Consider the following 56993-nt stretch of genomic DNA (forward strand, 5'->3'; position numbering starts at 1 on the left):
GAAGAGGGCAAACGCCCACATCCAGGCGATCATGAGAAGGGCGAGAACCAACGTCAGGAGCATGTCGCCGACGCCGGTTCCCGGCAAAGCGCCGGATTTTGCCCCGTTCGCTGGAGCGTCCGACCAGTTGTGGGCGAACATTTGCGGCCACAGGATCAGATTCCGCATCAGGCAGCCGAACGCGACCCCCATGCTCGCGACCAGTCCCGCCATCGCGAGGATGACGGCATGGAGAATACGGCGACCTTTTGGGCCCGGTCGGCCCATTACATCAGTTTCGCCATCGCCAGCGCGGTGTCGCTCATGCGGGTCGCGAAGCCCCATTCGTTGTCGTACCAGCTGAGCACGCGCACCAGCTTGCCCTCGATGACCTGGGTCTGGGGCAGGGCGGCGGTCGAAGAGGCGGCGATGTGGTTCAGGTCCATGGACACGACCGGGTCGGTGGTGGTGGCCAGAACGCCCTTCATCGGGCCGTCGGCGGCGGCCTTCAGCGCGGCGTTGACCTCATCGACCGAGGTGTCGCGACCGGGGACGATCTTGAGGTCGACGACCGAGACGTTCGGGGTCGGCACGCGGATCGACGAGCCGTCCAGCTTGCCCTTAAGCTCCGGCAGGACCAGGCCGACGGCCTTGGCCGCGCCGGTCGAGGTCGGGATCATGGAAAGGCCGGCGGCGCGGGCGCGGTACAGGTCCTTGTGCATCGTATCCAGCGTCGGCTGGTCGCCGGTGTAGGCGTGGATGGTCGTCATATAGCCGCGCTCGATGCCGACCAGGTCGTGCAGCACCTTGGCGATGGGGGCCAGGCAGTTGGTCGTGCAGCTGGCGTTCGAGACGACGACGTCGTCGGCGGTCAGGGTGTCGTGGTTGACGCCATAGACGATGGTCTTGTCGGCATTGTCGGCGGGGGCCGAGACCAGCACGCGCTTGGCACCGGCGGTCAGGTGGGCCGAGGCCTTGTCCTTGGAGGCGAAGATGCCGGTGCACTCAAAGGCGATGTCGACGCCCAGATCCTTGTGCGGCAGGTTGGCGGGATCGCGCTCGGCGGTCACCTTGATCTTGCCGAGGCCCACGTCGATCCAGTCGTCGCCCGACTCGACCGTGCCGGGGAAGCGGCCATGGACCGAGTCATACTTCAGCAGGTGGGCGTTGGTGGCCACCGGGCCCAGATCGTTGATCGCCACCACCTCGATGTCGCGACGGCCATGCTCGACGATCGAGCGCAGGACGAGACGGCCGATACGGCCGAAACCATTGATGGCGACGCGGACGGTCATGGGCGGGGCTCCTGAAGCGATGGTGTGGTTGGCGCTTCAATGGAACCGGGCGCGGCGCGGATCAACCCCCGGCGCGTAACAAGGCGTGATGGATTGTATCGCTCAGCCGCTGCGGGGCAGGGAGAGCGTCGCCTCCAGCCCGCCTCCGGCCCGGTTGGACAGGGTCACATCGCCGCCATGCGCCCGGGCGATCTGGCGCGCCACGGCAAGGCCCAGTCCGACCCCGCCCGTGGCGCGGTTGCGCGATCCCTCCAGCCGGACGAAGGGCTGGAACACCTCCTCCATCCGCTCCGGCGCGATGCCGGGGCCGGTGTCGCGAACGTGGATGGCGACCCGGTCAGGCAATAGCTCCAGGGTCACCTCGGCTTGTCCTCCATAGTGGACGGCATTGGCGATCAGATTGGTCAGGGCGCGGCGCAGGCTGGTCGGCTGGCCCATGACCCGGACATTCGGGCCGGGCGTCAGCGTCGCGGCATGTCCGGTCTCGGCAAAGCCCCGCACACAGTCTGCGACCAGCGCCGTCAGCTCGACCGGCTCGGGCGGGGTCTGACGGGTTTCTCCCCGGACATAGGCCATGGCCTGGGCGATCAGGGCATCCATTTCCTCGACATCCGCCGCCAGCCGGTCGCGCAGCGCGTCCGGGGCCTGCTCGGCCCGAAAGCGCAGGCGGGTCAACGGGGTTCGCAGGTCATGGGCGATGGCCGCGACCGTCTGGGTCCGGTTGGCGATGTGGGCGCGCAGCGAGGCCTGCATGTCGTTGAAGGCCCCGATGGCCCGACGCAGTTCGCTGGGGCCGGACACGGCGAGGGGCTCGGCCTCAGGGTTGGCGCCCAGGCGCTGGGCGGCATCGGCAAACAGCCGGATGGGCCGCGTCAGCCGCCGCGCCATCAGCCACACGACGGGCGCGACCAGCAGCAGGCTGACCAGCAGCGCCAGCAACAGGCGGGCCTGCCAGGGCGACAGCCAGTCGCGCGGCGGCTCGACCGTGGCCCAACGCCCGTCCTCAAGCCGGAGCGAGGCGGCGAAGGGGGCGAAGGTCAACTGGTCGGCGACGACGAAGACCTGCTGCGTGTCGCGGTCAACGGTGATGGTGGCCGAGTTGGTCTCGGGCGGGTTGGCCCCGGGTGAGCCGGCCGCCGGAGGCGCGGCCCGCTCGATGGTGTGCTTCTCGGTCCAGGTGACGGTCGGGGCGCTCCAGGTAAGAACAGGCGCGTCGTCCGTCGATCCGCGCGCGGTCGGTGGCCGGGTGATGACATAGCTGGCGGACGACTCCTCGCCGAGGTCAGAGTCCGGTGGGGCGTTCGGCTGGAGCACCCTCACCCGCACGTCGCCGGGCTCGACCTCGAGGACGCGGGCGAGGGCAAGCGACAACGCCAGCGCCATCGGGTCCGCGGCCGTGCTCTCGGCGGCCACGGGCTGGTCGGTGATGCGCCGGGTCAAAGGGCGATCATCCGCTGTCCGGGCGGCCTCGCCCTTCAGCGCCGCGGAGGCGGCCGCCAGATCAAACCCTGAGGGGCGGGGCTCGGGCATCAGCAGGATGGCGGCGGCGGTCACAGCCTGCGACAGTCCGATGGACAGGGCGACCAGCAAGGCCACCTGGACCAGAATGGAGGGAGAGGTCAGCCGCTTCATGCGGGCCGCTCGGTCCGGCGCTCGACCGTGGCATCGAACATATAGCCCTCGCCCCGCAGGGTCCGGATCGGGTCCTGCCCGTCGGCATCGGCCAGCTTTTTGCGCAGGCGGCTGATCTGCACATCCATGGCCCGGTCAAAGACCTCGGTGTCCGCCCCTCGCGCCCTCTCCAGCAGCTGGTCGCGGCTCAGCACCCGCCGGGGGGCGTCGGCAAAGGCCTTGAGCAGGGCGAACTCTCCGGCGGACAGGAGGGTGACGGTGCCGTCCGGGCGGGTCAACTCGCGTCGGAGCAAGTTCAGGGTTCGCCCCTCAAACACCAGCACAGGCTCGGACGGCGGGGCGCCGGAGCCCTCCGATCCAGACCGGCGGCGCAGGACCGCCCGGATGCGCGCCAGTAGTTCGCGCGGATTGCAAGGCTTAGGCAGATAGTCATCGGCGCCCAGCTCCAGCCCGACGATGCGGTCGGTTTCCTCGCCCATGGCGCTCAGCATGACGACCGGCGGCCCCCCGCGCGCGATCAGGCGGCGACAGGCCGACAGCCCATCCTCTCCCGGCATCATCAGGTCCAGCACGACCAGATCGGGCGGGGCGTCCTCGAGATGCTGGTCCATCTCGGTCGTCGAGGCGGCGCCATGCGTCTCGAATCCGTGCTGACCCAGATACTCGACCAGCACCTCGCGCAGGCCCGGATCGTCATCGACCACAAGGATGCGGGGCGCTGCATTGCCGGAAGAAGGGACGGGGTCGGGGATCATTCGCCCATTGTGACGCGGCGCGGTGCCGTCGTCATTTCATGCGTGAAACAATTCGGGCCCCGTCTGAAACACGGCTGCAAGGCCGGCGTGGTCCAAGGGGATATCATCCACTCGAGGACTTTCCCCATGCTGGTTTCCCTGTCTCTCGCCCTTGCCCTGACCCACCCCGCTGCCCAGGACCCGGCGCGTCCGCCCGCCCCGCCAGTGGTGCTCACCGAAAGCCGGGTCGTCTTCGTGGCCGCAGACCCGGAGGGCGAGAACGGTCTGGACCGGGACGGCGACGGGTTCGTTTCCCGCGCGGAGTTCGCTCGCCCGATGGACGACGCCTTTGCCAGTATGGACGCCGATGGCGACGGCCGCCTGTCGAGCGAGGAACTGCAGCATCGCGTCGGGGGGGCGGGCATGGACCACGATGTGCGCATCGTCACCGGTGGTCCGGCCATGAGCTGGACCTCTGCGGCCGAGGGCTCTGGCCCCCACCGGATTGAGGTGCGCCGCGTGGGCGGCGATAACGTGGAAGTCGAGGCCCACAGCTTTGTCATCGTCGGCGAGGACGGCGAGATCACCTCTGACGGCGATGGCCCCGTGCAAGTCTTCATCCGCAGCGGCGAAGGTCCGGCCATGGCCGGGGGAGCGCATTTCGAATGGATCCGCGAGGGCGAGGGGGCCGACATGGATGCCGACGGCGACGGCCGTGTCACCGAGGCCGAGTTCCTCGCGCCCCTGCGCCAGATATTCCGGCAGATGGACGCCGACGGCTCCGGCGTTCTGGAAGAGGGCGAACGCGGGGGGAACGGCGCCCGCGTCGTGACCCGTACGGTCGAGGTGCGCGACGAGGACTAGCGCCTACGCGGGTGAGGCCTTGACCGGTCTGACCCGTCCGGCGGCCTCGCGGGCACGGTCGCGGGCCTGATCGGTGTCGACGCCGCGCGCCGTGGCCACGCCCATGCGACGGCGCTCGAAGGCCTCGGGCTTGCCGAACAGGCGCAGGTCGGCCGTCGGCACCGAAAGGGCCTCGGCCACGCCTTCGAAGGCGATCCCCTCTGCGTCCATGCCGCCATAGATGACGGCGCTGGCGGCGGGCTCCCGCTGGGTGACATCGACCGGCAGGCCAAGGATGGCGCGGGCATGCAGGGCGAACTCGCTCATCACCTGGCTGGCCAGGGTCACCAGACCCGTGTCGTGGGGCCGGGGCGAAACTTCCGAGAACCAGACCTGATCGCCCTTCACGAACAGCTCGACCCCGAAGACGCCAAGGCCGCCCAGCGCTGCGGTCACCTTGCCCGCGATGTCCTGTGCCGAGGCCAGGGCGGCCGCGCTCATGGCCTGTGGCTGCCAGCTCTCGACATAGTCGCCCTTGACCTGACGATGCCCGATCGGCGCGCAAAAGTCGGTGACGACCGTACCGTCCTTCATCGACCGGACGGTCAGCAGGGTGATCTCATAGTCAAAGTCGATCCGCCCCTCGACGATCACGCGGGCCGTGTCGACCCGCCCGCCGGATTGGGCATAGGCCCAGGCATTGGCCGCATCCTCGATGGCCTCGATCATCGACTGGCCCTTGCCCGAGGACGACATGACCGGCTTGATGAACACCGGCAGGCCAATGGTGTGGGCGGCCTCGGCCAGCTCGGCGGCTGATCCGGCAAAGGCATAGGGGCTGGTCGGCAGGCCCAGCTCCTCGGCGGTCAGCCGGCGGATGCCCTCGCGGTTCATGGTCAGCTGCGTTGCGCGGGCTGTCGGGATGACGGTCGCCAGCCCGGCCGCCTCGATCTGGGCCAGAACGTCCGTGGCGATGGCCTCGATCTCGGGCACGATGATGTGCGGCGCCTCGGCCAGGATGACGCCGTTCAGCACCTGCGCATCGGTCATCGGAATGACGTGGCTGCGGTGTGCGACCTGCATGGCCGGAGCGTTCGGATAGCGATCGACCGCGATCACCTCGACGCCGAGACGCTGCAGCTCGATGGCCACTTCCTTGCCCAGTTCGCCGGCGCCGAGAAGCATGACCCGGACGGCCGAGTCGGAGAGGGGCGTGCCGAGACGGAGAGTCATTCGGAGGACCCGGAGTCGGTCAGTGTGCAAGCACCTTCGCGGTAAGGGTCATCCAGTGCCTGCACCGGGTGGAATGGGATCGGCAAGCCAGGGGACTTTCTCTGAGGTGCGGACGGAAGGGCCAAGGATCTGTGGATTCTGATTAAAGTTCAGCCGCGAAAGCTGCCCTCCTACCTTGGCGATCAATTCGTCGAATCTCAATGCGCCCTTCTCCTCCCGGAGGATTTGATGGAAGCTGAAGGTGAAGGCGCCGTAGCTGGTCGCGCCGTGCCGGTACTCATAGGACAGCTCATGCTCGGCGCAGGCCTCGATGATGAGCGGTAGATAGGGGCCGGGCTCGGACTCGACCTTCCTGATACGCGCATAGGTCTGTGACGACATGGGGCGCAGCGCGACGGCCCGGCCCAGTCTACGTGTCGCCGAGTCGGACCCGACCCAGGCCGCCTGGTCCTCTTTGCGGGCGAATTTGTCCACCAGCGGTTCGAAGTCGCGCGGAACCCACATCTTCTCCTCCCGATGCCACTTCAACTCCCTGTGCCGGATGTCGTCCGGCGGTGTCAGACCTCGCGCACGGGCGCCGCCGTCACGGTGCATCCCGCCGGAGTGGCAACAGTCGAAGATCATGGCCAGGTGGGTGTCATAGGGCAGCTGGCTGTACAGCTGCTGTATTTGCCGGTCGGCGATGCAGCGCTCTTCGGTCCAGTCGAAATCCGCGGGGCAGAGCACCTCCATGAACGATGCCGGCTTTTGGTCGAAACTGTCGTAGATCGGGATGCGCGCGCCGTGACCGCTGAAATAGAAGACCAGCTGATCCTCGGGCCCGGCGTCGTCGAGCAGCCATTCCAGCCGCTGCAGGATCCCTTCCGTCGTCGCCCGCCGATCCAGCACCGTGCGGATGTCGTCTGGCGAGAATCCGCAATCCTGCAGAAGGGAGCTGATGGCGAACACGTCGTTCACACAGCCTTCCAGCCGATCCTTCTCGGCCGGGTAGTCGTTGATGCCGACCAGCAGTGCGCGACGCCGGCCTCGGGTGGACACAGCCTTGGTCGATGGGGATCTGACGCCTTTTGTCAGGGCGCCCACCCGCATTGTCTGATCCTCGAACTGCGCCAGACTGATCGATTTGTCGCCGGCGGCGCGATCCGCCAGGGGCTGCCACAGGCCGGCGACTGTGACCGGATGTTCGAAATATCCCCGGGCGGAGTGGCCTCCGTCCTTCGTGCCCTGCTCGTCAAGGAACTCGCGGAAGGGGGTCAGCAGACGGGTGAAGTTGTTCGGGTCAGGCCGATAGGTGATGTCCGCCGTCAGGACCGGGTCGTGCTCGTTGTACAGATGGCGCCAGGCGTTAACCTTCAGCCGCTGCAAGCGGCCGCCCGCCAGCGTGCCTACGACGCAGGGGTTGTTGATCTGCGAGCCCAATGTGACGTAGGTCGCGCGGCCCAGCACGTCCGCCGCCTGCTCGGCGTCGGGGTGGGTCAGGGCGTTGTAGGTAATCAATGACCCGAGACTGTGGGCCAGGATCACGTCCGGCTGCCACTCGGCCACACGCTCCAGAAAGCGGGCGCGGACCTTGGTCTTGAACTCCTCGTCCTCCAGCCACGCCACGACGTAGCCGACCGTCGCTACCCATTTGGATCCCGGTACGCCCTTTTGCCTGCGGAACGGCGATGCCACGCAACTCGCCAAAAGACGAGCTGCCGATCGCGCATATTCTCCGAGATCCTGTCCCGTGGCGAAGAACAGATCGTCATAATTCAGGAAGTCGAACTCCAGCGGCACATCGCGTCGCGGCATGGCCTTGCGTACCGACGCTTCCCAGCCCGCCTCCCAGTCGCCGTGCTTGCCACCATCCCGATGGTCGCCCAATCCGTGGACGCCCATGATTCTCAGCGTGCTCACCATCTTTGAACCTCCCCACAGGTTGGCTCAACTTACAGGAGAATTCAGGGCAAGGCTATATTCGACGAACTGCGTTATGCATGAGCCTTGGATAGCCGCGCTTTCACCTCGGAGACCACGGCCTCGGCGGTGATGCCGAACTTGTCGTAGAGCACTTCGGCCGGGGCGCTGGCCCCGAAGCTCGACATGCCGACGAAGCCGCCGTCCTCGCCGATGAAGCGGTCCCAGCCCTGGCGGATGCCGGCCTCGATGGCGACCCGGGCCGTGCCCTTGCCGATCACCTTGGTCTGATAGGCCTTGGTCTGCTGGTTGAAGAGTTCGAACGAGGGCACCGAGACCACGCGGGTCGGGACGCCGTCAGCCTCGAGCTGTTCGGCGGCCTTGAGCGCCAAGGCAACCTCGGTGCCGGTGGCGAACAGGGTGGCCCTGGCCTTGGCCGAGGCGGCGCGCAACTCGTAAGCTCCCTTGGCCGACAGGTTTTCGGTCGCGGCCTCGGTTCGCACGGCCGGCGTTTTCTGGCGCGACAGGGCAAGGGCCGAGGGGCCGTCGGCCTTCTCCAGCGCCAGACGCCAGCACTCCATGGCCTCGACCGTGTCGGCGGGGCGGAAGACCTGCAGGTTCGGAATGGCGCGAAGCGCAGCCAGATGCTCGACCGGCTGGTGGGTCGGGCCGTCCTCGCCGAGGCCGATCGAGTCGTGCGTCAGGACGTGGATGACCCTGATGCCCATCAGGGCGGCCAGCCGGATCGACGGGCGGCTGTAGTCCGAAAACACCATGAAGGTGCCGCCATAGGGGATGATGCCGCCGTGCAGCGCCATGCCGTTCATGGCCGCGGCCATGCCGTGCTCGCGGATCCCCCAGTTGATGTAGCGCCCGGCATAGTCAGGGGCGTCAAAGGTCTCGGTCCCCGCGACGAGGGTGTTGTTCGAGCCGGTCAGGTCGGCCGAGCCGCCGATCAGTTCAGGAATGGGCTCGAACAGGGCGCTGAGCGCCGCGCCCGAGGACTGGCGCGTGGCCTGGGCCGGTTTGGCCTCGACCGTCTTCGCAATGGCGGCGTCCAGGTCGTCAAAGGCGTCGTCGGGCAGGCCACCGGCCATGGCGCGCACGAAGTCGTCGTAGAACTCGGAGTCCTCCAGCCGCTCTTCCCAGGCCTGACGGGCCTCTGCGCCCCGGCGACCGACCTTGCGCCAAGCCTGCATGACGGTCTCGGGAATCTCGAACGGCGCGTGCGGCCAGTCCAGCGCCTTGCGCGTGGCGGCGATCTCGGTGTCACCAAGGGCGGCACCGTGGGTCTTGTGGCTGCCTTCCATGGTGGCGGCGCCGCGCCCGATCCTGGTCTTGCAGGCGATCAGGGTCGGCTTGTCCTGACGGGTCGCCCACTTCAGCGCCGACTTGGTGGCGGCCGTGTCGTGCCCGTCGATGGCCTTCACCGCCCAGCCGGCCGCCTTGAAACGGGCCTTCTGATCCGTGGCGTCCGACAGGCTGACGGCGCCGTCGATGGTGATGGCATTATCGTCCCACAGCACCGTCAGCTTGTTCAGGCGATAGCGGCCGGCCAGCGCGATGGCCTCCTGCGAAATGCCTTCCATCAGGCAGCCGTCGCCGGCGATCACCCAGGTGCGGTGGTCGACCAGATCCTCACCGAAATGCGCGGCCAGATGGCGCTCGGCCATGGCGAAACCGACGGCATTGGCCAGACCCTGACCCAGCGGGCCCGTGGTCGTCTCGACACCGGGCATGTGGCCATACTCGGGGTGACCGGCGGTCTTCGATCCCCACTGGCGGAAGTTGGACAGCTCGTCGCGGGTTGCCGCCTCATAGCCCGTCAGGTGCAGCAGGGCGTAGATCAGCATCGAGCCGTGCCCGGCCGACAGGATGAACCGGTCGCGGTCGGCCCAGTCGGGGCGGCTGGCATCGAACTTCAGATATTTCGAGAACAGGACGGTCGCCACATCGGCCATGCCCATCGGCATGCCGGGGTGGCCGCTGTTGGCCTTTTGGACGGCATCCATGGCCAGCATACGGATGGCATCGGCCATCTGCTTCTGGGTAGCCTTCGGCGGGGTGGAATCGGCTTTGGCCACGGGCAACCTCTCGGGACGCGGGGAAGAAAAAGGGGGGCGGGGCCGCTTTACCCCGACGCGCGGACGGGTTCTATAGGGATTCCGGAGGATGTGACACCGATGGCCGACGCCACCACGGCTGCGAAAGCCCGTATCGACAAGGCTCTCGCCCTGCTGGAACGCCGCATGCAGGATCTCAGGGCGCGCCCCGCCTCGGCGCCCCCGATCGGGGACGACGACCTGTTCGCGCCGAGGGCCGATGCGGGACGTCTGGCCGAGCTGGAGGACGCCGGCCGCGAGGCCCGCGCAGCGCTTGCCGCCTCCGCCGAGGCCATCCGGGCGATCCTGGCGGATGACGCGGGCGAGGGGGGCGCCTGATGGCCACGGTGACCGTCGAGATCAATGGACGCCCGTATGCTGTCGGATGCGCCGACGGACAGGAGGATCGCGTGCGCCAGCTGGCGGCCCAGTTCGCGGGACATGTCAGCAATGTCGCCGCAGAGGTCGGCCATGTGGGGGAGCTGCGTTTGTTCCTGATGGCCGGGCTGATCCTCGCCGACGAACTGCAGGAGGCCCGCTCCGGCGAGGCTCCGGCCCGTCCCGCCGAGGCGGCGCCCTCTGACGCCGGTGTGGCCGAGGCCCTGAATGCGGTTGCCGCCCGTATCGAGAAGATCGCCCAGTCGATCACCTGAGCGATTTCGCTCGCATGGCCCCCCGAGTGAAGATTGAGGGCGGCCATTGTCCGGCCACACCGGCACGCCTATCTTGGACCCCGGCGGGTCATGCTGTGGCTCACGTCGAGGGCGACTAATCCTTGCGACCTTAATTCTCTCATAGGGAGCTGTCCCTGTTCGGGCTCGAGGGCCTGGGCACACGGCGCCCACCTGGTAAGCCAGGTCGAGAGGATTGAAAGCTCCTCACGGTTCTTGCGGCGCCGCCAACTTTATTCTCCGCCCTATCGCTCGCCGCGCGGCGGCTCACTGCTTGAGGGCGAGGCCGATCCCCGTCATCCTCGGACTTGATCCGAGGATCGGGTTGGCAGTTCGCATCCGGACAATCCATGACCGACAAACAGGCCCTGCGATCCGAAATGCGCGCGCGCCGAAAGGCCCTTGCGCTTGTGGCCCCGTATGCCGCCGAACGGCTGGCCGGGTTTGCCGATGACCTGCCGGGCGCGGTGGTGCACGCGCTCTACCTCCCGATCGGGGCCGAGATGGATCCGCGCCCGCTGGCGGCGCGTCTCGCCTATGAAGGCTATGACCTCTGCCTGCCCGTGGTCACGGCCCCCGACACGCCCCTGATCTTCCGCTGGTGGCGCCCCGGAGATGACCTCGCGCCCGACGCTGCCGGCATACCGGCTCCCTTGCCTTCGGCGCGCGAGATGCAGCCCGAGCTGATCCTGACGCCGCTTCTGGCGTTTGATGGGGCCGGCGGGCGACTGGGGCAGGGCGGCGGCTATTACGACCGGACGTTTGCGGCTCGCCCCGAGGCCTTGCGGGTGGGCGTGGCTTATGCGGGGCAGCGGGTCGACCGCCTCAGCCTGCTGGATCACGACATTCCGCTGCATGGCGTTCTGACCGAGACGGGCTATACCGCCCTCCCATGACGCGCACCTGTTCCTCCCGGTCGGCCGCATGAGGCTGGCATTCTTCGGCGATGTGGTCGGAAAGTCCGGCCGCGATGGCCTGTCCGACCACCTGCCCGGCCTCAGGCGCGACCTGAAGCTCGATTTCGTGGTGATCAATGCCGAGAACGCCGCAGGGGGCTTCGGCATCACCGAGAACACCGCGCGTGATCTGTTCGACGCCGGGGCCGATGTGCTGACGCTCGGCAACCACAGCTGGGACCAGCGCGAGGCCCTGACCTACATTGTGCGCGAACCGCGCCTGATCCGGCCGGTGAACTATCCCCGACTGATGGATGCCCCGGGCCGTGGCGCCGATGTGTTCACGACCTCCGATGGCCGCAGGGTGCTCGTGATCAATGTGCTGGGCCGGGTGCACATGGACCCGATGGACGACCCGTTCAGCGCGGTCGAGCGGGAGCTGGAGGCCGCGCCTCTCGGGGTGGTCGCCGACGCCGCCATTGTCGACATTCACTGCGAGGCGACGTCCGAGAAGATGGCCATGGGCCATTTCTGCGACGGGCGCGCCAGCCTGGTGGTCGGGACCCACACCCATGTGCCGACCGCCGATTGCCAGATCCTGCCGGGCGGCACGGCCTATCAGACCGATGCCGGCGGCTGCTGCAACTATGACTCGGTGATCGGCAACGACAAGGAAGAGCCCCTGCGCCGCTTCACCACGCGGCTCAGCGGGGGCCGCTACCAGCCGGCTTCCGGCCCCGCGACCGTTTGCGGCGTCTATGTCGAGACTGATGACCGCACCGGTCTGGCCACCCGCGTCGAACCGATCCGCGTCGGCGGCCGCCTCAGTCAGGCCGTGCCTGCGGTCCAGCTCCCTCAGAACCCCTGACGGAAAAAATAGGTCGTGCGCTCGCGGATCAGGCCGCCTTCAAGGCGATAGGCGTCGGCGAAGCGCTCGTGGATGGGCGCTCCGTCATGACCCCGGCCCTCGACCAGACCCATGGCGACGACGCGATCCCCCTCGCAGACCACGTCGTCGATCAGGATCTGCGAGGTCTTGGCGCTGCGATGCCGACGATAATAGTCCACGACCGCCTCGCGCCCCGACAGGATGGGCTGCCCGGGGCGGCGGTAGATCACCTGCGGGTGGAGGCAGGCTTCCAGCACATCGTGGTCGCCCATTTCGATGGCCGCCAGCGAGCGCTCGACGATGGTCCGGGCCTTGAGCGTCATGGGGTCAGCCTCCGGTGACTTTCGCGCAGCATCATGATCCTGCTGACAGGCCGGTTGAGCAGCGCTAGCGTCAGATATGCCCAGTCTTGCCGACCTGATCCATCCCGTCAGCCCTGATCGTTTCCAGAACGAGATCGAGGGGCGTGTGCCGCTGCATATTCCGGCTGAGGGCCCCGTCGCAGACGCACGCCGGGCGCTGCTCGACTGGGATACCTTCAACGGACTGCTGAACCAGAGCTCGATCTGGACCCATTCGACCCTCAAGCTGGTCCACAGCGGACAACCGCTCGACCCGGAAGCCTATTGCTCGGAAGTCCAGTCCATGTCGGGGCCTGTGTTCCGTCCGTCGCCGGCCCGGGTGCAGGTGATGGCCGCCATGGGGGCGACGATTGTTGCCAACGACGTCGGTGCCCTGACCCCCGCGCTCAGGGACATCTGCTCGACCCTGCGCCATGCCTGGGCGGCGTCGGTCGCGGCCAATATCTATTGCTCGTTCAAGGGCGTGCAGGGCTTCGGCCCCCACTACGACACCCACGACGTCTTTGCCGTCCAGACCGAGGGCGAGAAGGTCTGGCGCCTGTACCGCAATCGCGAGCCCGATCCGGTCGACTATCCGGGGGAGGGTGAGGAGGCCCGTCGATATCTGGCCTCGGCCTGCGGTCCCCTGATGCAGGAAGTGCGCATGCGGCCCGGCGACGTCCTGTACCTGCCGCGCGGCTGGTACCATGACGCTCTGGCCGCGGACGGCCCGTCGCTGCACGTGACGTTGTCGGTCACGCCCCTTTACGGACGCATCCTGTTTCGCCTGCTGGAATCGGCGGCCATGCAGGACCCGGCCTTTCGGGCCTGGCTGCCTCCGGCTGGCAAGGACGAGGGAAAGCCGCTTGCAGATCAGCTTGCCGATCTGGGCCAACGGCTGGCCCGCCTGACAGCCAGCCCGGCTTTCGCCCGGGAAATCGCCATGACCCAGGAACGGCTGATGGGCCGGGGCGCAGACTACCGCCTGCCAGAGCGCCCCGCGCTGACCGCCTATGCGCCGACGGGGCTTCTGCCGCCTGCGGTCCGCGGACCGGCCGCAGTCGCCATGGAATGGGCCCTGTCCCAACCCCGGTTCGCCCTTGAGGACATGATCGCCCAGTTCGATTTCGTGCCGGAGGCGGATATGCGCGCGGCGGTCGACGCGGCCGTCAAGGCCGGTGCGCTGAAGCCGGTTCAATAGACGAACACCCGGATGCAGGGCGTGCATCCGGGTGCCGAAAGGACGATCGGGTCTGAAGGTCAGGTCAGATCGAAGCGATCCGCATTCATCACCTGGACCCAGGCCGTCACGAAGTCGCGCACGAACTTCTGTCCGGCGTCGGCGGAGGCATAGACCTCGGCCAGGGCGCGCAGCTGCGAGTTCGAGCCGAACACCAGATCGGTCCGGGTCGCGGTCCAGCGCTGTTCGTGGGTGTCGCGGTCGGTGCCGACGAAGGTCTCGTCCGAGCTGTCGTCAACCTGTTTCCAGGCTGTGCCCATGTCGAGCAGATTGACGAAGAAGTCGTTCGTCAGCTGGCCCGGGCGATCGGTCAGCACGCCGTCCCTGGAGTCCTTGTGGTTGATGCCCAGCACCCGCAGGCCGCCCACCAGCACCGTCATCTGCGGCGCGGTCAGCCCCAGCAGTTGCGAGCGGTCGATCAGCAGCTCTTCGGTAGGCACATTGAACCGGACCTGCAGATAGTTGCGGAAGCCGTCGGCGCGGGGCTCCAGCCAGTGGAATCCCTCGACCTCGGTCTGCTCCTGCGAGGCATCGGTGCGGCCCGGCGTGAAGGGCACCTCGATGTCGTGGCCGGCGGCCTTTGCGGCCTTCTCGATGCCCACCGAGCCACCGAGCACGATTAGGTCAGCGATCGAGACAGTCTTGCCCGAGCTGGACTTGATGTCCTCATAGACCCTGAGCACACGCGCCAGCTTGTCGGGCTCGTTGACCTCCCAGTCCTTCTGCGGCGCCAGACGGATGCGGGCCCCATTCGCCCCGCCCCGGTGGTCCGACCCGCGGTAGGTCGAGGCCGAAGCCCAGGCGGTGCGCACCATGTCCGCGATCGACAGGTCCGACGACGCGATCGCGTCCTTCAGGTCCCGGATGTCCGCCTCGCTGAGCGTCGGGCCTTCGTGCGCCGGGATCGGATCCTGCCAGATCAGATCCTCGGCGGGCACTTCCGGTCCGAGGTAGCGGGCCTTGGGCCCCATGTCGCGGTGGCACAGCTTGAACCAGGCGCGCGCGAACTGGTCGGCGAAGTAGGCGGGATCAGACCGGAACTTCTCCATGATCTTGCGGTAGTCGGGGTCGAATTTGAACGCCATGTCGGCGGTCGTCATCATCGTCGGCACCCGCTTGCCGGGCGTGTGGGCGGCTGGCGCCAGGGTGTCGTCCGGGTTGCCGACCGGTTGCCACTGCTTGGCTCCGGCAGGGCTGCGGACCAGCTCGTAGTCGTGGTCCAGCAGCATGTCGAAATAGGTCATGTCCCAGGTGATGGGCGTCGGCGTCCAGGCGCCCTCGATGCCCGAGGTGATGGTGTGGTCGCCCATGCCGCTCTCGTGACCCGACACCCAGCCCAGACCCTGCTGTGCGATGTCCGCGCCCTCGGGGCTGGTCCCGACCTTGGACGCGTCGCCCGCGCCGTGGGCCTTGCCGAAGGTATGGCCCCCGACCGTCAGGGCAGCGGTCTCCACATCATTCATGCCCATCCGCCGGAAGGTCTCGCGGATGTCGCGGGCCGACTGGAGCGCGTCGGGCACCCCGCCGGGGCCTTCGGGATTGACGTAGATCAGGCCCATCTGGATGGCGGCGAGGGGCTCTTCCAGCGCCATGTCCTTGTCGGGCTGGATGCGGGTCTCATTGCCCTCCTCGCCGACCCACTGTTCCTCGGTGCCCCAGTAGACGTCCTTCTCGGGCTCCCACACATCGGCGCGACCGCCGCCAAAGCCGAACACCGGTCCACCCATGGACTCGATGGCGACATTGCCGGCCAGGATCATCAGGTCCGCCCACGACAGGCTGGCCCCGTATTTCTGCTTGATCGGCCACAGCAGGCGCCGCGCCTTGTCGAGGTTGCCGTTGTCCGGCCAGCTGTTCAGGGGGGCAAACCGCTGCTGACCGGCGCCGGCCCCGCCGCGTCCGTCCGCGGTGCGATAGGTGCCGGCCGAGTGCCAGGCCATGCGGATGAAGAAGGGGCCATAGTGGCCATAGTCCGCCGGCCACCACGGCTGGCTGTCGGTCATAAGGGCATGGAGGTCGCGCTTGACCGCCGCATAGTCGAGCTTCTTGAACGCCTCGGCATAGTTGAAGTCGTCGCCCATCGGGTCGCCCGACTTGCCCTGCTGGTGGAGGATGTCGATGGCCAGATGATTGGGCCACCAGTCCCGGTTGGTCCGTCCCAGCAGCGAACGCTTCGCTGCGCCCTCCTTCTTCGGATTGCTGAGGGGATCGCCTGCGTTGCCGTCCATGGGGTTCCTCCTGTTTCTTGTCCGGAGGCTCACCCTAACAAAGGTCTGGAAATAGGCTTAGTCTATTTTATTGATCGCCACCATAAGCGAAACATATGGCGCGTGGTCAGTCCGCCCGCTGGACGATGACGCCCACCGAGGTTGTGACAAATCCCGCAACAGACAGCCGAAGGTGCGGGTCGTTCCGATACGGCGGAATGTCGACATATCGGTCCACCGGGCCGTCGCCCGCGTCCAGATCAAGTGGCATGACGCGGTGGCCGTCCGCTCGAAGACGCTCGACCAGCGTCTGAAGATCGCGCCGACGATAAAGGACCGTGCCGCCCTCCGACAACGTCAGCTCGTCCGAAGTCAGATTCAGTTCGGTCGTATGGACGGCGACCCCGCCGGGCCGAAGCGTCTCCAGAGAGCGGGCGATGAAGTCCATGCCGGCCTGCAAAGAGCCCAGGTGTTCCAGGGCACAGGCTGACCAGCAGAAGTCATATCCCTGCAAGTCGTCAGGGACGGCGTTCATGTCGACGGGCCGGAAAGAGACCGACCGATCAAAGACGTCGGGCGGGCAAAGAGCCGGCCTGCTCAGCGCGACCTTGCCCGGAGCGTGCTGACCGGACCCGGCCCAGCCGGTGTCGACGGCGCCGTCGGCCGCCTGATCCGTCGCCGTAATCATGCAGCCCCGGGCCGCAAAGCAGGCTGACAGCGGTTCGCGGCCCACGCCGAAGCCCAGACCGCGTGAGCCCTCGATCAGCAGCCCCCGCTCGTGCAGGGCCTGACAGATGAACACCAGCTCCCAGAGTTTCCGGTGGTAGCCGGGATGGGCGCCCAGTTGAGTGCACCACCAGGCAAACCAGCCGGTCTCGAAGTGGCTCTGGCGACAGGCCGGCGACGACCGGAACACGTTTCGGCCAGGCCGGGGACGGGGGTGAGCAGGGGGACCGCCGCGCCAATGCTGCTCAGCCGGAAGCATCTGGCCCGCGAGCGCCTCGATCTGACGCTCCAGCAAGGCGACCCGGGCTTGCAAGGCGGCCAGCGCCTCGTCACGCTCATCCATCAAGAGGTTCCTCGCCCATCCAGAGGTTGTCACCCTAGCAGGGCATTTGTCCCGGTTCGACCTCAAAGGCCGTGTTTCGGTGCCTTCGCAGTTGCAAAACGGGCGCCCGCGTCACATCTGGCCTGAATGCAAACGCCCGACCTCCCGCATGCCGCGCCTCGCCGGGGCCCGGGCTTTCCCGAATTCGTCGCCCTGATCGCCATGATGATGGCGCTGAACGCGCTGGCGATCGACTCCATGCTGCCGGCCCTTCCCGCTATCGGAGACGCGCTGAACGTCGCTTCCGAGAACTCGCGTCAGTGGGTGATCACCGCCTATCTGCTGGGGTTCGGCGTGGCCCAGCTGATCTATGGACCGCTGGCTGACCGGTATGGGCGCAAGCCCGTCTTGATGGCCGGATTGGCCCTCTATGTGCTGTTCAGCGTCGCGGCGGCCTTTACCACCACTTTTGAGGCCCTGATCCTGGCCCGGCTGGGGACAGGGCTGGGCGCAGCAGCCCTGCGAGTGCTGGCGGTGTCGATCGTGCGCGACCGTTATCAGGGGCGCACCATGGCGCGGGTCATGTCTCTCAGCTTCCTGGTCTTCCTGGGTGTACCGATCCTGGCGCCGACCTTGGGGCAGCTGATCCTGCTGGTCGCGCCCTGGCGGTGGATCTTCGGCGTGCTGGCCCTTGCCGGGTCGGGCTTCATGCTGTGGGCTCTGATCCGCCTTCCCGAGACCCTGGCGCCCGAGAACCGCCTGCCGATCCAGGTCAGCCGCATCACCGAGGCTTTCCGCGCGGTGGTCAGCGACCGGCTGTCGGTGGGTTACACCCTGGCGATGACCGCCATCACCGGATCGCTGTTTGCCTTCATCAATTCCAGCCAGCAGATCTTTTTCGACGTGTTCGGGCAACCCGAGCTGTTCACCACCGTCTTCGGCCTGATGGCCGGGGGAATTGCGGTGGCCTCGCTGACGAATGCCCGGCTGGTTGAGCGGCTGGGGTCGCGGCGTCTGTCGCATATCGCCCTGATCGGCTTCATCAGCTCGGCAGGCATCCATGCGGCAGTCGCGCTCTCCGGCCATGAAAGCCTGATCAGTTTCGCGGTGCTGCAGGGCCTGACCATGTTCTGCTTCGGCTTCATCGCGGGCAATTTTGGCGCCCTGGCCATGAACAATATGGGCCGCATCGCCGGCACGGCCTCGTCGGTGCAGGGTTTTGTCTCGACCACCTTCGGCTCACTGGCGGGCTTTCTGATCGGTCAGCAGTTCAACGGTACGGCCGCGCCCATGACGATCGGCATCACCCTGTGCGGGATCCTGGCCCTGACCGCCGTGCTGGTGGCCGAACGGGGGCGGCTGTTCAGCACGCAGGAAGCCGAAAGCGCTCCGGCCTGAACGCCGGCGCGCTTGACCTTGGGCGACCGGAGGGGTTGGGTTCGCCGGAACGAAGCGCGCGGACGGTCAATTGTCCGCCTGCGCCCCCGGATCATAATCATGAGGAAACCCCGATGGCCTTCAAGCTCGCGTCTGCATCCACTCTTGCCCTCGCGGCGGCCATGGGGCTGACCCTGGCCGGCTGCTCGACCCTGACCGGGTCGCCGGCGATGCCGGGTGACGGGGCAGTCGTGGCGCCGTCCGGGGTGGAGTGGGTTCAGGATGTGCACTCCCATGCCCGCCCGCAGATCGCGCGCGTCGGCCATGTCGACCTGGACCTCACGGCCGACTTCGACCGCAAGGTCCTGTCGGGCGAGGCGACCCTCGACATCAGCGGACAGGCGGGCGCCGACCAGATCATCCTCGATGTGCGCAATCTCGACATCGCCTCGGTGACCGATGGCGCCGGACGCGCCCTGACCTGGCGGCTGGGCGCCGACGATCCGATCCTCGGCCAGCCCCTGACGATCGACCTTCCGCCGCTCCGGGCCGACGAGACGCGCAAGCTGGTGATCTCCTATGCCACCCGGCCGGACGCGGCCGCGCTCCAGTGGCTGACCCCGTCCCAGACAGCCGGCGGCGAGAAGCCCTATCTGTTCAGCCAGGGCCAGGCGATCCTGACGCGGACCTGGGTGCCGACCCAGGACAGCCCTGGCATCCGCCAGACCTATTCCGCGCGCATCGTCGTCCCGTCCGACCTGAAGGCGGTCATGAGCGCCGAGAGCCTGACGCCGAATGGTGAGCCTGTCGGCAACGGCATGACCGCCTATCGCTTCCGCATGACCAATCCGGTTCCGCCCTATCTGATCGCCCTTGGCGTCGGGGATGTGGCTTTTGCCGACATCGACGAGCGCACGGGTGTCTGGACCGAGCCATCGAAGCTGCGGGCCGCGCATGACGAGCTGATGCCGACAGCCGACATGGTCGATGTGGCCGAGGACCTCTACGGACCCTACCGCTGGGGCCGCTATGACCTGCTGGTGCTGCCGCCGTCCTTCCCGTTCGGCGGCATGGAAAATCCGCGCCTGACCTTTGCGACCCCGACGATCATCGCGGGTGACCGCTCGCTGGTGTCGCTGGTGGCGCACGAGCTGGCCCACAGCTGGTCCGGAAATCTGGTGACCAACGCCACCTGGGACGATTTCTGGCTGAACGAGGGCTTCACCGTCTATTTCGAGAACCGCATCATGGAAGCGGTCTATGGTCGCGACCGCGCCATGCAGGAGCAGGTGCTGGGCTATGGCGATCTGCAGGAGGCCATCGCCGAACTGCCGCCCGAGGATACGCGACTGAAGCTGGACCTCGCGGGGCGTGACCCTGACGAGGGCATGACCGACATCGCCTATGAGAAGGGTGCCCTGTTCCTGCGCACCATCGAGGGGATCGTCGGCCGGGACCGGTTCGACGCCTGGCTGCGCGGCTATTTCGAGCGCAATGCCTTCCGCCCGATGACGACCGAACGCTTCCTGGAGGATATCCGGACGCATCTGGTCCAAGGGGACGAGGCGCTGGAAGACCGACTGATGATGGACGCCTGGATCTATCAGCCTGGCCTGCCGTCGAATGCGGTCGCCCCACAATCCGACGCCTTCGTGCCGGTCGATAACGCGGCCCGGGCGGTATTCGTCGACGGGGCCACGCCCCCGCGCGCCCTTTGGGACGGCTGGAACACCCAGCAGCGCCAGCGCTTCCTCGCTTGGCGGCCCAACGGTCTTCAGGCCGGTCGGGACTGGCTGACGCCCGCGCAACTGGCCGCGCTGGACGAGACGCTGGACCTGTCGCAGGAGGGCAATGCCGAGGTGCGCTTCGGCTGGCTGCAGATCGCCCTGGCCCACCGGTACGAACCGGCGGTCGCCAGCGCGGAAGAATTCCTGCTGGGTATGGGGCGGCGCAAATTTGTCCTGCCCCTGTTCACCACCCTCTGGAACGAGGGCGACTGGGGCCGCCCGATCGCGACGCGCATCTATGCCAGGGCGCGGCCGCTGTACCATCCGGTGACCACCGGCTCGGTCGATGCGGTGGTCGGCGTTCCCAACTGACCGCCCGGTCAGGAAGGCAAGAGTTTGACGGCGGCTGCCCCCCGGGCAACCGCCGTTTTCCTGCGGTTCGTCCATGATTGGGGCGGAAAGGGCCACAAGTATACATAATTCCGTCGCAATTTGCCGAACGCTGTGTGTGGCAAGAATCCAACGGTTACACGCATGTAATCGTATGGCCTTGGAACTGCCCGAACCCGTGCATACTTGCCTCTCTGCCAGTCGGGATGGCTGGTAACTGATCAACGATAAAAAGGAACTACCTCCATGCGTAGTCTTCTGCTCTCTGCCGCCGCCCTGTCGCTGATGGCCGCGCCGGCCATGGCCCAGGACCCGGCCTCGAACGTGTACGGCACCATCGGCTACACCCAGCTGGACGCCGACGGCGCCGATGTCGGCGCCATCACGGCCCGCGTCGGCACCCGCTTTACCCCGAACTTCGGCGTCGAAGGCGAAGCCTCGTTCGGCGTGAAGGACGAGGATTTCATGGTCGGCGCGACCTCGGTCAACGCCGAGCTGGAATATGACGCCGCCATCTATGGCGTCGGCTTTGTGCCGCTCAGCCCGAACTTTGAACTGTTCGGTCGCGTCGGCTACGGCACCACCAAGGTGAAGCTGTCCAGCGGCGCCACCTCGGCCTCGGACAGCGACGAAAGCTGGAACTACGGCGTCGGCGCCCAGTATTCGTTTGACGGTCAGAACGGCATCCGCGCCGACTGGACCCGCCGCGACTTCGGTGACGACGGCGAAGCGGATGCCTGGTCGCTGAACTACGTCCGCAAGTTCTGATCGACTAGCCGATCCAGACGACAAAACGGCGCGTCACCCTGCGGTGGCGCGCCGTTTCTGTATTCTGCGAGGCTTCAGGCCAGTTCGGGCTTCAGCGCCCAGCGCATCGAACCTTCGCCGAACGGACGGAAGAACAGATCGCGATAGCGCTCGAACACTTCGATGATCTTCTGGGCCAGGTCCTGGGCGACCGTTTCGCCGCGCTGACGCTTGAGCGCCGCCACGCACTGCACGACCTGGGTCTGGTGGCAGGAGCCGCCCATACTCTTGAGGACGGCGGCCACGTCGCGCGCAAGCGGTTCCTCGATCCGGGCCATCCAGGGGCCTTCGAATTCCGGGGCGGCAAATTGGGTCATGGATCTGGGCTCCCGTCACGACGCCAAGACTTGAGATACCCGTTCGCAAAAACCCCCGGCGCGTGCAAGCGGCGCCGTAAAAAGTGATCGAAAAACGTGTGTCAGGCGCGTTTGCGCACGAACACAGTCCCCGCCGAATAGCCGGCCCCGAAGCTGCAGATCAGGCCGACATCGCCCGGCGCCATCTCCTCCTGATGCAGGTGGAAGGCAATCACCGATCCCGCCGAGGAGGTATTGGCGTAGTCATCCAGGATGATGACGTTCTCGCCGGGTTCCGGATCGCGGCCCAGCACCTTGCGGCCGATCATCTCGTTCATGTTGATGTTGGCCTGGTGCAGCCACAGACGCTTTAGCCCTTTGGGGTCGAGGCCCAGCTCGCCGGCATGGTCCACGATCATCTCCGAGACCATGGGCACGACATCCTTGAACACCTTGCGGCCCTGCTGGACGAACAGCTTGTCCGGCTTGCCGATGCCCTCGGGCGCGGCATTGTTCAGGAAGCCGAAATTATTGCGGATGTTGTTCGAGAAGACGGTCTTCAGCCGCGTGCCCAGGATCTCCCAGCCGCCCGGAGCGGCCTGATCGCCGGCTTCGATGATCACGGCGGTCGCCACGTCCCCGAAGATGAAGTGACTGTCACGGTCCTTGAAGTTCAGATGGGCCGAGCAGACTTCCGGATTGACCATCAGGACCGCCTTGACCGAACCCGAGGCGATGAAGTCGGCCGCCGTCTTCAGCCCGAAGGTCGCCGACGAACAGGCGACGTTCATGTCAAAGGCAAAGCCTTCGATGCCCAGGGCCTGCTGAACCTCAATGGCCATGGCCGGGTAGGGGCGCTGCATGTTCGAGGCGGCGCACAGCACGGCCCCGATCTCGCTGGCCGGCTTGCCCCAGGCTGCGAGGGCCTCCTGCGCGGCCTTGACTGCCATCTCGGCCAGGATCGACAGTTCGTCGTTGGACCGCTCGGGCAGGTGGGGGACCATCCGCTCGGGGTCCAGCACCCCGGTCTTGTCCAGCACAAAGCGGCTCTTGATACCCGAGGCCTTCTCGATGAACTCGACCGAGGACGGCGTCAGCGCCTCGCGCGTCCCCGCGGCGATCTCGTCCGCTTGGCGGGCGTTCTCACGCTCGGCCCAGGTGTTGTAGGCCTCCACCAGCTCGGCGTTCGAAATGGACTGGTCGGGGGTAAAAAGGCCGGTCGCAGCGATGACGGCGGTCGGGGAAGAAGCGCTCACAGGCATGTCCGTATTCTGATGCTGGTCCTCAATAGGCCGGGGGACGCCCGCGGTCGAGGCTGGTGAACAGTCCGGTGATCCAGCGCTGCATGCCGCCGGGCCGGGCAGCCCCGGAAACCGGCCGCGCGCCCGCCAATTCGCGGGCCAGGTCCTCGGCCTCGCAGGGGTAGCCGTCGCCGGTCACATACAGCGGATAGCGGATCAGGGCCTCGGCGATCAGTGTGTCCAGGTCGACCCTGCGCGTCCGGCGCGGGAAGGTCAGGGCGTCCTCGGTCAGCCCCCACCCCGCATAGAAGGGCCGCCCGAAGGTCAGGACCTGCTTGCCGCGCAACAGGGCCTCGAACCCCGTCAGCGAGGTCAGGGTGGCCAGCGCGTCGCACGCATCGAGACACTCGGTGATCGACAGCCCCTCGGCCCGCGCGTCGACCAGCCCGGCGGTATTGGCGTCCAGTCGTCCGGGGCGGTTCCCGGCCACCGTGTCCGGATGATCGCGATAGATGAGGAAGGCGTCCGGCATCCGCTCCCGCACCGCCCGGACCAGCCCGGCATTGGTGCGAAGGTCCTCACAGCCCAGCAGGATCGAGCGGTCGTTCTCGACCTGACCGACGATCAGCACGCGCAGGCGGTCGGTCGGCCAGTCCGGCGGCGGGGCTCCGCCGCCCAGATTGTATTTGCTGAGCCCCCCCTCGATCAGCGCCCGACGCAAGGCCTGGGCCCGCACCCGGTCGGCGGCGGGGGTCTGTCCGGCCTCGAGTGCCGCCTCGAGGGCCGAGGGCTGGCTGCCATCGAAATGGATGCCCACCGGATCAAGCACCGCCGACAGGGCCGGTTGAAAATCGGAACCCAGCCCCTTCGAGCGCAGGAAGCCATCCTCCATCCGCCACAACGGCAGGTCCGCCGCCTCGGCGGCCGTGGCGACGTCGGGCGTTTCCTTGCCTGCCCAGACGACCAGGCGCCCGCCCCGGGCCCTGGCGGCCTCGACGGCGCGGGCGGTGGATGGAAAGAACACGGTCTCGCCCAGCGGCGACTGCAACAGCCGCTGCACAGCCCCTCGCTTGGCGGGCGAGAAGCCCACGCAGGCCGAATAGCCTGCCAGCCGGCGCGCCCGGTCTCTCTGGGTGACCAGACGCTCCAGCGCGGCTTCGGCCGTCGTCGGTGTGCCGGTGACCGGATCGACATAGCGGGCCTGGACGATCAGGGCGGCGGCCGCCAGCACCTCCAGCGACCGCTTCTGACCGCGGCGCGGCACCGACACATGGTCAGTGGTGAGGCCCCACCCGGCATGGAAGGGCAGGCCGAAACACTGCACCGGCAGCCCCCGGATCAGGGCCTCGAAGCCCAGCCCGCTCGACACGGTAAAGACGACATCCACCTGCGGCAGCAGGGTGTCCAGCGCCATGTCGTCGACGGCGATGGCGTCGGCCATGGCTATCTCCGGCAGGCACCCGGCCTTCAGTCCTGCCACCGTCGCGGGGTGCCTGCGCACCAGCAACTGCCCGGTCCCGACGGCCTCTCGCGCGGCCGCCAGCATGTCCGAAAAGCTGTCCCGGTTGGCCAGCCCCCCCGCGATGGAGGTGTCCCCCTCGGTCTGGTCCACCACCAGAATGCGGGGCCCCCGTGCGGCCGGCAAAGTCCGGTCGGTGCGGCCCATGCTCGTCTTGGAGAGGCCGGTCTCGCGCAGCCGCTCGATCAGCCGGCGGGCGCGGGCCTCCATCTCGGCATCGAACCAGGGCCCGGGCTCGCGGATCAGGGTCTCGATGCGCGAGGGACGAAGCGCATCATGATGCACCCCCAGGTCGTCGATCAGCAGGCTGTGCGGCGCGGCTCCGGCCTCACCCAGTCCCACGGACCGCAGGAAGCCGTCCTCGAGCGCCAGATACGGCACCCGGGTCTGCTCCGCCCAGGTCCGGCCGACCAGCGATGTCCCCTTCCGGCCCCAGCCGACAACGGCCCGCGTGCCCGGTGTTGGAACGACCTGCAGCCGGTAGTCGGGCAGGAAGGCCGCCAGCCCCCGGATCTTCCAGAGCCCGGGCGCCGAAACCCAGGCGAGGGGCCTGTCGTCGCTCATTCGCGCGACTGGGCCTCCACCAGGGCGTCGTGGCGCGCCAGCAGGCGTTTGGCCTGCTCCAGATGCAGCCGCTCCACCATCCGGTCGTCGATCCGCACCACACCGAGAGCCTCGGCGTCCGGCGACGAAAAGGCCTCGACGATCTCGCGCGCGTGGGCCACGGCAGCCGCATCGGGCGCAAAAGCGGCATTGGCGGTGTCGATCTGCGACGGGTGGATCAGGCTCTTGCCGTCAAAGCCGAAAGCCGCGCCCTGCGCACACTCGGTCGCAAAGCCGTCCAGGTTGTCGATACTGTTGTAGACGCCGTCGATGGCCAGATTGTTCGACACGCGCGCGGCGGCGACGATCATCGCCAGCCAGGATTTGATCGGTTCACGGTCCGGGCCCAGCGTCGCCCCCAGCGCCACGGCCAGGTCATTGACCCCGGGCATCAGGGCATCGATCGGGGCCTCGCACTGGGCGATCTCTTCCAGATTGAACAGGGCGCGGGGCGTCTCGATCATGGCCCAGAGCGAGGTGTGTCCGCCCATGGCGCGCGAGACGGCCTTGATCTGGGTGGCCCGCTCGACCTTGGGCAGCACGATCAATTTGGGTTCGACCTCGGCCAGGGCGCGGGTGTCCGCCTCCCCCCAGTCGCTGTCATGCGGATTGATCCTGACCCCGACCTTTGGCCGAAACCCGCCTTCCCGCAGGGCTTCACAGGCGGCCTCGCGCGCGGCGTCCTTGGCATCGGGCGCCACGGCGTCTTCCAGATCCAGAATGACAACGTCGCAGTTCAGGCCCCGGGCCTTGGCGATGGCGCGGGGGTTCGAGGCCGGCACGAACAGGACGCTGCGGCAGGGACTGGGTGTCATGGGGGCCTCAGACCCGGCCGGTCACGGGCACCAGCGCCCCGGTCATCGCCTTCGAGGCCGGCGAGGCGAGGAACAGCATGACCTCGGCCAGGTCCTCCACCTTCACCCAGGTGTCCGGGTCGGCGTCGGGCATGTCCTTGCGGTTCTGGGGGGTGTCCAGAATGGAGGGCAGGACGGCATTGACCGTGACCGAGGTCGATTTCGTCTCCTCGGCCAGGCTTTCGGTCAGCCGGTGGACGGCGGATTTCGAGGCCGCATAGGCGCCCATGCCCATGCCGCTCTTCAGTGCGCCGGCCGCGCCCACATTCACGATCCGGCCCTGATCCGAGGTTTTCAGGTGGGGCAGGGCGGCCCGGCTGGCGTTCAGCGCGGTCACCAGATTCATCCGGTACATCCGCTCCCAGGCGGGGTCGGCGTCATCCACGGTCTGCCAGACAAAGCCCCCGGCGATGTTCAGCAGGGCATCGATCCGTCCGAAATGGGCCTGTGCCCGGTCCATGGCGGCCCGGGTGGCGTCGGCGTCGGTCAGGTCGACCCCGCTGATCTCCAGACAGGCGTCCGACCCCCTGGCCTCTACATCGGCATGGTCGATGGCGGCGACCTTCAGCCCGCGATCCAGAGCGGCGCGAATGACGGCCTGGCCCAGCTGGCCCTGTCCGCCCGTGATCACCACAACCCTGTCGCTCATGCCTTCAGTCTCCTCGTTTGCCGGACCCGGACCATAGGCTGCCCGACCCGCCGATCAAACCGCGAAGGCCCGGGCGAGCAGATCCTCGAGGGCGGCCTGGTCCACGGAATCAAACGCCGCCTTCTCGGTTGAGTCGACATCCAGCACCGCGATCAGCTGGCCCGCGCCGTCCCGCACCGGCAACACAATCTCGCTGGCCGAGCGGCTGTCGCAGGCGATGTGGCCCGGAAAGGCGTGGACGTCCTCGACCACCTGGGTCTGGCCCGTGGCGGCTGCCGCGCCGCACACGCCCCGCCCGAACGGGATGCGAAGACAGCCCAGCGTGCCCTGATAGGGTCCGACCACCAGTTCATCGGTGCCGGACGCCTGCTTGTCCTCGTCCACAACGTAGAAGCCGGTCCAGAAGAAGCTGTCGAAGGCGTCGTGCAGCATCGAGGCCACCGTCGCCATGCGGGCCGTCCGATTCGGCTCCCCCTCCAGCACCGCCATGATTTCGGTGGTGACCTCGGCATAGCGGGCCGACTTGTCTGCGGGGCGGTCGGTGCGGGCGACATAGGCCATGAGAGCGATCCTGAAGGGTTGAAGCCGCTCATATAGGGCGCGCAGAGGCAGCCGGGGAGGGGCAAATCTCTCGCCCGGCAGGGGAATCCGCAGGCAACTGTCTGGGGAAAAGTCCAGCTTGGACACAATGTGGTCACCGTACGGCAACGGTATGGCGGCAAGCGCGTTAACCATATCGCGATGTTCACTGGACCGATCGTCCAGATTGGGAAAAGGTTAACGTCGTGCAGCCTTCGGGCGCTGCGAGGGGTGTGGGGGAAGATGAGCGATAACAGCGGGCGCAAGGGCATGCGGGGCGGAGCCGGACCGGTCGCGATCGCGACTGTGGCCGTGCTGTTGATTCTCGCCCTGCTGTCGATGGCCGCCTGTGGTGAGCGGGCGCCTGCCGTGTTCCGCCGTGCCGACACCGCCAACCCCTGTCCCCGCCCTGCCAATCTGACCGGATCGGAATTCAACGCCCAGGAGACCGGCATTCGCGCGCTGCGCCGCGCGGCCTTCCGGGGCGACTTCTTCGCGCAGCTGGAACTCGGCGGGCGATATGCGGCGCTCCGGGCCACCGACAAGAACCTTGAGGATCCGATCGAAAGCTCGGTCTGGCTGGCCATGGCGCTGGCCAATGAGGACGGCTTTGCCCCTATCAACCGCGTCGAGCGCGGCATGTTTGGCGGCTGGCGCCCCCTGTCGAAATACGACGACTGCCGGGCGTGGGAGCGTCAGAATGCCTATCAGCGGCTGAACGTCCAGCTGTCGCGCATGACCCTGACCGAGCAGGAAGAGGTGCGCGATCGCGTGATCTACGTCCTGTCGACGCAAGGCGCGGACGGCTATCGCACCCTGGCCCGTCTGCATGACGCCCTGTACGGCCCGTTCGGCGAGCCGCAGGATAACCTTCAGGCCCGCGAGGCCATCGGCCGGGGCTCGGGTCGAGACCGCCGTCGGGGCGGCTATCCCGCTGCGCTGAACCTGTTCCAGCGGAATGAGGTCGACGCCTATCTCTACAACTATCTGGCGGTACAGACCGGCGATGTCGGAGCCTTTGTCCTGATGAAGGACTTCGAGAGCTCATCGCCCGGCCGGGCCCAATACAGCGGCTTCGTCGAGACCAAGGCCCGCCAGTGGGTCCCGCCCTTTGAATTCTATCCCAATGACGCCCCGGCCTCGGGTGTGCCCTTCTCTGACGAAAGCCGCCCGCGCGGTGACGCCTATGAATATGCCCTGTCGCGGGTGACCGAACTGCCGTTCGTCCATGTCGGCCGCGCCATTCGCTATCTCGGCATCGCCGACCGCGCCGCCACCCGCCCCGAAGACCTGTCCAAGCGCGAGATCGAATCGCTGGAAGCGGTTCTGGGCCATCCCATGGAAGGGCGTCTGTCCTATCTGGAGCGGGTCCGCGCCATCCAGCTGGCGGCGGTCAATGGCTCGTCCGAGGCCCAGCTGGTCCTTGCGGTCATGTATTCCGAGGGCATCGGCGTGCCCCCCGACTATGCCCGGGCCTATTTCTGGTACGAGGAAGCGGCCCGTCAGGGCAGCCCCGAAGCCAAGTTCGCCCTGTCGACCTTCTTCGCCCTGGGCGTCGCCGGCGTCGCCGATCAGGACAAGGCCGAGGCCGTGGTCATGCGCATCGACTCGGCGCTCGCCGGGTTCGCACCGTCCGTCGCCCGCCTGCAGGCTGTCCTGTCCCAGGTCTCCCGTTCCCAGCAGCGCCGTTAAGGAGGGCGTTGAGACATGATCACGTTCCGCACTCCCCTCCGGCTCCGTTCCCTGATCGCCCCCGCCCTGGGTCTCGCGGTCGCCGCCTCTGCCCTGTCGCTGGCCCCGCAGGCCAAGGCCCAGGAAGCCGCGCGTGTCGAAAGCGAGACGCGGCCCAATTTCGGCATCCTGCTGGACCCGCCGGCGCCGCGCCGCAGCCGCGCGACGACCCACCGCCGCTGGACGGGCCGCGACTATCGCCGGGACTATCATCCGGGCCCGCATGACGGACGCCCCTATCCCCCGGGCGGCGAGCAGATCGTTCTCGTCGACTGCGGCGGCAATCCGGGATCGGGCGCGATCGAGGACGCCGTTCGCCGGGTCGCCCCCGGCGGCACCCTGATCCTTCGCGCGCGCGGCGGGGCCTGCGTCGGCTGGCTGAACATCGACAAGCCCCTGACCATTATCGGCGAGGCGGGCTTTGATCCCCGCGACTGGAACCGGCAGCCGGCCGCGACCCTGCAGGCGCCAGATGGCCTGCCCTGCATGACTGTGGCCCAGGGCGTCCGTGTCAAGGTGCGCGACGTCGTCTTCTCGTCCCAGCGGGCGGGCGATGCCGCCTGCATCATCGGCTATGGCGCCCAGGTCCTGCTGAACCGCGTCGGCATGCGCCACGTCGGGGACGAGGCCGCCATCTATATGGACGGGGGCCTGCTCGACATCCGCAACGCCGTCCTCGAGACCCAGACAGTCGCCCCGGCCATCGTGGCCGACGGTGCCTCGCTGACGGCCTGGGAAGTGGTCGTGACCGGCGCCCATGTCGGCATGGAACTGATCCCCGGCGCGGGCCAGACGGCGCGCATCGACTCCACCACCCTGAAGGGTATCGGCGCCCCCAACGCCTTCGGGCCGCGCTCGATCGGCATGATCATCCGCTCCGGCCGGGACTATGGCCGGGTCGAGGTCACCAACACGGCCATCTGCGGCTATGTCGAGGGCGTCGCGGTCGAGGGGGCCTCGGTCGACATCCAGGGCAGCCGGATCTGCCGCTCCGACAAGGGTGTCGTCGTCTACAACGGCGAGCTGACCCTCAATGACACCCGCGTGCGGGCCGACAGCGTCGGGGTGGCGGTCGCGTCCGGCCGGGCGGTGATCACCAACAACGTCTTCGCGGGCGTTCACGAGGTCATCTATGCCGAGAACCGCGCCAGCGTGGAGGCCAGCGGCAACCGGGTCTGGTCGCAGCACGTCTGCCGGGCCCGCTTCCGCGAACGCACCCGCGGCCGGTATGAGCCCTACTGGTCAGGCGGCCAGGGCTGGGAGTGCGTCTATGGTTCCTACCCCCGCGACTGGTGGGCGGAAGAGGACGGCCTGCTCGGCTTCGACTACTATGACGACGGCTACTCCCTGCAGGGGTATGACACCTATCAGGACGGCTACGGCTGGTACGACCGGGACGGTCGCTACATCCAGGACCGAGACTACTACGGCGACGACCGCTGGGCCGAACCTCGCCGCCGCGGCTTCTGGTAGAGCCCTGGCGCCTCAGAGATAGGTTCTGAGGAATTCCGTCAGGGCGACGATGGCGAGGCTTTGGCCATAGGGCATCGAGGTCAGCGGGATGTCCTTGTAGAACTGCATTTCGTGACCCATTGGCGTGCCGAAGCTGACCTGTTTCAGCTCCCCCGCGTCATCGATATTGGCCAGCACGGCCTTTACGGCCTTGATCCCCACGGCCTCGAACCGCCGTGGCAGATAGCCCTTCCGCACGCCCTTGAGGATGCCATAGGCGAAGCCGGCGGTGGCCGAGGCCTCCAGATAGCTGGTCGGGTCGTCGATCAGGGTGTGCCACAGGCCGCTGTCATCCTGATGCCGGGCCAGCGCCTCGACCTGGGCCAGCAGGGCATCGGTCAGAAAGGTCCGCAGGGCGTCACCCGGCGGCAGGTCCAGCATCTCGATGAACTCGGGAATGGCGATGGTGACCCAGCAATTCCCCCGGGCCCACAGGGCGCCGGCGAAGTTGTGACGGCCGTCAAACGTCCAGCCGTGGTACCAGAGACCGGTCTTGCGATCGGCCAGATATTTGATGTGCAGCAGATACTGCCGCTTGGCTTCCTCGATATAGGCCGGGCGGTCCAGCAACAGGCCGATCTTGGCCAGCGGCAGAACCGACATCATCAGGGTGTCGTCCCACAGCTGCTGATAGTTCACCGTGTCATAGGTGATGTGCTGGAAACCGCCCTCCTCGGTCTTGGGCAGGCCATCGTCGGCCATCAGGAATTCGGCCCAGCTCTCCAGATAGGGCCGGTAGCGGGGCTCGCCTGTCTCTTCGTACAGATAGGCCAGCGCCAGCATGGGCGACATGGTGTTGATGTTCTTGGTCGGGGTGCCGATGGCGAACCGGTCCTCGAACCACTGGGTCATGACCCGCAGGACCTCGGCATCGCCGGTCTGCTCGTACAGGCGCCACAGGCCGAACAGGCCGACGCCGTGGGTCCACTCCCAGTCGTTCCATCCCTTGGTGTCGATGACCCGACCGTCCTCCAGGGTCATCAGGAACTCGCCGGTCTCATCCTTGATGTTGACCAGGTTGTCGATCAGGCGGCCGATGGTCTCGACCACCTGATCGCGCGGCACGTCATGGGTAAGGGCGACCATGGTTACTCCTTAGAACACTCGGGGCGTCAGCGCGTGTTGCCGACGGGGTTGTTGCCCCACAGACGGTCGTACTTCCAGCCCGACAGATCCTCGACGATCTCCTGGTGCTTCGGATCGGACGGCGTGCGCTCGCCCGAGCGGAAGCGCTCGATCTCTTCCAGCAGTATGACGTGGCTGGCCGGGTTCAGCTTGAACCGGGTCGACACGAACACGCCGAACAGCAGGACGGCGAGGGTGCCGGCGCCCAGAACCGCGACGATGGCGATGATGGCCTGGGGGCTCTGGACATCCTGCCCGGAAACGAAGCCTGCGGCCTGCATCACCTGACCGACCAGCATGACGGCGGCGGCCTGGCTCATCTTGCGGACGAAGGTCATGACCCCGGCAAAGGCGCCCTCACGGCGGCGTCCGGTGACGATCTCGTCGACGTCGGCCATGTAATTGTAGGTCGCCCACGGCACATAGTAGAGGGCGCCGCGGCCCAGACCGGCCACCACGACCGGCAGCCACAGCAGCACCGAGGCGGCGTTGAGCCCGGCGAAATACATGCCGATGAAGATCACCACGCCAGCGCCGAAGCACAGGGCCGCAAAACGATAGGCGGACGCCGGCGACAGGCGGATGGCGAAGTTGATCGCCAGCATCACCGACACCAGCTGCACCAGCGACGTCACGCCGACCAGACCGGCCACAATGGCGGCGGACCCGCTCAGGGCAAACACCACGAAATAGGTGAAGGCGGCGTTGTAGATGTCCTGGCTGATATAGCCGCCCAGATACATGCCCAGGTGCAGCCGGAAGGCCCGGATGCGCAGGGTCGAGAACAGGTTGCGGTACAGTGATCCCATCGAGTTCAGCAGGGTGGGGCGCCCCTTGCGTTCGGCCTCTTCCAGGCCCGGCGGACGCTGGCGCTCCCAGCTGAAGGCGTACAGCAGGCCGGCCACGATCATGAACAGCACCGCAAAGATGATGCCCATGTAGAAATAGGTGTTGGGATCATCCGGCCCCAGCTGGGTGATCAGCCAGCCGGGCAGGAAGGCGGCCCCGGCCGAGGCCAGCTGTCCGCACAGGATGCGGGCGCCCGCCATCTGGGCCTTGGTCTTGTAGTCGGTGGCCATTTCCGAGGCGAGGGTCTCATACGGGATGATCTCCATCGCATAGACCAGCTCGAACAGGACGTAGGTGATCAGGTAGTACCAGAAGGTCTGGCCCGGCAGCCACATGAGGGCAAAGGACGGCAGCAGCGGAATGGCGGCCAGGATGAAGAACCGGCGCCGCCCGAAGGTCCGCGCGATCCATCCGCGACCCAGGCTGTCGGACAGGTGGCCGATGACCGGGCTGGCCACCGCGTCCAGAATGCGCGCCACCCCGAAGATCAGCGTCGCCTGGGCCACCGAGAGACCGCAGAAGGTGGTGTAGAAGAACAGGATCCACGTGCCGATGACGGTCATGGAGCCGCCGCCGAGCACATCGTTCAGCCCGTAGGCAGTCATATTGTACCAGCGCACCGGACGGGTCGGGTGCGTCGGCATCGCGGGCCGGGCGGCGATGGGGTCGGTCACGGCTTGTCCTCCTGCTGCCCCGGTCAGTGCCGGGGAAGTCGTTCTTGTGCGCGCCGGACTCGCGTGGCGCGCGGCGCGCTCAGTCCATGGTCGGAATCACAAAGGCATCGGCGGCGGCGCCCGGCGCCATGCCGTCGGGCCAGCGCTGGGTCACGGTCTTGACGCGGGTCCAGAAGCGGACGCCCTCCATGCCGTGCTGGTTGTGGTCGCCGAAGCCGGAGCGCTTCCATCCGCCAAAGCTGTGGTAGGCGACCGGTACCGGGATCGGGACATTGATGCCCACCATGCCGACCTGGACGCGGCTGGCGAACTCGCGCGCGGCGTGGCCGTTGCGGGTGAAGATGGCAACGCCGTTGCCGTACTGGTGGCGGTCGGCGAGGGCGAGGGCGCTCTCGAAATCAGGCGCCCGGACCATCTGCAGGACGGGCCCGAAGATCTCCTCGCGATAGGACTCCATCGCCGGCGTGACATGGTCGAACAGCGACGGCCCGACGAAGAATCCGTTCTCGTGCCCCTGAAGCGTAAAGTCGCGACCGTCGACGACCAGTTCGGCGCCTTCCTCGACGCCGATGCGGATCCAGTTCTCGATGCGCTTCTTATGGATGGCCGTGACGACGGGCCCATAGTGGGCGTCCGGGTCGCCGGGAACGCCGACGCGCAGGGCGTCGATGGCGGGGATCAGACGCTCGCGCAGGGCGTCCGCTGTCCGGTCGCCAATCGGCACCACGACCGGCAGGGCCATGCAGCGCTCACCCGCCGAGCCGAAGGCCGCCCCGCACAGATCGGCGACGACCTGATCCAGATCCGCGTCGGGCATGACCACACCGTGGTTCTTGGCGCCGCCCATGGCCTGCACCCGCTTTCCGGCGGCGGCGCCCCGGGCATAGACGTACTGGGCGATGTCGGACGAGCCGACAAAGCTGACGGCGCCGATGGCGGGGTGGTCGAGGATGGCGTCGACCATCTCCTTGTCGCCGTGCACGACCTGCAGGATCCCTTCCGGCAGGCCGGCCTCAAGCATCAGTTCCGCCAGCCGGTTCGGCACCGACGGATCTCGCTCGGAGGGCTTGAGGATGAAGGCGTTGCCGCAGGCGATGGCCGGCCCGAACATCCACATCGGGATCATGGCCGGGAAGTTGAACGGGGTGATGCCCGCCCCGATTCCGACCGGCTGGCGCATGGAATAGACGTCGATGCCGGGTCCGGCGCCCTGGGTGTACTCGCCCTTCAGCGCATGCGGGATGCCGCACGAGAATTCGATCACGTCCAGACCGCGCTGGATGTCGCCACGCGCGTCGGCCACGACCTTGCCGTGCTCGGACGACAGCAGTTCGGCGAGCGTGTCCATGTTCGCCTCGACCAGTTCCTTGAACCGGAACAGGACGCGGGCGCGGCGCTGCGGATTGACCCGCGCCCAGGCCGGCTGGGCCGCGCGTGCGGCGACGATGGCGCGCTCCAGGTCTGCCGCGACGCCGAGGCTGACCTTGGCCTGCACCTGACCCGAGCCGGGGTTGAAGACCTCGCCCGTGCGCGTGCCGGCGGGGCCGGTCTCGCCGACGATGACGTGGGAAATCTGTCGCATGGAAGTCTCCGTCACCGCACGATCCAGTCGTGCGCCGGGTCGTTCTGGAAGACCCATTTGCGCACCGGTCCGGCCATGACATTCAGGTAGTAGAGGTCGTACCCGTGGGGGGCTCCGACCGGGTGATAGCCGCGCGGCACCATGACGACGTCGCCATCGTGGACCGCCATGGTCTCGTCGATAGAGCCGTCCTCGGTATAGACGCGCTGGAAGGCAAAGCCCTGCGGGGGCGACAGCCGGTGGTAATAGGTCTCTTCGAGCAGGGTCTCTTCGGGCGCGGCATCGCGGTCGTGCTTGTGCGGCGGATAGCTGGACCAGTTGCCGCCCGGGGTGATCACCTCGACCACCAGCAGGCTCTCGGCCACATCGTCGGCGTCGGACAGGATGTTGCGGACATGCCGGGTGTTGGTGCCCTTGCCGCGCACCTCGACCGCCTCCGGGCGCAGCACACGCACGGCGCCCTTGCCGGTCCCGGGGGCCGAACAGACGGCCACTTCGGCATCGCTTTCGGCCGTGATCGTCCAGTCCATGCCCGCCGGCAGATAGACCGAGGCCGGAGCCCCGGAAAAGACATCGGCGCGCTCGCCCAGACCGGCGTGGATCTCGCCATCCGCCGCAACCGTAACGGTCCCCGACAGCACGACCAGGCAGACCTCGCGCCCGGCCTCGCCTCCGCTGTGGGACTGTCCCGCCGACAGCTTCACCACGCGAAAGCCGACATGGCGCCAGCCCGCGCTCTCCGGCGTGACCTCAAGCACAGTGCCGGCGTCATCGGCGGCATGCGGGCGGACGAGCAGGGACATCACACCAGCCCCACGTCGCCAGCCAGACGCTTCAGCGTGTCCAGACCCAGCTGGCCGTATTCGCGCGGGTTGGCGACGGCCGGGTCCTGCTCGGCCTCGATGACGATCCAGCCGGAGTAGTCGATGGCCTTCAGCGCGGCCATGAAGGCCGGATAGTCATAGTCGCCGTCGCCCGGCGTGGTGAACATGCCGCCGACCACGCCATTCAGGAAGCTGTCGCCGGCCGCCCGGAACTTGGCGTGCCGCTCGGTGCGGACGTCCTTGCAGTGGACATGGCTGATGCGCTCGGGCCGGGTGGTGGCCACCTCGATCGGATCGATGCCGCCATACACCGCATGGCCGGTGTCCAACACCAGACCCACGTGATCCCCGGTCGCGTCGAAGAAACGGTTCAGGTCGTCCCGGGTCTCGACCACGGTGCCGAGATGGTGGTGATAGGCGAAGCGCATGCCCTGATCGTTGGCGTGGGCGGCTACCCGGTTCAGCCTCTGGCCGAACACCGCCCAGTCGCCGGGCGCCAGCCGCGGCGGAGAGTCGAGCCGCCCGCCCTCCCGGTCGCCATGCACGGCGTTCGAGGTCTCTGCCAGGATGAAGACGCTGGAGCCCATGGCCTGCAACAGCGCCATATGGGCGTCCATGGCGGCGATCTCGGCCTCGGCATCCCGCACCAGCAGGTTCGACGAATACCAGCCGCCGACGATGTCGAGACCGTAGCGCGCCATGATCGGCTTCAACGCCTCCGGATTGCGCGGAAACTTGTTGCCCAGCTCGACGCCCTCGAACCCGATCTCCTTCACATCGGTCAGCAGCCCATCCAGCGTGATGTCGCCGCCCAGTTCGGGCATGTCATCGTTCGCCCAGGCAATGGGGCTGACCCCCCAGCGGATGGTCATTCACCCTCTCCCTTGATCCGGGCTTCGTAGATGCGCCGGGCCTCGCGGACCTCGGCGCGGGTCGAGACTTCCGGCACGGCGACGTCCCACCAGTGGCCGCCGGCCTCGGTGGTCACGACCGGGTCGGTGTCGATGACGATGACATGGGTGCGGTCGCTGGCCGCGGCGCGCGCGAGCGCCTGCTCCAGTTCGGCTATGTCCGATACCTTTTCGGCCTCCGCGCCCAGACTGCGGGCGTGGGCGGCAAAATCGATGTCGGCCGGCGAGGCGTGGCGCGCATCGTCCAGCAGGTTGTTGAAGGGCCGCCCGCCCGTCGCCTGCTGCAGCCGGTTGATGCAGCCATAGCCGCGGTTATCCAGCAGCACGACGGTCAGCTTCTGGCCCAGCATCACTGCCGTCGCCAGCTCGGAATTCATCATCAGATAGCTGCCGTCGCCGACCATGACGAAGACCTCGCGGTCCGGCTCGGCCAGCTTCACACCGAGGCCGCCGGCTATCTCATAGCCCATGCACGAGAAGCCGTACTCCACGTGGTAACCGCCGGGCCGATGTGTCCGCCACAGCTTGTGCAATTCTCCCGGCAGGCCACCGGCGGCGCACACCACGACGGAGTCCTCATTAGCCTGACGCCAGACGGCCCCGATGACCTGACCGTCCGAGGGCAGGGCGTCCGACGCAGCAGTGGCTGCCTCCCAGGCCGCGTTCCAGTCCGCGACGCCGTCGGCGCAGCGCCCGCGCCAGTCAGCTGACACCGTCCAGTCGCCCAGCGCCTCCGACAACTCGGACAGCACCGCCCTCGCATCCCCCTGCACCCGGTGGGCGCCATGCTTGGTCGCGTCAAAGCCCGCGACATTGATCTGGAACAACCGCTTGCCCGCAAACATCGTCCGCGAGCCGGTGGTGAAATCCTGCAGCCGGGTGCCGACCGCGACGATCAGATCGGCAGCCTCGGCCGCGTCATTGGCCGCACTGGTCCCGGTCACCCCGATCGAGCCAAGCGCCTGGGGATGATCCCACGGCAGGCTACCCTTTCCGGCCTGGGTCTCACCGACGGGAATGCCGGTTGCGGCCGCCAGAGTCGACAGGGTCTCTTCGGCCCCGGAATACAGAACCCCGCCGCCAGCCACGATCAGCGGCGCCTTCGCCGACCGGATCGCTGCGACCAGATCGGCCAGATCCTGCGTGTCGGGGCGCGGGCGCGGGGTGCGCCAGATGCGGGGGGAGAAGAAGGCGTCCGGATAGTCATAGGCCTCGGCCTGAACGTCCTGGCACAGGGCCAGGGTGACCGGACCGCAGGTCGCTGGGTCGATCATCGTCGCCATGGCGCGGGGCAGGGCGTCCAGGATCTGTTCGGGCCGCGTAATACGGTCGAACCAGCGCGACACCGGCCGGAAACAGTCATTGGCGCTGACGGTGGCGTCGGCGAAGTCCTCGATCTGCTGCAGCACGGGGTCCGGGCGGCGCGAGGCATAGACGTCGCCCGGCAGGAACAGCACCGGAAGGCGGTTGACGTGCGCCAGCGCGGCCGCCGTGACCATATTGGTCGCACCGGGCCCGATCGAGGTGGTGCAGGCCATGGCGCGGCGGCGCCGGCATTGTTTGGCAAAGGCGATGGCGGCGTGGGCCATGCCCTGTTCGTTGTGGGCCCGGAAGGTCGGCAGGGTGTCTTCCATCCCGGCCAGGGCCTCGCCCATGCCGGCGACATTGCCGTGCCCGAAGATGGCCCAGACCCCCGCGAAATAGGGCACGACCTGTCCGTCGATCTCGACGTGCTGGACCGAGAGCCAGCGCGTCAGGGCCTGGGACATGGTCAGGCGCACAGTGTGGCTCATGCCGCGGCCCGTGCGCGTCGCGCCTGGCGCCAGGCCTCGGCCAGCACCCGCAGGTTCTCGGTCAGCTGGGCAATGGCGCCTTCGTCGTCCAGCTTGCCCTTCAGCCACCGGGCGGCGACGTCGTGGAAGATCGTCCGCCCGACGGCAAAGCCCTTGACCAGCGGGAAGGGAGCGGCGGCGGAAATCCCGGCCAACACCTGATCCTGCGTCTGCGACAGGCCCAGCAGGACAATGCCCCGGCACCGCGGATCGTGCTCCAGAATGGCGGCCTCGCTGGCCGCCCATGCCGCCGCATCGCTGGTCGGTTCCAGCTTCCACCAGTCCGGATAGACGCCCAGGTCGTAGACGTGGTTGATCACCCGCGCCACCGTATCGCCGCTGACGGGGCCATGCTTGGACGCGATGACCTCGAGCAGCAGTTCATGCCGGGTCGAGCGGCAGGCGTCGTACAGGCGCAGGATCTGGCGGTCCTGTCTGGCGCGAAGCTCGGCGTCGTCATCGGGGTGGTAGAAGACCAGACATTTGACCACGTGATTGATCGGCCATTCCCGCAGGGTGGCCGCGACATCGGGACCGCCCTCGAAGGCCAGCGGCCGCGAGCCCGGATACTCGATCGGACGTCCGATCCAGTAGGGGAGGTCGGCAGCCGCCTCAAGCGCACGGGCGCCGAAGCGACCGTCCAGCAGCATGCCATAGCGGCCGTCGCCCTGTGCCAGCCGATCGACGGCCTTGAGCGCCAGCCCCTTGAAGTGAGCGACCGCCTGCTCGTCGCCGACGCCCAGGTCCTTGATCAGGTCGTCGAACTGGCTGCGGTGATCGATGGCCAGAACGGTCAGGTCGGCATGGTCGCCGTGACGGTTGGTCGACCAGTGGATCTGTTCCAGCATGGCGCTTTCGCGCAGACGGTGCGGCCACTGGCCGGCCAGGAAGGTCTGGAGCTCGTCCCACGACGCCATGGCCGGCGCGCAGCCGTGGCGCGACACGACCAGCGCCCCGCAGGCATTGGCCATCTCGCAGCAGCTTTCCAGCGGCAGGTCGCGCAGCCACCCGCGCAGGAAGCCGGCCATGAAGGCGTCGCCCGCCCCCAGCACATTGAAGACCTCGATGGGAAAGCCCCGGCTGGCCACGCCATCGTCGAGCGAGTCGGGAATGGCGTCGGGGAAGGCGACACAGCCGTCGGGGCCGCGCTTGCACACCAGCAGCGCCGGGCTGTGGTCGCGGATGGCGCGCAGGGCGGCCAGGGTGTCGTCCGTGCCGCCGAGGATATGGATTTCCTCTTCGGTGCCGACGATCAGGTCACAGAGCGGCAGGACCTGTTGAAGGCGCTCGGTCACCCGCGCACTGGCGACAAACCGGTCCTCGCCATTGGCCTTGGAGGTCAGGCCCCACAGCACCGGGCGATAGTCGATATCGAACACCACCCTGCCGCCCTGGGCCTTCATCAGCTTCGCGGCCTTGAGGCTGGCGTCGAACACGCCCGGCTGGGACAGGTGGGTGCCGTTGACCAGCAGGGCGCCGGCCCGGCCAATCAGGGCCGGATCGATGTCGTCCACCGACAGGGCCATGTCGGCGCAGTTCTCGCGGAAGAAGATCAGCGGAAAGGTGTCGGGGTCGCGGATGCCCAGCACGGCCAGCGCCGTCAGCCGGTCCGGATCGGTCGTCAGGCCTGAGGTGTCGACCCCCTCGCGGCCCAGTTCCTCGCGCAGGAAGCGGCCGAAATGATCGTCGCCAACCCGTGTGATCAGCCCGGCGTTCAGTCCCAGCCGGGCCGCACCGACGGCGGTGTTGGTCGGGCTGCCGCCCACATATTTCGCGAAGGTCGCCATGTCTTCCAGGCGTCCGCCGATCTGTTCGCCATACAGATCAATGCCGGCTCGACCCAGCGTCAGCAGGTCGAGCGGGCGGCGCTTTTCGTTTCTGGAAGTGCTTGTGATCATTCGTTTCAGACGCCCCGGTGTCCAAAACGACTATTTCATCAATTCCAAAATCGCAATACCCGTTTCACAATTCCGACGAACGGAACGGGTATTTCAGGAGGCGCTCCGGCGCTTCCGCGCGGGCTTTTCGTCAGGCTGGGTGGCGGCAAACGCAAAGTTGATCACCAGCGCCTGGGCCAGGCACATCGAGGCCGACAGCGACCGGAATGATCGCACCTCCGATTCGCGGGTCAGAAGGGCCAGATCGGCCGGCGCCGAGATGGGGCTGACGGCGCTGTCGCTGATGGCCAGAACCCGCGCGCCGCCTTCCCGCGCGGCCTCGACCACGGCCACGGTCTCGGCGGCATAGGGGTGATAGCTGATGGCGATCAGCAGATCGTCGGGGGCGATGGACTTGACCTGGGGCATGGCGAGGCCCGCCACACCGTCGATGAAGACGGTCCGCTTGCCCGCCTGGAGCAGTGAATAGACGAGGTAGGAGGCCACCGGGAAGGACCGCCGGAATCCCGTGACATGCACGGTCGCGGCCTTCGAGATCATCTGGACGGCGGCCTCGATCTCCTGACGGCTGACGGTCTGGGTCAGGTTCTGCAGGGCCAGGATATTGCCCTCGACGAACTCCGACAGCAGGTCGGCCGGCTTGGTCGCCTCGTCGTGGGTCGTCTCGTTCAACTGGCGGATTCGCTCGGAATATCCCAGTGCCGCGTGGCTGTTCAGCAGGCCGTCGCGGAACAGCCGTTGCATCTGGCTGGCGCCCTCGAAGCCGAAGGTCTTGGCGAAGCGGACAATGGTCGAGGGCTGGACCCCGCATCGCGAGGCGATGACCGACAGGGTCTCGAGCGCAAAGTCGTTCGGCTCGTCGAGGATATGTCGGGCGATCTGCTTGAGTCGCTTGCTCAGCCCCTCATAGCGAAGGACGATCTGGGCCCTGAGCTCTTCAGCCGAGGCGGGCGCGGGCGGCGTCTGTTCCATATCTCGACCTCAAGTTTCATCTGACGGAATATCCGTTCGATTTTTCACTGGCAACTCTCGCGTGTCGCGAAGGAAGCCGGTATGTCACGACTTTTCCAGGGGATCGTCCCTGCGATAATCGTGTTCGAGGGAATGACTATGCACACTGTGGCACTGATCGGCGCCGGGCGCATCGGGCGAATTCATGCGGCCAATGCGGCGGCCAACGCCCGGCTGCAGCTGGTCAGCGTCACCGATCCCACGCCCGCCGGGGCCGAACTGGCCAATCAGTATGGCGCGGCCACCCGCAGCGTTGAGGAGGTGTTCGCCGACCCGTCGATCCGGGGCGTGATCATCGCCAGCTCGACCGACACCCATCTGGACTACAGCCTGGCCGCCGCCCGGGCGGGCAAGGCCGTGTTCTGTGAAAAGCCCCTCGATCAGGATCTGGATCGCGCGAAAGAGGCCGCGGCAACCTTCGATTCGCTGGGGCAGCCGGTGCTGCTGGCCTTCAACCGGCGCTTCGATGCCAATTTCGCGACCCTGCAGGCGCGGCTGGTAGAGGGTGTCGTGGGTGAGCTCGAGACTCTCCACATCATCAGCCACGATCCTGCGCCCCCGCCTGCCGACTACGTCCGCACCTCCGGCGGCCTGTTCAAGGACATGGTCATCCACGACTTCGACATGGCCCGCTGGCTGCTGGGCGAGCCGGTGGTGGAGGTGTTCTCGACCACCTCCGTACTGGTCGACCCCGCGATCGGCGAGGCCGGAGACGTCGATACGGCCAAGACGATTCTCAAGACCGCCGGCGGGCGCCTGTGCGTGATCTCCAGCAGCCGGCGCAGCGGCTACGGCTATGACCAGCGGATCGAGGCCTATGGCTCGGGCGGCATGATCCGCGCGCAGAATCAGCTTGAGACGACGGTTGAGACCTGGACCGCAAACGGGGCTGCGGCCGACCGTTTCCAGAACTTCTTCCTCGACCGCTATCGCGTGGCCTATGCGCGGGAGATGGATCATTTCGCCGATGTGCTGGACGGTTCGGCGCCGCTGATCGATCACAACGATGGCGTTGCGGCCCTCGCCCTTGCCGAGGCGGCTGCGCGCTCGGCTGCCGAAGGCGCAGTGATACGCCTCTAGCCTACTGCCCTGACGCGAGAGGGAACAGGTCTTTCAACCGTTTCGTCGCCATAAAATGAAATCGAAACTACAGGATTGACACTTTCTGAAATACATATTCTAACTTGGGGCAATCATAGAGGCCCGCAAAGGGCGAACGGGGAGGATGAATGAATGGCGTATCGCCCGAATATGCGCGTGCTTGCTACTGTCCTGCTGGGGGCCACCGCCCTCGCCGGACTGCCCACTCTGGTCATGGCCCAGGACGCTCCGGCCAATGAGTCGTCGTCGCAGGACCCTGACCGCCAACAGGACGCCCAGCCCCGGCAGGAGACCCGGGTCGACGAGATCGTGGTCACCGGCTTCCGCCAGAGCTACGCCAATGCCATCGCGTCCAAGCGCAATGAGGATTCCATCACCGACGGCATTTCGTCGGACGGTCTGGGTCGCTTCCCCGACCTGAACGTCGGTGAGGCCCTGCAGCGGGTGCCGGGCGTTCAGATCAATCGCGAGGCGGAAGGCCGCAACGCCACCATCAACCTGCGGGGCCTGCCGGGCGAGTTCTCGCGCCTGACCCTGAACGGCGTGGCCTTTGCCGAGCCGATCCTTCGGGAGTCGGCCCCGCTGGGAGCCTTCAACTCGGACATCTTCAGCGCCATTGTGGTCAACAAGTCGCCGCTGGCTGACGCCCAGAGTGGCGGCCTGTCCGGCAACGTCGACCTGCGCATCGCGCCGGCGCTCGGCCGCACCGACGGCGGCTTTATGAAGGTCGCCTCGGAATACAACGAGCTGGGCGAGACCTGGTCGCCCGCCGCGACCATCGGCTACAACCACCATTTCAGCGATGACTTCGCCGTTTTCGGAACCCTGGCCTGGCGCCATGAGGATTTCCGTCGCGACACCATCCTGTTCAACAGTTATGCGGCCTTCACGCCGGCCCAGGCCGAGCTGAACCCCTCGCTCTATCCCTATTATGCCACCTCGGCGGCCTGTCCGTCGTGCACCGGCAGCAACTCGACGGCCGGCGTTCTGTACGACGCCCAGCACCGCCAGTATGTGCGCCTGAACGAGGGCGATCTGGTCACGGGGGCCATCGGCGCCGAATACCGGCTGAATGATCAGACCCGCATCGGCATCTCGGGCTTCTATTCTGATCGCGATCTGCCGATGACCACGCAGTATCTGCTGATCACCTCGAACAATCAGTCCAGCGTGCTGACGGCCAACAGCGCTCCGGTGCAAATGGACGACGGCCGCTATGTGGTCGAGGACTTCAGCTTCGCCAATGCGGACATCACGTCCTCGACCCGGGGCTTCAGCCAGACGCAGAAGGTCTGGGGGTTCAACCTGACGGGCGAATGGCAGAGCGACGACGGCTGGACCGTCAGTGGTACCGCCGCCCTGTCGCGGGCCGAGAATGACTCGATCGAAATCTCGGTCGACTTCGAGACCCTTCAGACCGCGGGTGGGAACGGCATCACCGGTCGTCTGGTCACCGGTGGCGACAATATCGACAACCACGTCCAGATCCTTCAGCCGACCCCGGCCGTGACCACGGCGGGTATCAGCACGGGCGTCTGGGGCGGGGTGGGCGCATCCGGTGCCTGGTTTGACAACGCCAACCCGGCGCTACGCACCAACCGCTTCAACTTCCAGGGCACCCAGACCATGGGGACCAGTGAAGCCGAGACGGCCCGCATCGACATCGAGCGCGACCTCTATGACGGCGGCATCCTGAGCGGCTTCCAGTTCGGCGGCGTCTACGAAAGCGTCAAGTTCATCGCCGAAGGCTATCGGATCATGGCCTATGGGCTGCCGATCCAGAACGTTACCTCAGACTTCCTGGTGACCGCGCCCTTCGCTTCGGACTTCTTCAACGGCCAGGGCGGTCAGCCGACCGACAACTGGCAGGTCGTGGACCTCGGCCGGGCCCTGTCCGCCCTGCGACCGGTGACCGTCTATCCGGGGGCCGAGCTGTCGCCGTCGGGCTACAACATCAACTATGCCAACAACGCCTATGCGCGGGACAACTTCACCAACGGCACCGACATCTTCGCGGCCTATGGGCAGCTGAAGTATGAATTCGACATCGGCACCATGCCGGTCCACGGCAACGTCGGCCTGCGTTATGAGGCGGCCGAGAACACCGTTGATGCCCTGACGCGTGTCACGGTCACCAACAACATCGGTGCCCCCTCCGACTTCGTGCCCCAACGGTACCAGCAGGACTACGACAAGTGGCTGCCGTCGTTCATCGTGATCGCCGAGCCGACGCCCGACGTGGTGCTGCGCGCCGCGGCCTATCAAAGCTATGTCCGGCCCCAGCCGCTGCAGTTCTCGCCGAGCACGGTGGTCAGCGCGCCCTCGACCAACGGCACCTACACCGTGACCCTGGGCAATCCGGAGCTTGAGCCCTACGACGCCACGTCGTTCGACTTCTCGGCGGAATGGTACAACCGGCCCGACAGCATCATCTCGCTGGCGCTGTTCACCAAGCGCATCACCGGCCTGATCGGACCGATCACTGACATCAATGTGCTGTGTCCGGCGGATGGCGGCGGTCTCGGCATCGGCACCTTCACCGTCAGCGGTGACCAGTGCCTGAGCAGCCTGACCTACACCCAGGGCGGGGTGACCCTCCCGTATCAGGTGAACATCTCGGGCTTCACCAACCAGGACAATCCGATCACCGTCAGCGGGGCCGAGTTCAACCTGCAGCAGTCGTTCGACTTCCTGCCGGGCTTCTGGTCCAACATGGGCGGTGGCTTCAACTATGCCTACACGACCGTCAGCGGGAAGACGACGACGGGGCAGGACGCCACCCTGCCGGGCGTGTCGGAGCATAACCTGAACGTCATCGGCTACTATGAGACCGAGCGTTACGGCATCCGGCTGGTCTACAACCTGCGCAGTGAATACGACCTGGCCTCGACCGCCAGCTTCACCGGCGCGGCGCGTCAGGTTCGCTCGCGCGGCCAGATCGACCTGTCGGCCTCGTACAACATCAACGACACCATCTCGCTGGGTCTGGACGCCTACAACCTGACCGACGAGATCCGGGTCGAGTATGAGAATCAGGAAAACATGCCGCGGCGCGCCGACTATGACGGTCGCACCGTGACCATGACCCTGCGGGCAACCTTCTAGTCTTCCTCCCCGGAAGCCCGGTCGATGTTCGCCTTCGGGCGGTGTCGGCCGGGCCTAGGAGGGGGCAGACCCCGAAGACCCAGTAAATCCGGACAGCGGAGCTTATCATGCACAGACGCACCTTCCTCACCGGCACGGCGGCGTCTGCCGCCTTCGCGCTGTCGGGGCCCGGGCTGGCCTTTGCCCGGAGTGATGCGAAGGATGCGGGCACCCTGGCCCTGCTGACCGAGGCTGCGGACCGGCTTGCGGCCGAGGTGCTGGAAGGCATGGAGGGAGCCGGTCGCGGCGGCGCCCGCGGCACGCTCCGGCAACTGCGACGCCTGTTCACCCCCTACATCTGGCCGGACTCCCGCTACCACCACAGCGCGGCCCTCGAGGCGCCGATGGAGACCCTGCTCAGCCAGGTCGAGGCCGCCCAGCACGACGACGGCACCTTTAGCGGCGGCAACCGCCACTCGCCGCCCGACTCGGCCTTCCTGATGGAAGACATGGGCGCCATGACCGAGGCGGCCGAGGGAATCCGGCATCCGGTGGTGCGGGACATCTCCAGCCGTCTGGCGGCCATGATGCGCAAGGCGGGTCCTGCCCTGCGTACGGGCGGGATCCACACCCCGAACCACCGCTGGGAACTGTCGGCGGCGCTGGCCCGGATCGACCGCGTCGATCCCAATCCCGCCTATCGCGCGCGGATCGACGAATGGCTGGCCGAGGGCGTCGATATCAATGCCGAGGGCATCTATTCCGAGCGCAGCTCCAACTATGCCCAGGCGGTGAGCAATCCCTCCCTGCTTCGCCTGTCCCGCTTGCCGGGTCTCGAGGGCTTGAAGCACCTGGTGCGGCGCAACCTCGAGACCACCATCGACATGGCCGAGCCGACCTATGGCGACGTCGAGACCATCTATTCGCGGCGTCAGGATCAGGCCCAGAGCAAGCAGACCCTGCACACCTATTACCTCCAGTACCGGGAGCTGGCGCAGGACTTTGACGACGGGCGCTTCGCCGGCATCGTCCGCTGGATCGAACAGAACGACAGCAGCCAGCTGGGCGATGCCCTGGCCGACTTCCTCGACCATCCGAAGCTGGCCGGACCCATCCCGGCGCCCGTGCAGCCCTTCGTCGACTTCCAGCGCTACTTCCGGACCGTCAATCTGGTGCGTGAGCGCCGCGGCGATATGACGGCCAGCTTCTATGCGGGCAGCGACTGGTATGAGGACGGCGAGCCCTCGCGCTTCTACAACACCATCGGCTCGGGGCTGGCGACCAATCCGACCCTGATGCGCCTGTGGAAGGGCCCGCTGGTCATCGACGCCATCCGGGTGATCCCCGACTTCTTCAGCATGGGCCATTTCCGCCCGTCCGATATCGCGCTTGCCGACGACGGCACAGTCACCCTGAGCGGCGAGATGAATGTGCCCTACTATCTGCCCATGCCCCCCGAGCGGCGAGATCCCGACGGGGCCTATGCGCTCAGCAAATCGGTGGACGGACGGTTCAACAGCGCGCTCGACTTCAGCCACCGCCCCGCCCACTTCCGGCGGCTGGCTATCCAGATGGTGGCCCGGCCCCGGAGCGACGGCTATGCGCTGGAGTTCAGCACGGACGGCGAGGCCGAGGTCGGTATCGCCATCGAAATCACCCTGCGTCCTGGCGGCACGCTGACGGGAGTTCAGGAAGTCGCCGGCGTCGGCGGCCTGCTGACCGGGGGCGAAGCCACCTATACGGTCGAGGGCCAGCACCTGCGCTTCGGTCCGGGTGGCAGCGATGTCGTGCCGCGTCTCAGCTCCGGCGAACAGTACAGCTGGGCGGGGGGACGGCTGAACCTGGCGGGCGACAAGGTCTACATCACCGGCGAAACGCCCTTCACCCACACCCTGCGCCTCGCGTTCGGCTGAGGAAGCCTCAGCCCGGCAAGGACACGTCCTCGCCCAGGGTGTTGCGCACATAGAGCAGCTTCACCCAGACCAGACCGACGACGAGCAGGGGCGAAGCGAACATCACGCCCAGCGGCCCGAACAGCGTGCCAAGTCCCAGCACCCCGAACAGGGTCAGCACGGGCGGCAGGTTGACGGCGCGCTTCTGTATGAAGGGATAGATGAGGTTGCTCTCGATCTGCTGGACGACGAAATAGACCACGATCACCCACAGGATCATCTCCGGGCCCTGATCGAGGGCCAGCAGGACCGCCGGGACTACCGACACGATCGGCCCGACAATCGGGACGAAGGCCGCAAGCCCGGCGAACAGGCCGAGCGCGACGGGGGAGGGCAGACCGATCAGCGCGGTGCCGATACCGGTCAGCACGCCGACGACCGTCATGTCGGCCAGCGTCCCCAGCAACCACAGGCGCAGGGCGCGGCCGCTCTCGTTGGCGGCTTCGCGCAGCGGCTCTCGCGGACCGCGGGGGGCCAGCATCAGCAGGCCGTCGCGCATGCGTTCGGGCTGGACCGCAAAGAACAGGCCGGCAAAGACCACGAGCAGAAGATTGGCTCCGGCCCCGACGACGGTCATCACATAGCCGCCCACCTGACCGACCATGCCCTGCAGGCTGGAGGTGGAGCCTGCACCGTCCAGCCGGCTGGCCAGCTGGTCGCCGAAGGGCAGGGTGGCGATGCGGGTCTCAAGCTCTGCCAGGGAAGCCGGCAGCCGGTCCGCCAGTGTGGCGACCTGGTTGCTGATCGTTGAGCCGAACAGCCAGGCCGAGCCGCTCAGGACCGCCAGGATGGCCACGGCCGCCACCGCAATGCTCAGGCCGGTCGACAGCCCCGTGCGGTCCCGGATGGGATCGGCGAGACTGCGGACCAACACCGCAATGATGACGGCCGCGAAGGCGAGCAGCAGGACTGTTGCCAGCTTCCACAGCAGCGCCATACCCACAATGACCGCCGCGATGAACAGCACCTTGCGGATGAAGCCGGCATCAAGGCTGGTCGCGGAGGAGGTGGAACGGGTCATGAGACCTCCGGGCTGGGGCTGTCGATGCGGACCTACCCGCTGATTGACTTCTCGATGTCCTCGACCGAGGCGTTGATCAGCGTCTTGGCCTGCTCAAGCACCAGTTTGTCGGTGACTTCGGAATGCAGCAGGGGGCGAATCTCGCCCAGCGTCACCGGGTCGGCGATCAGGATCAGGTGATCAAACTGGCCCGAGTGGGCCATCTTGAAGAGCCGCTCGGCGATCATTTTCGAAAAGGTCGCTTCGTTGAGGTCGCGATCCGACATGTCCGGCGGGGTCTTGCCGGAAGGCCCCTGGTCGGCGAGGTCGCCGGTGGCCCAGTTGCCGTCGTGTTGGAGCGAGCCGCCCTTGACGCGGAAGGTCTTGGCGCCGTCTCCCGTGGCGACGACGACGAGGGTGCCTTCTTTCTGACGGAGGTTAGACATGGCGGTCCTTTCGAGAATCGAGGTGGGGCGCCCGCTCCGAGGCGCGCCTTAAATGAGGTTTGTGTCGGGTGCCGGCCGGCGCTCAGGCCTTGCCGAGGTTCCCGCCGGGCGTGGCGCCACTGCCGCCGCTGCCGGGCTCGACGATCGGGCCGCTGGCGGGTTCGCCCAGTTCGGCGCCTGCGCTCTTGATGCGGTTGATGGCGTCCTGGTCCAGACCCGCGCGCTTGAGATCGGACCAGTCATGATAGGGGCGGTGCTGGATGATGGCGTCGGCCTTGTCGCCGATGGCTTCTTCGCCGGCCAGATCCCCGGCGGGAGCGAGGTTGAGGTAGAGGGTCTTGTCGCGGCTCATGGAGTCTCCGAACGTCTCGTGGGTCGATCATGGGGCCATTCGGACGCCGTCTTCGGCGTCCGCGCAGGGCACATGTCGTGGACAGGCGGGCCGTGCCCGCCAGGGTGTGTGGTGTTAATCAACCAGAGCGAGGGGAGTTCCGGCCGGGCGCGCCATTCTGCGGGTGCAGGACGCCGCGCGTCCGCTCAGCCTTTTGCGGCTCGAGGAAGAGACTGGGCCAGCAGCCCCGCGACCACCCGTCGGCCCGAGTCGGCATCCTGGTCCAGCATACCCCGCAGGGGCGGACCGATGAGCGCATCGCCGAAAGCGCTCAGGGCGATGAACAGCACGGCGTCCCTGACCTGAGGCGCGTCCGCAGGGTCGATGTCGCCCAGCTTCTCCTGAATGGCCTCGACCAGGCCCCGCACCGCAGCCCTCACGGGGTCCAGATGCGACAGGTCACCCGACATGACGATCCACGCCGCCAGCTTGCCGGCTCCGCCCGCGTCGAAGGCGTCAAAGACGGCATTGACCAGCTCCATCGGGGCCCCTTCGTCCGTGCGGAGCCTCGCGACGGCGCGATCCAGCGCCCGGGTAAGGTCCTCGACCATCGAACCCATCAGGGCCGATTGCAGTCCGGCGGCAGAGCCGAAGTGGTGGATCAGGTTGGTGTGCGTGACCCCGATGTCCTGGGCAACGGCCGCCAGGGTGACTGCGGTGGGGCCCCCTTCCAGCAGCAGGGTCCGCGCCGACGCCACGGCTTCGCGGCGCGCTTCTTCGGGCGCGCGGCGGCGGCGGCGGACGGGTGAGGTGTCTTTTATTGACATTGATGTCAGTTATAGCTACATCGGTAGCCTGTCCGGTTAGGCTCTGCAGAAAGGGGTGACAAGTGACGGCAACACTGACGATCGGGTCGCCAGACCCCACCACAACCCGACCCACGAACGCCCGCATGCCCGTCTCGCGGGCAGGGCGGCGGCGGATCCAGCCTGTCCGGGCGATCCGGGCCCTTCGGCGGCTGCTGGCCGACAAGGAGGACACCGCCCAGGTCTTCGAGATCATGAATGCGCTGGCCGGGGACTCTGCGCGCCGGGGCTATCTGAAGATGCTGCGCACGCCCGAGGGCGGGGATCAGGCCTTCCGCATGACCGAGCTGGCCGACCGGCTTCAGGACAAGACCTGGCTGCGCGCCCTGCCCGCCGACTCGGTCGGGGCGGCCTATCTGGCGCTGATCGAGGAGCGGGATTTCTCGGCCTATGGGCTTGCCGAAGAGAGTCGGAAGGTGGCCGACACCGAGATTGACGCCGCCCATCCCTATGCCTGGTACGCGCGTCGCCTGCGGGATGTGCATGACATCTGGCACGTGCTGACCGGCTATCAGACGGACGCCCTGGGCGAAGCCTGCGTCGTCGCCTTTTCGTATCCCCAGACCCGCAGCACGGGCTTTGGCCTGATCGCGGCGGGCGTGGCGCTGGAGTTCATGCGCGCCCGTACCGGCCACCCGTGCGCGCGGGCGATCCTGCAGGCTTGGCAGAGGGGCAGGCGTGCTGCCTGGCTGCCCGGCCTCGACTATGAGGCGCTGCTGGCCGAACCGCTCGACAAGGCCCGGGCGCGGCTCGGCCTCTCGGGACCGACGCTGTACGATCAGGTGCCGGTCGACGCCCGCAACGCCTATCGGGACGTGGCGTAACAGGGCGGGCGGTGCTCGCCGTAGCGGAAGCGGTTCGCCCGCAATCGCGGGCGCAGCCCTTTTCCTGATCGCGCTGCCACGGGTTAAAGAGGACCACCAAGCGGGCGTGCCTGAATCGGGCATCACTCGCACCTGCCTCCAAGGACCTCCGATGACTGACACACTGCAGCTGCGCCACTGGATCAACGGTGAACGGGCGGGCGCCGATCTGTCCGCCGAAAGCCTGAACCCGTCGGACACGCGCGATGTGGTGGCTCGCATGCCGGTGGGCGGCGCAGCCGAGGTGGACCAGGCGGTGTCGGCCGCGAAGGCCGCCTTTGACGGGTGGGCGGAGGCGTCTCCCGAAGTGCGCTCGGACGTGCTGGACCGGGCAGGTTCGCTCGTCATGGAGCGGCGAGAGCTCATCGGCCGACTGCTGTCGCGGGAAGAGGGCAAGACCCTCGCCGAGGGGATAGGCGAGACCGCGCGCGCCGCCCGGGTCCTGAAGTATTTTGCCGGCGAGGCGCTTCGCCTGCATGGGCAGAACCTGGCCTCGATCCGACCGGGCGTGGAGGTCCAGACCTATCGCCAGCCCATCGGCGTGTTCGGACTGATCACCCCCTGGAATTTCCCGATTGCCATCCCGGCGTGGAAGATCGCGCCGGCCATCGCCTTCGGCAATACGGTCGTGATCAAGCCGGCCAGCCTGACGCCTGCCACCGCCGAGGCGCTGATCGCCATCCTGCATGAAGCGGGTCTGCCGGACGGGGTGGTCAATATGGTCATCGGCGACGGCGATGTCGGGCGCGCCATCGTCGCGCATGACGATGTAGCCGGCATCAGCTTCACCGGTTCCCAGAAGGTCGGCGCGGGCGTGGCGGAAGGCGCGATGAAACGTCAGGCGCGCGTGCAGCTCGAGATGGGCGGGAAAAATCCGCTGATCGTGCTCGACGACGCAGACCTCGATCGTGCGGTCCAGATCGCTCTCGATGGCTCCTTCTTCTCGACCGGCCAGAGATGCACGGCCTCCAGCCGCCTGATTGTCCAGGACGGCATCCATGACCGCTTCGTCGCGGCCCTCGTCGAACGGCTCAAGGGGCTGAAGGTGGGCGATGCGCTGGATCCCTCCACCAACATCGGCCCCGCCGTCAGCGAGGATCAGCGCGAGGTCAGCTACTGCTATATGGCCGTCGCGAGCGATGAGGGGGGGCGCATCGTCGCCGGCGGGGACCGGCTCCAGCTGGACAGGCCGGGCTGGTATGTCCGGCCGACCCTGATCACCGAGACGGCGCCCGCCATGCGGATCAACAACGAGGAGGTCTTCGGACCCGTTGCTTCAACGATCCGGGTGGCCTCCTATGAAGAGGCGCTGGACGTGGCGAACGGCGTCGAGTTCGGCCTGTCTGCGGGCATTGTGACGGCCAGCCTCAACTACGCGCGCGATTTCCAGCGTCGGGCGAAGGCCGGCATGACGATGGTCAATCTGCCCACCGCCGGGGTCGACTACCACGTGCCCTTCGGCGGCTCGAAGAAGTCATCCTACGGGGCCCGCGAGCAGGGCTTCGGCGCCGCGGACTTCTACACCCAGATCAAGACCAGCTACTCGGCGGGTTGAGGTGATGGCACCCGGGTGTCGCCGCTCGCGCCGCTCCGGAAGCGCCCAGGCGATCACCTGGTCTCCCCGGGGCGTTTCCATGAAATGGTGGCCGCCGGTCATGAGCACCAGAAACTGTCGGCCGTCTTCCTCGTAGACGATGGGCGCAGCCTGCCCGCCGGCCGGCAGAACATCCGTCCACACGGTTTCGCCTGTTTCGATGTCGATCGCCCGGATCAGATTGTCCGTCGCCGCGGCAATGAAGATCAGGCCGCCCGCCGTGACCACGGACCCGCCGTTGTTGGGCGTGCCGATATCAATGGGCAGCATCGAGGGAATGCCGAACGGACCGTTCTTGCGCACCTGGCCGAGGGGGCGATCCCACAAGGTCCGACCCGTCCGGGTGACGACATCGGTCGGACCTCGCCCTTGTGCCGGGACGCTGGCCAGTTCCATGTCCCGGCAGGTTCAGAGAGTAAACCCGGCATGCCCCCGGGGGGTGCCACCCTCTTGATGTTCAAGGCCGGGAGCGATGTCGGCGCTGTCAGTCCAACGACAACTCGTCTCCACTACTCGTCCAGAGCCTCGGCGCGCTCAAGGTGCGTCTCCAGGTTGGGAACAACATGGGTGGCATGGGCGGCGAGCGCCGGGGCATCCGCATTGTCGCTGATTGCTGTCCTGCCCCAACACATTGCCGGGCAAGCGGGTTCCGTGGGGCCCTTCTGCCAAGGCTGTGCTCATCAGCTGACGTTCGGGACCGGCTGCCCCGGGCAGGAGATAGCAACGTTTCAGACCAGCGAGCGTTGACCTGATGGCCCGCTCCAGGGAGTCGAGGTCGCGAACCGATGGTCGATATTCTGATCGAGAAACTGGAACGCCGCGACCGGCTGTCGGACGCCGAAACAGATGTGCTGCGGGCCCTGCCACCCGAGCGGCGCCGCGTCGAGGCCGGATTCCGGACTCAGCGATCCGGCCGTCGCCTGGACAGTTCAGAGTCCTGTCTACGATCCTAGGGAGAGACGAAATGGACACCACTTTCCTGTGGGCCTTTGCCATTATCGGCGGCCCGATCCTGCTGCTGATCGCGGCGGCGTGGGCGCGCACTCGCGCGGGACGGCGCAATGACCGGGTCGACCCGCGCACCCCGGCGGATGACCCGTCCAAGGGAATGCCCGGCCACGATGAGCCGCCTCCGCCGCAGTCCTGAGGCGTTCGCGATCATCCTGTGCTGAAGGACCTGCCCCTCCTCGTTTCCCTCGGACTGTTCGCCGTCGCCGCGGTCGCCGTTTGGATGGCCGGAGGGCGCCTGGCCCGGGACATCTCTGATCTCGCGGACCGCATGGGCATGAGCCAAGGGTTCGCGGGCATGCTCATTCTGGGCGGGATCACCTCCTTGCCCGAAATTGCCACGGCCGGCAGCGCTGCCCTTACCGGCTCCCCGCATCTGGCCATTACGAACCTGCTCGGCACGGGGTCCGTCAATATCCTGTTGCTGGTGGTCGCCGACCTGATGATTGCCGGGACAGCGCTGGCGGCGCTGGTCCGTTCATCATCGGTCCTGCTGCAGGGGTTGCTCGGCATGGTGCTGATGACGGCTGCAGCCGCTCTGGCGCTGATCGGCGATGTCGAGATGGCGTCGACCGGCCTGGGCTGGGGGACGACCGGCCTGTTCGTCGCCTGTGCCGGGGCAATCTTTCTCGCCTCGCGCTATGAGAAGCATCCCGGCTGGACGGCCACCGGAAAGCGGGGCCAGTCCGAACGGGCGGCCGGTCCGGATGAGAGCCACGCCTCGACCCTCATGCTGACGCTGCGCGTGGCGGGGGCGGGGGCGGTCATACTGGTCGCGGGGTTCGCCCTGTCCCAGACGGCTGACGGGATCGCCGCAGATACAGGCATCGGCACCGGTCTGGTCGGCATTACCCTGCTGGCGCTGGCCACCTCCCTGCCGGAACTGAGCTCGATCCGCACGGCCCTGACCATCAAGCGGTACGATCTGGCGGTCGGCGATGTCCTGGGCACCAACCTGTTCAACATCGCTGTGCTGTTCGTCGTGGACGTGGCCTACCGCGACGGGCCCGCGATGGCAGAGCCCGAAACATTCTCGGGCGTTGCGGCTCTGCTGGCTGTGATCATGATCGGCCTCTACCTCGCCGGACAGATGGCCCGTCGCGTGCAGACTTTCCTTCGCCTCGGCCTGTCGTCCTGGGCAATTCTGGCCAGCTATGCCGGGGGCCTGACCCTGCTGTGGTACATTCGGCCCTGATCAGACGAACAGGGCGGGGAAGGACTGCCAGACGACAGCCACCCCCGCGAGAATGGCGCCGGAAATGCCGACGTCCGCCACCCAGAGCTGAGCGCCGTCCAGCCGCTGCCGGTCCCTTACGCTCCAGACAAGCAGCCCGCCGAGGGCCGCGATGCATACAAATGAAGCCAGCAGGACGCTTGCGCGCGAGGCCAGACCCTGCGACGCATCCTGCAGCACGAAGATGCTGCCAATCCCGTAGATGAGTCCGAAGTGCAGGCCCCACACCAGCCACGGCCCCAGCAAGCGAATCCAGGGCGCCATCAATCAGCCCCCCGGAAAGATGCGGGTCAGGGCGGCAGCAATCAGACCCTGCCCAGCGACATAGGCGAGGAACAGGCTGATGAGATCGACCGTGCTGCCCCGATTTGCACCGACAAGTCCGCAAAGGGTTCGTGCGGCGAGATAGCCCGCCATCATTATCCCGGTCGCCAACATGACGCCTTGCCAGGACAGCAGGGCAAATATGATCGCTCCCTGACTTGAAGCGTGCGGCCGCAGTCCCTCGATCCACCAACTCCCGAAATCAGCAGTCCAACCGGCCAGGGCGATCAGGGCGGCAAGACCAATGGCCAGAAGAGCCATCCCTGGGCCGGCCCGGCCTGTTCGTCGCAGCAGGGGCGGTGCGGCGAGCGCCAGGCCAAGGGTCGCGGCATATGCACCCTCGATCCCCGCCAGCCATGGCAGGCCCGGAGGGGCCGTCCAGCCCTCACCCGACCCGCTCCACAGGAAGACGTAGCTGAAGACCGCCATGAGGAACACCATGCCGGCCACGGTCAGCAACACCGTCATGGCCCACCAGCCGTGGCCCATCGGGCCCGTGACATAGGTCGGGACCTTGATGCCGGCGCCGATGTCGACAGACGGAATCTCCGGGTGCCAATCCGTTTCCCACAGCCACCTGAGAACGCAGATCACGGCCAGGACGCCGCTGATGACTCCCGTCCAGTAGGCCTGCACGGTGAGCAGCAGGAAAAAGCCCGCCGTGAACACGGCCGCGAACAGCGGCCAGGGGGACGGGCCGGGCATGGTCTGGATATATTGGGGGCGTGCCTCCACCGGACTGGTGATCAGGGTTTCCCGCCGGCCGGTCGCGGTGTTGGGCAGGAAATAGCGACCGGCGTCGACGTTGCGGGCGAAGTCCGGATCGTCCCACAGGGGATAGCGGCTGCGAACGAGCGGGATACTGCGAGTCGAATAGAGGTCGGTCGGCAGCCATTCGAGCGTGCCGGCCTCAAAGACATTTCCGGCGTCGTCATCGACTGTGAAGCGAAAGCTGCGGATCAGGTCGATGATGAACACCAGAACGCCCAAGGCGATCAGGAAGGCGCCCACGGTCGAGATCATGTTCGGCAGCTCCCAGCCCCGGCCCGGCAGATAGGTGTAGACCCGCCGCGGCATCCCCATCAGGCCGGTCAGGTGCATGGGCAGGAAGGCGACGTGCATGCCGGTGAACATCAGCCAGAAGACCCCGCGCCCGAGCCGTTCGGACAGGCGGCGTCGGCTCATCATCGGGATCCAGTAGTAGAAGGCGGCGAACAGCGGAAAGACCATCCCGCCGATCAGCACATAGTGAAGATGGGCCACGATGAAGTAGCTGTCGTGCGCCTGCCAGTCGAAGGGCACCATGGCCACCATCACCCCGGTCAGGCCGCCCATGACAAAGATGATCACACTGCCGACGCAGAACAGGGCGGGCGTACTCCAGCGTATTCGCCCGGCGGCCAGGGTGGCGATCCAGGCGAAGACCTGTATCCCCGCCGGCACGCTGACGGCCATGCTGGCGGCAGAAAAGAAGCTGACGGACAGGGTCGGCAGGCCTGTCGTGAACATGTGGTGCGCCCAGACTCCGAAGCTGATGAAGGCCGTCGCCACAAGCGCCAGCACCACGGCGCGATATCCGATCAGGGGGGTCCGGGCGATGGTCGGGATCATCATGCTCATCAGCCCCGCGGCGGGCAGGAAGATGATGTAGACCTCGGGGTGTCCGAAGAACCAGAACAGGTGCTGCCACAGCAGGGGGTCTCCCCCCCGGGTGGGGTCGAAGAACGGCCAGTTGAGAGCTCGCTCAAGCTCGAGCAGGAGGGTGCCGAGGATGATGGCGGGAAAGCCGATGATGATCATCACGGCAAAGGCCAGCATGGCCCAGGCGAAGATCGGCATGCGGGCCAGTGTCATGCCCGGGGGGCGGGTCTTCAGGACCCCCACGACGATCTCGATTGCGCCGGCGATGGCCGAGATCTCGATGAAGCCGATGCCCAGCAGCCAGAAGTCAGCGTTGATGCCGGGAGAGAAGGCCTTGGACGTCAGCGGGGGGTACATGAACCAGCCGCCGCTCGGAGCCAGACCGAAAAAGATCGAGCAGAAGAAGGCCAGCCCTCCCACCAGATAGGCCCAGAAGGCATAGGCAGACAGGCGAGGGAACGGCAGGTCGCGCGCCGCCAGCATCTGCGGCAGCAGCATGACCCCGAGAGCCTCCACGGCGGGCACGGCGAACAGGAACATCATCACCGT

The 56993-nt window shown here is 67.1% G+C and carries 50 protein-coding genes and 1 other RNA gene (2 of these 51 cut by a window edge); 20 read left to right on the forward strand and 31 right to left on the reverse strand.

The features are described from left to right. The 4 genes from J7346_RS05305 to J7346_RS05320 all read right to left on the reverse strand — a co-directional run. Nucleotides 1-267, reverse strand: partial view of a hypothetical protein gene (locus J7346_RS05305; protein ID WP_209118485.1) — the 5' portion only. 120 nt of this gene lie to the left of the window's left edge; only the first 267 of its 387 coding nucleotides appear in the window; the start codon lies at nucleotides 265-267; its stop codon lies beyond the left edge, outside the window. Further along, nucleotides 267-1274, reverse strand: coding sequence for a type I glyceraldehyde-3-phosphate dehydrogenase (gene gap, locus J7346_RS05310; RefSeq protein WP_209118487.1), 1008 nt, complete (start codon nucleotides 1272-1274; stop codon nucleotides 267-269). The genes J7346_RS05305 and gap overlap by 1 nt, the downstream gene beginning before the upstream one ends. Before the next feature lie 102 nt (nucleotides 1275-1376). Beyond that, nucleotides 1377-2906 (reverse strand): ATP-binding protein, encoded by a 1530-nt coding sequence (locus tag J7346_RS05315; protein ID WP_209118489.1) that lies wholly within the window; start codon nucleotides 2904-2906, stop codon nucleotides 1377-1379. Beyond that, on the reverse strand, nucleotides 2903-3661 hold the full coding sequence (locus J7346_RS05320; RefSeq protein WP_209118491.1) for a response regulator: 759 nt from the start codon (nucleotides 3659-3661) through the stop codon (nucleotides 2903-2905). Before J7346_RS05320 ends, J7346_RS05315 begins: the two co-directional genes overlap by 4 nt. Nucleotides 3662-3787: 126 nt before the next feature. Between J7346_RS05320 and J7346_RS05325 the strand changes: the two genes are divergently transcribed. Next, entirely contained in the window at nucleotides 3788-4504 is a 717-nt protein-coding gene (locus tag J7346_RS05325) for a hypothetical protein (RefSeq protein ID WP_209118493.1), read from the forward strand. Between the two features lie 3 nt (nucleotides 4505-4507). On the opposite strand, the gene purT is transcribed toward J7346_RS05325, so the two are convergent. The 3 genes from purT to tkt form a co-directional block, all read right to left on the reverse strand. Then, nucleotides 4508-5716 carry a formate-dependent phosphoribosylglycinamide formyltransferase gene (purT, locus tag J7346_RS05330; protein WP_209118495.1) on the reverse strand — a complete coding sequence of 403 codons (1209 nt, stop codon included), beginning with the start codon at nucleotides 5714-5716 and terminating at the stop codon, nucleotides 4508-4510. Nucleotides 5717-5764: 48 nt separating this feature from the next. Continuing rightward, nucleotides 5765-7618, reverse strand: a complete 1854-nt coding sequence (locus tag J7346_RS05335) for a caspase family protein (RefSeq protein WP_209118496.1) — start codon at nucleotides 7616-7618, stop codon at nucleotides 5765-5767. 71 nt (nucleotides 7619-7689) lie between these two features. Beyond that, entirely contained in the window at nucleotides 7690-9654 is a 1965-nt protein-coding gene (tkt, locus tag J7346_RS05340) for a transketolase (protein WP_245157676.1), read from the reverse strand. Nucleotides 9655-9798: 144 nt separating this feature from the next. Between tkt and J7346_RS05345 the strand changes: the two genes are divergently transcribed. The 5 genes from J7346_RS05345 to J7346_RS05365 all read left to right on the forward strand — a co-directional run bounded on the left by J7346_RS05345 (nucleotide 9799) and on the right by J7346_RS05365 (nucleotide 12152). Further along, complete coding sequence (locus J7346_RS05345; RefSeq protein ID WP_209118500.1) at nucleotides 9799-10056, forward strand: hypothetical protein; 258 nt, start codon at nucleotides 9799-9801, stop codon at nucleotides 10054-10056. After that, nucleotides 10056-10370, forward strand: coding sequence for a cell division protein ZapA (zapA, locus tag J7346_RS05350; protein WP_209118502.1), 315 nt, complete (start codon nucleotides 10056-10058; stop codon nucleotides 10368-10370). Before J7346_RS05345 ends, zapA begins: the two co-directional genes overlap by 1 nt. Nucleotides 10371-10457: 87 nt before the next feature. After that, nucleotides 10458-10617, forward strand: a non-coding RNA gene (gene ssrS, locus J7346_RS05355) — 6S RNA. Nucleotides 10618-10738: 121 nt separating this feature from the next. Then, nucleotides 10739-11284, forward strand: coding sequence for a 5-formyltetrahydrofolate cyclo-ligase (locus J7346_RS05360; RefSeq protein ID WP_209118504.1), 546 nt, complete (start codon nucleotides 10739-10741; stop codon nucleotides 11282-11284). A 28-nt stretch (nucleotides 11285-11312) separates the two neighbouring features. Next, complete coding sequence (locus J7346_RS05365) at nucleotides 11313-12152, forward strand: TIGR00282 family metallophosphoesterase (RefSeq protein ID WP_209118506.1); 840 nt, start codon at nucleotides 11313-11315, stop codon at nucleotides 12150-12152. Here J7346_RS05365 and J7346_RS05370 read toward each other — a convergent pair. Beyond that, a complete protein-coding gene (locus J7346_RS05370; RefSeq protein ID WP_209118508.1) occupies nucleotides 12140-12496 on the reverse strand; it encodes a nuclear transport factor 2 family protein in 357 nt (118 codons plus the stop codon). The genes J7346_RS05365 and J7346_RS05370 overlap by 13 nt on opposite strands. Nucleotides 12497-12572: 76 nt before the next feature. Between J7346_RS05370 and J7346_RS05375 the strand changes: the two genes are divergently transcribed. Further along, nucleotides 12573-13715 carry a cupin domain-containing protein gene (locus J7346_RS05375; RefSeq protein WP_209118510.1) on the forward strand — a complete coding sequence of 381 codons (1143 nt, stop codon included), beginning with the start codon at nucleotides 12573-12575 and terminating at the stop codon, nucleotides 13713-13715. 59 nt (nucleotides 13716-13774) lie between these two features. On the opposite strand, the gene katG is transcribed toward J7346_RS05375, so the two are convergent. Then, complete coding sequence (katG, locus tag J7346_RS05380) at nucleotides 13775-15982, reverse strand: catalase/peroxidase HPI (RefSeq protein WP_209118512.1); 2208 nt, start codon at nucleotides 15980-15982, stop codon at nucleotides 13775-13777. 106 nt (nucleotides 15983-16088) lie between these two features. Continuing rightward, complete coding sequence (locus J7346_RS05385; protein ID WP_209118514.1) at nucleotides 16089-17030, reverse strand: methyltransferase type 11; 942 nt, start codon at nucleotides 17028-17030, stop codon at nucleotides 16089-16091. A 126-nt stretch (nucleotides 17031-17156) separates the two neighbouring features. On the opposite strand from J7346_RS05385, the gene J7346_RS05390 reads away from it, so the two are divergent. From J7346_RS05390 to J7346_RS05400, 3 genes are all read left to right on the forward strand, one after another. Continuing rightward, the gene (locus J7346_RS05390; protein ID WP_209118516.1) at nucleotides 17157-18407 is read left to right on the forward strand and encodes a multidrug effflux MFS transporter; all 1251 of its coding nucleotides are present in this window, start codon (nucleotides 17157-17159) and stop codon (nucleotides 18405-18407) included. 113 nt (nucleotides 18408-18520) lie between these two features. After that, on the forward strand, nucleotides 18521-20485 hold the full coding sequence (locus tag J7346_RS05395; RefSeq protein WP_209118518.1) for a M1 family metallopeptidase: 1965 nt from the start codon (nucleotides 18521-18523) through the stop codon (nucleotides 20483-20485). A gap of 264 nt (nucleotides 20486-20749) precedes the next feature. Further along, nucleotides 20750-21271: a porin family protein gene (locus J7346_RS05400; protein WP_209118519.1), complete on the forward strand. Its 522-nt coding sequence runs from the start codon at nucleotides 20750-20752 to the stop codon at nucleotides 21269-21271. A 74-nt stretch (nucleotides 21272-21345) separates the two neighbouring features. Here J7346_RS05400 and J7346_RS05405 read toward each other — a convergent pair whose 3' ends face one another. From J7346_RS05405 to J7346_RS05430, 6 genes are all read right to left on the reverse strand, one after another. Continuing rightward, nucleotides 21346-21627, reverse strand: coding sequence for a hypothetical protein (locus J7346_RS05405; protein ID WP_209118521.1), 282 nt, complete (start codon nucleotides 21625-21627; stop codon nucleotides 21346-21348). Between the two features lie 101 nt (nucleotides 21628-21728). Continuing rightward, complete coding sequence (locus tag J7346_RS05410; protein WP_348521454.1) at nucleotides 21729-22862, reverse strand: beta-ketoacyl-ACP synthase III; 1134 nt, start codon at nucleotides 22860-22862, stop codon at nucleotides 21729-21731. Between the two features lie 28 nt (nucleotides 22863-22890). Beyond that, the gene (locus J7346_RS05415; RefSeq protein ID WP_209118525.1) at nucleotides 22891-24930 is read right to left on the reverse strand and encodes a capsular polysaccharide biosynthesis protein; all 2040 of its coding nucleotides are present in this window, start codon (nucleotides 24928-24930) and stop codon (nucleotides 22891-22893) included. Next, nucleotides 24927-25784, reverse strand: coding sequence for a CoA ester lyase (locus tag J7346_RS05420; RefSeq protein WP_209118527.1), 858 nt, complete (start codon nucleotides 25782-25784; stop codon nucleotides 24927-24929). The genes J7346_RS05415 and J7346_RS05420 overlap by 4 nt, the downstream gene beginning before the upstream one ends. 7 nt (nucleotides 25785-25791) lie before the next feature. Then, a complete protein-coding gene (locus J7346_RS05425) occupies nucleotides 25792-26472 on the reverse strand; it encodes an SDR family NAD(P)-dependent oxidoreductase (RefSeq protein ID WP_209118529.1) in 681 nt (226 codons plus the stop codon). Between the two features lie 54 nt (nucleotides 26473-26526). Continuing rightward, entirely contained in the window at nucleotides 26527-27033 is a 507-nt protein-coding gene (locus J7346_RS05430; protein WP_209118531.1) for a GAF domain-containing protein, read from the reverse strand. 261 nt (nucleotides 27034-27294) lie between these two features. Between J7346_RS05430 and J7346_RS05435 the strand changes: the two genes are divergently transcribed. Together J7346_RS05435 and J7346_RS05440 are read left to right on the forward strand one after the other, a co-directional pair. Next, nucleotides 27295-28743, forward strand: coding sequence for a tetratricopeptide repeat protein (locus tag J7346_RS05435; RefSeq protein ID WP_209118533.1), 1449 nt, complete (start codon nucleotides 27295-27297; stop codon nucleotides 28741-28743). 15 nt (nucleotides 28744-28758) lie between these two features. Continuing rightward, nucleotides 28759-30255: a hypothetical protein gene (locus J7346_RS05440; RefSeq protein WP_209118535.1), complete on the forward strand. Its 1497-nt coding sequence runs from the start codon at nucleotides 28759-28761 to the stop codon at nucleotides 30253-30255. A 12-nt stretch (nucleotides 30256-30267) separates the two neighbouring features. Here J7346_RS05440 and J7346_RS05445 read toward each other — a convergent pair whose 3' ends face one another. The 8 genes from J7346_RS05445 to J7346_RS05480 form a co-directional block, all read right to left on the reverse strand. After that, nucleotides 30268-31380 (reverse strand): glycoside hydrolase family 88 protein, encoded by a 1113-nt coding sequence (locus J7346_RS05445; RefSeq protein ID WP_209118537.1) that lies wholly within the window; start codon nucleotides 31378-31380, stop codon nucleotides 30268-30270. A 26-nt stretch (nucleotides 31381-31406) separates the two neighbouring features. Further along, entirely contained in the window at nucleotides 31407-32942 is a 1536-nt protein-coding gene (locus J7346_RS05450) for an MFS transporter (protein ID WP_209118539.1), read from the reverse strand. A gap of 79 nt (nucleotides 32943-33021) precedes the next feature. Beyond that, nucleotides 33022-34524, reverse strand: coding sequence for a CoA-acylating methylmalonate-semialdehyde dehydrogenase (locus tag J7346_RS05455; protein ID WP_209118541.1), 1503 nt, complete (start codon nucleotides 34522-34524; stop codon nucleotides 33022-33024). An 11-nt stretch (nucleotides 34525-34535) separates the two neighbouring features. Beyond that, complete coding sequence (gene iolB / locus J7346_RS05460; protein ID WP_209118543.1) at nucleotides 34536-35330, reverse strand: 5-deoxy-glucuronate isomerase; 795 nt, start codon at nucleotides 35328-35330, stop codon at nucleotides 34536-34538. After that, on the reverse strand, nucleotides 35327-36220 hold the full coding sequence (gene iolE, locus J7346_RS05465) for a myo-inosose-2 dehydratase (RefSeq protein WP_209118545.1): 894 nt from the start codon (nucleotides 36218-36220) through the stop codon (nucleotides 35327-35329). The genes iolB and iolE overlap by 4 nt, the downstream gene beginning before the upstream one ends. Next, nucleotides 36217-38052 carry a 3D-(3,5/4)-trihydroxycyclohexane-1,2-dione acylhydrolase (decyclizing) gene (gene iolD / locus J7346_RS05470; protein WP_245157664.1) on the reverse strand — a complete coding sequence of 612 codons (1836 nt, stop codon included), beginning with the start codon at nucleotides 38050-38052 and terminating at the stop codon, nucleotides 36217-36219. The genes iolE and iolD overlap by 4 nt, the downstream gene beginning before the upstream one ends. Continuing rightward, the gene (gene iolC / locus J7346_RS05475; RefSeq protein WP_209118547.1) at nucleotides 38049-39989 is read right to left on the reverse strand and encodes a 5-dehydro-2-deoxygluconokinase; all 1941 of its coding nucleotides are present in this window, start codon (nucleotides 39987-39989) and stop codon (nucleotides 38049-38051) included. The genes iolD and iolC overlap by 4 nt, the downstream gene beginning before the upstream one ends. Nucleotides 39990-40082: 93 nt before the next feature. Continuing rightward, nucleotides 40083-40961: a MurR/RpiR family transcriptional regulator gene (locus J7346_RS05480; protein WP_209118548.1), complete on the reverse strand. Its 879-nt coding sequence runs from the start codon at nucleotides 40959-40961 to the stop codon at nucleotides 40083-40085. 132 nt (nucleotides 40962-41093) lie between these two features. On the opposite strand from J7346_RS05480, the gene iolG reads away from it, so the two are divergent. The 3 genes from iolG to J7346_RS05495 all read left to right on the forward strand — a co-directional run bounded on the left by iolG (nucleotide 41094) and on the right by J7346_RS05495 (nucleotide 47098). Next, nucleotides 41094-42080 (forward strand): inositol 2-dehydrogenase, encoded by a 987-nt coding sequence (gene iolG / locus J7346_RS05485; protein ID WP_348521455.1) that lies wholly within the window; start codon nucleotides 41094-41096, stop codon nucleotides 42078-42080. A gap of 153 nt (nucleotides 42081-42233) precedes the next feature. Next, nucleotides 42234-45206 carry a TonB-dependent receptor gene (locus tag J7346_RS05490; RefSeq protein WP_209118550.1) on the forward strand — a complete coding sequence of 991 codons (2973 nt, stop codon included), beginning with the start codon at nucleotides 42234-42236 and terminating at the stop codon, nucleotides 45204-45206. A 107-nt stretch (nucleotides 45207-45313) separates the two neighbouring features. Then, entirely contained in the window at nucleotides 45314-47098 is a 1785-nt protein-coding gene (locus tag J7346_RS05495; RefSeq protein WP_209118552.1) for a hypothetical protein, read from the forward strand. Nucleotides 47099-47105: 7 nt separating this feature from the next. On the opposite strand, the gene J7346_RS05500 is transcribed toward J7346_RS05495, so the two are convergent. The 4 genes from J7346_RS05500 to J7346_RS05515 form a co-directional block, all read right to left on the reverse strand. Further along, nucleotides 47106-48158, reverse strand: a complete 1053-nt coding sequence (locus J7346_RS05500; RefSeq protein ID WP_209118554.1) for an AI-2E family transporter — start codon at nucleotides 48156-48158, stop codon at nucleotides 47106-47108. A gap of 32 nt (nucleotides 48159-48190) precedes the next feature. Next, nucleotides 48191-48583, reverse strand: a complete 393-nt coding sequence (locus J7346_RS05505; RefSeq protein WP_209118556.1) for a host attachment family protein — start codon at nucleotides 48581-48583, stop codon at nucleotides 48191-48193. Nucleotides 48584-48665: 82 nt separating this feature from the next. Further along, on the reverse strand, nucleotides 48666-48935 hold the full coding sequence (locus J7346_RS05510) for a hypothetical protein (protein ID WP_209118558.1): 270 nt from the start codon (nucleotides 48933-48935) through the stop codon (nucleotides 48666-48668). Between the two features lie 185 nt (nucleotides 48936-49120). Next, nucleotides 49121-49741, reverse strand: a complete 621-nt coding sequence (locus tag J7346_RS05515) for a TetR/AcrR family transcriptional regulator (protein ID WP_209118560.1) — start codon at nucleotides 49739-49741, stop codon at nucleotides 49121-49123. A gap of 125 nt (nucleotides 49742-49866) precedes the next feature. On the opposite strand from J7346_RS05515, the gene J7346_RS05520 reads away from it, so the two are divergent. Together J7346_RS05520 and J7346_RS05525 are read left to right on the forward strand one after the other, a co-directional pair. Beyond that, nucleotides 49867-50604 carry a Coq4 family protein gene (locus tag J7346_RS05520; RefSeq protein ID WP_209118562.1) on the forward strand — a complete coding sequence of 246 codons (738 nt, stop codon included), beginning with the start codon at nucleotides 49867-49869 and terminating at the stop codon, nucleotides 50602-50604. A 151-nt stretch (nucleotides 50605-50755) separates the two neighbouring features. Further along, a complete protein-coding gene (locus J7346_RS05525) occupies nucleotides 50756-52198 on the forward strand; it encodes an aldehyde dehydrogenase family protein (protein ID WP_209118564.1) in 1443 nt (480 codons plus the stop codon). Here J7346_RS05525 and J7346_RS05530 read toward each other — a convergent pair. Then, nucleotides 52118-52633, reverse strand: coding sequence for a PQQ-binding-like beta-propeller repeat protein (locus J7346_RS05530; protein WP_245157665.1), 516 nt, complete (start codon nucleotides 52631-52633; stop codon nucleotides 52118-52120). The two genes, J7346_RS05525 and J7346_RS05530, sit on opposite strands and share 81 nt — an antisense overlap. Before the next feature lie 389 nt (nucleotides 52634-53022). Here J7346_RS05530 and J7346_RS05535 point away from each other — a divergent pair, with 389 nt between their 5' ends. The 3 genes from J7346_RS05535 to J7346_RS05545 are packed head-to-tail and all read left to right on the forward strand — an operon-like array spanning nucleotide 53023 to nucleotide 54440. Continuing rightward, a complete protein-coding gene (locus J7346_RS05535) occupies nucleotides 53023-53190 on the forward strand; it encodes a hypothetical protein (RefSeq protein WP_209118565.1) in 168 nt (55 codons plus the stop codon). An 11-nt stretch (nucleotides 53191-53201) separates the two neighbouring features. After that, the gene (locus tag J7346_RS05540) at nucleotides 53202-53384 is read left to right on the forward strand and encodes a hypothetical protein (RefSeq protein ID WP_209118567.1); all 183 of its coding nucleotides are present in this window, start codon (nucleotides 53202-53204) and stop codon (nucleotides 53382-53384) included. 18 nt (nucleotides 53385-53402) lie between these two features. Beyond that, nucleotides 53403-54440, forward strand: coding sequence for a hypothetical protein (locus J7346_RS05545; protein WP_348521456.1), 1038 nt, complete (start codon nucleotides 53403-53405; stop codon nucleotides 54438-54440). On the opposite strand, the gene J7346_RS05550 is transcribed toward J7346_RS05545, so the two are convergent. Both J7346_RS05550 and ctaD read right to left on the reverse strand, forming a co-directional pair. Further along, nucleotides 54441-54743, reverse strand: a complete 303-nt coding sequence (locus tag J7346_RS05550; protein WP_209118571.1) for a hypothetical protein — start codon at nucleotides 54741-54743, stop codon at nucleotides 54441-54443. 3 nt (nucleotides 54744-54746) lie between these two features. Further along, a protein-coding gene (gene ctaD, locus J7346_RS05555) for a cytochrome c oxidase subunit I (protein ID WP_209118573.1) crosses the window boundary here: on the reverse strand, nucleotides 54747-56993 show its 3' portion. The gene runs 282 nt beyond the window's last position; the window shows 2247 of its 2529 coding nt (coding positions 283-2529); its start codon lies beyond the right edge, outside the window; it ends in the stop codon at nucleotides 54747-54749.

The sequence above is a fragment of the Brevundimonas sp. A19_0 genome (assembly GCF_017744255.1).
Lineage (GTDB): Bacteria > Pseudomonadota > Alphaproteobacteria > Caulobacterales > Caulobacteraceae > Brevundimonas.

Bases quoted from the DNA above. Each gene is read 5' to 3' on its own strand.
- gap (WP_209118487.1), bottom strand. From the start codon at position 1,274: ATGACCGTCCGCGTCGCCATCAATGGTTTCGGCCGTATCGGCCGTCTC.
- J7346_RS05315 (WP_209118489.1), bottom strand. From the start codon at position 2,906: ATGAAGCGGCTGACCTCTCCCTCCATTCTGGTCCAGGTGGCCTTGCTG.
- J7346_RS05320 (WP_209118491.1), bottom strand. From the start codon at position 3,661: ATGATCCCCGACCCCGTCCCTTCTTCCGGCAATGCAGCGCCCCGCATC.
- J7346_RS05325 (WP_209118493.1), top strand. From the start codon at position 3,788: ATGCTGGTTTCCCTGTCTCTCGCCCTTGCCCTGACCCACCCCGCTGCC.
- purT (WP_209118495.1), bottom strand. From the start codon at position 5,716: ATGACTCTCCGTCTCGGCACGCCCCTCTCCGACTCGGCCGTCCGGGTC.
- J7346_RS05335 (WP_209118496.1), bottom strand. From the start codon at position 7,618: ATGGTGAGCACGCTGAGAATCATGGGCGTCCACGGATTGGGCGACCAT.
- tkt (WP_245157676.1), bottom strand. From the start codon at position 9,654: ATGGCCGATGCCATCCGTATGCTGGCCATGGATGCCGTCCAAAAGGCC.
- J7346_RS05345 (WP_209118500.1), top strand. From the start codon at position 9,799: ATGGCCGACGCCACCACGGCTGCGAAAGCCCGTATCGACAAGGCTCTC.
- zapA (WP_209118502.1), top strand. From the start codon at position 10,056: ATGGCCACGGTGACCGTCGAGATCAATGGACGCCCGTATGCTGTCGGA.
- J7346_RS05360 (WP_209118504.1), top strand. From the start codon at position 10,739: ATGACCGACAAACAGGCCCTGCGATCCGAAATGCGCGCGCGCCGAAAG.
- J7346_RS05365 (WP_209118506.1), top strand. From the start codon at position 11,313: ATGAGGCTGGCATTCTTCGGCGATGTGGTCGGAAAGTCCGGCCGCGAT.
- J7346_RS05370 (WP_209118508.1), bottom strand. From the start codon at position 12,496: ATGACGCTCAAGGCCCGGACCATCGTCGAGCGCTCGCTGGCGGCCATC.
- J7346_RS05375 (WP_209118510.1), top strand. From the start codon at position 12,573: ATGCCCAGTCTTGCCGACCTGATCCATCCCGTCAGCCCTGATCGTTTC.
- katG (WP_209118512.1), bottom strand. From the start codon at position 15,982: ATGGACGGCAACGCAGGCGATCCCCTCAGCAATCCGAAGAAGGAGGGC.
- J7346_RS05385 (WP_209118514.1), bottom strand. From the start codon at position 17,030: ATGGATGAGCGTGACGAGGCGCTGGCCGCCTTGCAAGCCCGGGTCGCC.
- J7346_RS05390 (WP_209118516.1), top strand. From the start codon at position 17,157: ATGCAAACGCCCGACCTCCCGCATGCCGCGCCTCGCCGGGGCCCGGGC.
- J7346_RS05395 (WP_209118518.1), top strand. From the start codon at position 18,521: ATGGCCTTCAAGCTCGCGTCTGCATCCACTCTTGCCCTCGCGGCGGCC.
- J7346_RS05400 (WP_209118519.1), top strand. From the start codon at position 20,750: ATGCGTAGTCTTCTGCTCTCTGCCGCCGCCCTGTCGCTGATGGCCGCG.
- J7346_RS05405 (WP_209118521.1), bottom strand. From the start codon at position 21,627: ATGACCCAATTTGCCGCCCCGGAATTCGAAGGCCCCTGGATGGCCCGG.
- J7346_RS05415 (WP_209118525.1), bottom strand. From the start codon at position 24,930: ATGAGCGACGACAGGCCCCTCGCCTGGGTTTCGGCGCCCGGGCTCTGG.
- J7346_RS05420 (WP_209118527.1), bottom strand. From the start codon at position 25,784: ATGACACCCAGTCCCTGCCGCAGCGTCCTGTTCGTGCCGGCCTCGAAC.
- J7346_RS05425 (WP_209118529.1), bottom strand. From the start codon at position 26,472: ATGAGCGACAGGGTTGTGGTGATCACGGGCGGACAGGGCCAGCTGGGC.
- J7346_RS05430 (WP_209118531.1), bottom strand. From the start codon at position 27,033: ATGGCCTATGTCGCCCGCACCGACCGCCCCGCAGACAAGTCGGCCCGC.
- J7346_RS05435 (WP_209118533.1), top strand. From the start codon at position 27,295: ATGAGCGATAACAGCGGGCGCAAGGGCATGCGGGGCGGAGCCGGACCG.
- J7346_RS05440 (WP_209118535.1), top strand. From the start codon at position 28,759: ATGATCACGTTCCGCACTCCCCTCCGGCTCCGTTCCCTGATCGCCCCC.
- J7346_RS05445 (WP_209118537.1), bottom strand. From the start codon at position 31,380: ATGGTCGCCCTTACCCATGACGTGCCGCGCGATCAGGTGGTCGAGACC.
- J7346_RS05455 (WP_209118541.1), bottom strand. From the start codon at position 34,524: ATGCGACAGATTTCCCACGTCATCGTCGGCGAGACCGGCCCCGCCGGC.
- iolE (WP_209118545.1), bottom strand. From the start codon at position 36,220: ATGACCATCCGCTGGGGGGTCAGCCCCATTGCCTGGGCGAACGATGAC.
- iolD (WP_245157664.1), bottom strand. From the start codon at position 38,052: ATGAGCCACACTGTGCGCCTGACCATGTCCCAGGCCCTGACGCGCTGG.
- iolC (WP_209118547.1), bottom strand. From the start codon at position 39,989: ATGATCACAAGCACTTCCAGAAACGAAAAGCGCCGCCCGCTCGACCTG.
- J7346_RS05480 (WP_209118548.1), bottom strand. From the start codon at position 40,961: ATGGAACAGACGCCGCCCGCGCCCGCCTCGGCTGAAGAGCTCAGGGCC.
- iolG (WP_348521455.1), top strand. From the start codon at position 41,094: ATGACTATGCACACTGTGGCACTGATCGGCGCCGGGCGCATCGGGCGA.
- J7346_RS05490 (WP_209118550.1), top strand. From the start codon at position 42,234: ATGGCGTATCGCCCGAATATGCGCGTGCTTGCTACTGTCCTGCTGGGG.
- J7346_RS05495 (WP_209118552.1), top strand. From the start codon at position 45,314: ATGCACAGACGCACCTTCCTCACCGGCACGGCGGCGTCTGCCGCCTTC.
- J7346_RS05500 (WP_209118554.1), bottom strand. From the start codon at position 48,158: ATGACCCGTTCCACCTCCTCCGCGACCAGCCTTGATGCCGGCTTCATC.
- J7346_RS05505 (WP_209118556.1), bottom strand. From the start codon at position 48,583: ATGTCTAACCTCCGTCAGAAAGAAGGCACCCTCGTCGTCGTCGCCACG.
- J7346_RS05510 (WP_209118558.1), bottom strand. From the start codon at position 48,935: ATGAGCCGCGACAAGACCCTCTACCTCAACCTCGCTCCCGCCGGGGAT.
- J7346_RS05515 (WP_209118560.1), bottom strand. From the start codon at position 49,741: ATGTCAATAAAAGACACCTCACCCGTCCGCCGCCGCCGCCGCGCGCCC.
- J7346_RS05520 (WP_209118562.1), top strand. From the start codon at position 49,867: ATGCCCGTCTCGCGGGCAGGGCGGCGGCGGATCCAGCCTGTCCGGGCG.
- J7346_RS05525 (WP_209118564.1), top strand. From the start codon at position 50,756: ATGACTGACACACTGCAGCTGCGCCACTGGATCAACGGTGAACGGGCG.
- J7346_RS05530 (WP_245157665.1), bottom strand. From the start codon at position 52,633: ATGGAACTGGCCAGCGTCCCGGCACAAGGGCGAGGTCCGACCGATGTC.
- J7346_RS05535 (WP_209118565.1), top strand. From the start codon at position 53,023: ATGGTCGATATTCTGATCGAGAAACTGGAACGCCGCGACCGGCTGTCG.
- J7346_RS05540 (WP_209118567.1), top strand. From the start codon at position 53,202: ATGGACACCACTTTCCTGTGGGCCTTTGCCATTATCGGCGGCCCGATC.
- J7346_RS05550 (WP_209118571.1), bottom strand. From the start codon at position 54,743: ATGGCGCCCTGGATTCGCTTGCTGGGGCCGTGGCTGGTGTGGGGCCTG.